Source organism: Amycolatopsis sp. WAC 04197 (assembly GCF_003947475.1).
In the GTDB taxonomy this organism is placed as follows: Bacteria; Actinomycetota; Actinomycetes; order Mycobacteriales; family Pseudonocardiaceae; genus Amycolatopsis; species Amycolatopsis japonica.
On the sequence record NZ_QHJK01000009.1, the window covers coordinates 398,767 to 454,098 of the forward strand.

Sequence of the window (55,332 nt, forward strand, 5' to 3'; positions counted from 1 at the left end):
CGGCTGCTCGCCGGTTGTCAGGGCGCTCTGCCCCTGGAGGATCTGATCGTGCTCCTGGCGGCCGCTCAGGGCCTGGAACCGGAGGAACTGGCCGAGGCCGCGCTCCCCGTCGTCCGGGAACTGGTCCGGCACGGCATGCTGCTGCCCGCCGTCTGATGCGGGCGGTGGTGGCGAGGGTCACGGAAGCGAGCGTGACCGTCGGCGACGAGGTGACCGGCGCCATCGACGAGCCGGGTTTGCTGGTGCTGCTGGGAATCCACGCCGACGACGACGTGTCCAAGGTGCCGACGATGGCCCGCAAACTGCACGAAGCTCGCATACTTCGCGACGAGGAGTCGTGCGCCACCACGGGCGCACCCCTTCTCGTCGTAAGCCAGTTCACCCTTTACGGCGACACCCGCAAAGGCCGCCGTCCCTCCTGGACCGCGGCCGCCCGGCCCGAGGCCGCCGAACCGCTCGTGACGGCCGTCGTCGACGCGTTGCGCGAACGCGGCGCCCGGGTCGAAACCGGCCGGTTCGGGGCCATGATGGCGGTCCGGAGCGTGAACGACGGTCCGTTCACCCTCCTCATAGAGGTCTAGACCACACGTCTCTTCGATTGGGCACTGCTTTCTCCCCCGCACGGGCATTCTCAGGAAAAGCTCAGGGTTGGTCGAGCAACGCCCCAGGTCAGCCGCCCGTCTCCTCTGTAGCGGCCGGGAACGTTTTCGGACCTCCCGGCGTTGAGCCAAGTGTCCAGCCAAGCTGGGCCGACGAGGAGTAGCGGGTTTTCCACAGGGCCTGTTACGCCGAGGCGGATCCGGCGGACACATCGCAGCACGTTCAGCCCGTGACCGGGGAGGCAGAATGTCAGTCCAGACTCTCGAACGCGAAGCGCGCGGGATTCGCGAGCGCCGTATCCCGGCGCAATCCACCCAGGAGCCGGTGAGCACGGGGGCGCTCACCGACGCCGACCTCGACGCCCAGAGCCCGGCCGCGGACCTCGTTCGCGTGTACCTCAACGGAATCGGCAAGACGGCGCTGCTGTCCGCCGCCGACGAGGTCGAGCTGGCCAAGCGCATCGAAGCCGGTGTGTTCGCCCAGCACATGCTGGACACCGCCGAGGGTCTCACGCCGAAGCGGCGTTCGGAGATGGCCGCCCTCGTGCGTGACGGCCACAGCGCGAAGAACCACCTGCTGGAGGCCAACCTCCGCCTCGTGGTCTCGCTCGCGAAGCGCTACACCGGCCGGGGGATGCCGCTGCTCGACCTGATCCAGGAGGGGAACCTGGGTCTGATCCGCGCGGTGGAGAAGTTCGACTACTCCAAGGGGTTCAAGTTCTCGACGTACGCCACCTGGTGGATCCGCCAGGCCATCACCAGGGGGATGGCCGACCAGGGACGCACCATCCGGCTGCCGGTCCACCTGGTGGAACAGGTGAACAAGCTGGCCCGGATCAAGCGCGACCTGCACCAGCAGCTCGGCCGGGACGCCACCCACGAGGAGCTGGCCGCCGAATCGGGCATTCCGGCGCACAAGATCTCCGACCTGCTCGACCACTCGCGTGACCCGGTGAGCCTCGACATGCCGGTCGGCACCGAGGAGGACGCCCCGCTCGGTGACTTCATCGAGGACTCCGAGGCGACCGACGCCGAGAGCGCCGTGATCTCCGGTCTGCTCCAGGACGACCTGCGCCGCGTGCTCGCGACGCTGGACGACCGCGAGTCCCAGGTGATCCGCCTGCGCTACGGCCTCGACGACGGCCAGCCGCGCACCCTCGACCAGATCGGCAAGCACTTCGGGCTCTCCCGTGAGCGCGTTCGGCAGATCGAGCGAGAGGTCATGTCGAAGCTGCGTCAGGGTGAGCGGGCGGACCGCCTGCGCGCCTACGCTTCGTAGCGGCACAGAGCCTTTCGGCGCGGAAAAAGCAACACCCGTTCGGCAGCGTTGACTTATGACCTGCGTCACGAGACCGTCGAGCAGGTAAAAGTCTTCGCGGTCGGGTGTTCGCGCCCGGATCGCTTTCCCCGGGAGGTCGGGTCCGTCGGGGTGGGCCCGGCCTCCCGAACTATTCGTGGGGCACGGCGACAAAATGCAGGGCGGGAATTGCATTCGGTCCCGTGGGTCGTGAGTGGTAAGTGTCGTTAGAACGACACTCACCACTCACGACCCACTGGACCCAGCACCCACCGGCAGTGGCCTCGGTTACGTCAGCCGTGGCCTCTCGGGCGTCTTGACCGGGCTTGGGTACCGTGAGCGGGTTCCCGATGCCGGCAAAGGAGCCCGCGCAGTGGCGCCCACCACGTTCCAGTACACCGAAGTCCTTCCGCTCGCCAAGGACACCCGCACCGAGTACCGGCTGATCGGCACCGAAGGTGTCGAGGTCATCGAAGCCGCGGGCCGGAAGTTCCTCAAGGTCGAGCCCGAGGCGCTGACCAAACTCGCCAAGACCGCGATCACCGACATCCAGCACCTGTTGCGCTCGTCACACCTGGCGCAGCTGCGGGCGATCGTCGACGATCCCGAGGCCAGCGGCAACGACCGGTTCGTCGCGATGGACCTGCTGCGCAACGCGGCGATCTCCGCCGGCGGCGTCCTGCCGATGTGCCAGGACACCGGCACCGCGATCGTGATCGGCAAGCGCGGCGAAGGCGTGCTCACCGGCGCGGACGACGAGCGCGCGCTCTCGCGCGGTATTTTCGACGCCTATCAGGAGTTGAATCTGCGCTATTCGCAGATGGCGCCGGTGAATTTCTGGGATGAGCGCAATACCGGCACCAACTTGCCCGCGCAGATCGAGCTCTATCACAAAGACGGTCAAGGCGACCCGAGCTATGAATTCCTGTTCATGGCCAAGGGCGGCGGCAGCGCGAACAAGACGTTCCTCTATCAGGAAACGAAAGCCGTCCTGAACCCGAAGCGGCTCGCGAAGTTCCTCGACGAGAAGCTGCGCAGCCTCGGCACCGCGGCCTGCCCGCCGTACCACCTCGCGATCGTCGTCGGCGGCACGTCGGCGGAGTTCAACCTGAAGGTCGCGAAGCTGGCCTCCGCCCGCTATCTCGACGACCTGCCCACCGAGGGTTCCGAGCTGGGTCACGGTTTCCGCGACGTCGACCTCGAACAGCAGGTGCTGGAGATGACGCGCCAGTTCGGCATCGGCGCGCAGTTCGGCGGCAAGTACTTCTGCCACGACGTCCGCGTGATCCGCCTGCCGCGCCACGGCGCGTCCTGCCCGGTCGGCGTCGCCGTGTCGTGCTCGGCCGACCGCCAGGCGAAGGCGAAGATCACCGCCGACGGCGTGTTCCTGGAGCAGCTGGAGCGCGACCCGGCGCAGTTCCTGCCGGACGTCACCGAGGACGACCTGTCCGACGAGGTGGTGACCGTCGACCTGAACCGGCCGATGGCCGAGATCCGCGCCCAGCTCTCGCAGCTGCCGGTGAAGACGCGCCTGTCGCTGACCGGCCCGCTCGTCGTCGCCCGCGACATCGCGCACGCGAAGATCGCCGAACGGCTCGACGCGGGTGAAGAGATGCCTCAGTACCTTCGCGACCACCCCGTGTATTACGCGGGCCCGGCGAAGACGCCCGAGGGTTACGCGTCGGGTTCCTTCGGGCCGACGACTGCGGGCCGCATGGACTCCTACGTCGAACAGTTCCAGGCCGCCGGCGGTTCGCTGGTGATGCTGGCGAAGGGCAACCGGTCCAAGAAGGTGACCGCCGCGTGCAACGAGCACGGCGGGTTCTACCTCGGTTCGATCGGCGGCCCGGCCGCGCGGCTCGCGCAGGACTGCATCAAGAAGGTCGACGTGCTCGAGTACGCCGAGCTGGGGATGGAAGCGGTCTGGAAGATCGAGGTCGAGGACTTCCCCGCGTTCATCGTCATCGACGACAAGGGCAACGACTTCTTCGAGGCCACGTCGGAACCGGTGCTGCAGATCAGCTTCCGCTGACAGCCCGGCCCAGTGTCATGAAAGGGCCGTTCAGGACGTTTTTCGTCCTGAACGGCCCTTTCATGACATCCGGGGATATCCCCTTGAGCGTTATCGCATCTGCTTCAGGACCACGGTCCGCTCCCCCAGCGGCGCCGAAAGCGCCACCGAGATCACCGGATGCCGGATGTCCATCGTGCACATCTGGCCGGTCTGGCCCTTCAGTTCGGTCAGGTTGACGGTGACCCTGGTCCCGTCCTGCTGCGCGGCCTCCGCCGTCGCGTGCCCGCAGCCGCCTTCCTGGCCGCGGATGTTCAGGATCGTCCCGCCGTTGCTGGTGTACACCTCACGCGGATAGTCCGCGGGCAGTGCCGACGCGTCGAGCTGCTTGTCCGGCAGCTTGGTGCTGCCTTCCGGCACCTCCTGGCGCGGCGCGCCCGGCACACCCGGCTGGCTTCCCGGCTTGCTGGTCGGCGCGGGAGCCGACGACGAAGGCGGCGCGGTCGGGGACGGCGGCACGGTACTCAGGGTGCCGCTCCCGGGTCCGGCCGCGGGTTCCGCCGCCTGGTTCTGCGCCCCGCAGGCGGATACCGCAACGACGATCAGGCCAAGGCCGATGGCATTCGTTAAGTACCTCATGTGACTGGGACGGAACGAAGCCGCCATCGGGTTGCATCCCGGACCCGGTCAAACGACGACCTTCCGGGTGCCGAGCGGCTGGGCGAGTTTCACCGGCAGGACGGCGTAGCGGATCACCTGCGGGCACATCTGCCCCGGCTTCGCGTGGTCGATGGTCACGGTGACCACGACCCGCTGCGCGGTCTCTTCGGCGAGGTTCGCCCTCGCCTCGTCGCAGCCGCTCAGTTCGATGTGCACGGCCAGTCCGTCGTTCTCGGCGCTGACCTGCACGGGCAGTTGGGTCTCGACCTGGGACGGCGGCAGCATCCTGTCCGAGGGCGGCGGACCGACGGTCGGCCGTGACATCGGCGGTTTCGCGACCGGCGGGCTCGCCGGGAGCGAGGTGGGCAGATCCGAAGGTGTGGTGACGACCGGAGGGGTGCTCGTGTTCGCCGGAGCTCCGGGGCCGCCCGCGCCGCAGGCCGCCGTCGTCGCGGCGAGCACGATCACCGCACCCAGCGTCTTCGCTGCGTTCATCATGGTGTCGAGACGGAACGAAGCGGACGAATGGTTGCATCACCGCTGTGCCGCGCGCCCCCGGACCAGCCCGAGCAGCACCACCCCGGCGAGCGTGACGGCCAGCAGCAGCACGGTGCTCGCCGACGCCAGGAACACCTGGCCCCGGTCGGTGAGCGCGAAGATGCTCGCGGGCAGCGTGCGCCAGTCCGGCGGGTACAGCATCATCGTCGCGCCCAGTTCGCCCATCGACATCGCCAGCGCGAGGCTCGCCGACGCCGAGATCGACGGCAGCAGGACTGGTAGCCGCACCCGCAGCAGTACCCGGGCCGGTGACGCGCCGAGGCTCGCCGCCGCCTGCGCCAGCAACGGATCCATCCGCGCGATCGCGGCCGAGACCGTGCTGTAGGAGAACGGGAGCAGGATCATCACGTGCCCCAGCAGCACGATCCAGCGCGTGCCGTTGAAGGCGAGCGGCGGACGGCTGAACGCGACGAGCAGCGCCAGCCCCAGCACCACCGACGGCACCGCGATCGGCAGGTGGAACAGGGTGTCGACGGCCTTCCTCAGCTTCGGCGGCGCCGACGGCGACGCGAGCGCGGCCCACGTGCCGAGCAGTACCGACACCAGCGACGCGATGACACCCGTCTGGATGCTCACCGAGAGACTCGCGAACGTCTCTCCGGACAGCGCCTGCGCGAAATGCGAGCCGGTGAGCGCGCCCGGCAGAAGTCCCGTCCAGTTTCCGGCGACCGACGCCAGCACGATCATCAGCAACGGCGCCAGCACGATCGCGGTGAACAGCACCGCGAACACCACCCACAGCAGGACTCGGCTACGCCTGGTCCACAGCAGCACGGCCGCCTCCCTTCGTCAGTCGCCGGTAGGTTCCGTACAGGGCCAGGGAGAACACGACGTTGACCACCGCGATGACACAGGCCTGCGGGAAGTCGAACGTGACGATCCCCTTGCCGTAGACCAGCATCGGCAGCGTCGTGACGTCCTTGGCGCCGAGGAACAGCACGATGCCGAACTCGTTCATCGCCAGCAGCATGGTCAGGCAGGCTCCGGAAGCCAGTGACGGCAAGGCTTCCGGCAGGATCACCTGGCGCAGCACGCGGCCGGGTTTCGCGCCGAGGCTGGCCGCGACCTCCATCTGCGCCGACGAGACCTGGCCGAACGCGGCGAGTGCGGGCCGCATCACGAACGGCGTGTAGAAGGTGATCTCCGCCAGCAGGATCCCGAACGGCGAGTACAGGAATCCGCCCGCGCCCAGGATTCCGGCGCTGCCGTAGAGGAAGGTGAACGCGAGCGCGATGAGGAACGACGGGAACGCGAGCACGGTGTCCACCAGCCGCGAGAGCGTCCGCGCGCCGGGGAACGGCACGAACGCGATCACCAGTGCGAGGAACGTCCCCAGCACCACGCAGCCCGCGGTGGCGCCGAGCGCGAGCGCGACGGTCTTCCAGGCCGCGTCCCGGAATTCCGCCGAGCCCAGGACGTCCAGCCACACCGAAAGCCCGAATTCGCCGGTCTTCGATTCCAGCGACTGCAGGACGACCAGCACCAGCGGGTAGCCGAAGAAACCGAGCAGGACGAGCACCGGCGGCAGCAGGAGCCAGGCGCGACCGGGCTTTTTCTCCCGCCGCCGCGCCGGTGTCGCCACGGCGGTGAGCGCGAGGCCGGTCATCCGACGCCCACCAGCGGGCAACCGTCCGGAATGGACACTCCGACGCGCTGCCCCACGTTCGGAAGGCCCTCGATGTCCGGCACCTCGGCGCGGACCTCGTTCCCGTCGTGTGCGAATTCGAGGTCGAGCCGGAAACCCGTGCCACGCCACTGGACACCGCGCAGGACCGCGGGCAGCGCGCCGGGGGCGTCCGCCGCGGTGATCCCGACCCGATGCGGCCGGACGCCGAGCGCGACCGGCTGGCCCGCCCGGAAGGTCCCGGACGGATCGGCCGCCAGTTCGCGGTCGCCGAGGCGGACCCTGGTGCCGTCGGCCTGGATCAGCTCGACCGGGATGAGATTGGACGCGCCGAGGAAGCTCGCGGTGAACTCCGTCGACGGACGCTGGTAGAGCTCACGGCTCGGGCCGAGTTCGACGAGCTTCGAGTCGCGCATGACGGCGATCCGATCGGCCAGTGCCAGCGCCTCGCCCTGGTCGTGGGTCACGTAGATCAGCGTGGTGTCGGGCAGTTCGGCCCGCAGCCGCAGCAGTTCCGCGACCATGTCCTCGCGCAGGGCGGCGTCCAAAGCGGACAGTGGTTCGTCGAGCAGCAGCACCCGCGGCCGGATCGCCAACGCCCGCGCGAGCGCGACACGCTGCTGCTGCCCGCCCGAAAGCTCACGGGGGTACCGGCGGGCGTACTTGCCCATCCCGACCAGCTCCAGCGCCTCGGCGACCCGGATCGCTGTCTCGGCCCGAGGCGTTTTCCGTGCCTTGAGGCCGAAAGCGACGTTGGCCTCGACCCGCATATGCGGGAACAGCGCGTAACTCTGCACGACCACGCCGAGGCCGCGCCGGTGCGGCGGCAGCGCGGTGACGTCCTCGCCGTCGAGCAGGACCCGGCCGGTGCTCGGCACGACGAAACCCGCGAGTGCCTTCAGTGCCGTCGACTTGCCGGAGCCGGACGGCCCGAGCATCGCCAGCGTCTCCCCTCTCGCCACGGTGAGGTCCAGTGGCGAGAGGGCGGTCGTCCGGCCGAAGCGGACGGACACGCCGCGGAATTCGACCGCCGGGGTCATCGGCCCACGGCCTTCTTGTACGCGGCGAGGTCGGCGTCGAGCTTCGCGAGGACGGCGTCCCAATCCGGCTGCCAGATCTCGACTCCGGCGAGGGCTGCCTTCACCTTGTCCGCGCGCGGGCCGGACGGCGTGACGTCGGTCCGCGACGGGGCACCGAAGGCGTCGACGGCCTTGCCCTGCACCTCGGGCGAGAGCAGGAAGTCCAGGAACTTCTTGGCGTTCTCGGCGTGCGGCGCGTTGTTCACCAGACCGGCGTAGTACGGGAGGGCGAAGGTGGAGCGCTTGCCCTGCGCGTCGGCCGGGAAGAAGACCTCGAAACCGCCGCTCTTCTCGATCTCGGCGAGGTTCATCTGGACGTCGCCGTTGGCCACCAGGATCTCGGCCTTGGCCACCTTCGGCTGGAGTTTGCCGGTGGAGGACGACGGGCCGACGTTGTTGGCTTCGAGCCTGGCGAGGTAGTCGAGCGCGCCCTGATCACCGAGGACGTGCTGGAGCTGCAGCAGGACCGCGGTGCCGTCGCCCGCCTCGCCGGGGGTCGAGTACTGGAGCTTGCCCTTGAGCGACGGGGACAGGAGGTCGTCCCAGGTCTTGGGCGAGGCCTGCGGGTTGCGGATGAAGCTGAGGTAGTTGTTCATGAGGGCGAAGTAGCGGCCCTGGCCGTCCTTCTGCCCGGCGGGGACCTGGTCGATCCCGGCGGGCGCCGTGGCGGCGAGCAGGCCCTGCGACGCGGCCCGCTGGATGAACGGCGGCAGCGTGACCAGGATGTCGGCCTGGGTGTTGGCCTTCTCCTTCTCCACCCGCGAGGCGACCTCGCCGGATCCGGCGGTGACCGCCTGGACGGTGATCCCGGTCTTGGCCTTGAACTCCTCGATGCGCTGGGCGTACCAGTCCTCCAGACCGTCCACTGTGTACAGCGTGACGGTCTGATCGCCGGACGCGCCACCGGCGGTCCCGCCGCAGGCGCCCAGGGTGAGGGCGAGCAGCCCGGCGAGGGCGGTGGCCGCGAGTTTCTTCATGTCGTCAAAGCTCCTTTTAGGACAGCAGGGCGGGGAGGTCGCGGACGGATTCGAGGACGTGGGTGGCGCCGGCGGCTTCGAGTTCCGGCTTCTTCGCCGATCCGGTGAGTACGCCGGCGACGATCGAAGCGCCGGACCGCAGACCGGTCTGGACGTCCGACGGGGTGTCGCCGGCGACGGCGATCCGGCGGACATCGGTGACTTCGAGCCGCAGCGCGGCGGCGAGGACGAGGTCGGGGAACGGGCGGCCGCGTACTCCGTCGCCCGGCGCCAGCACGGCGTCGGCGAGGCCGTGCCAGCCCAGCGCGTCGAGGATCGCGTTCTGCGTGTCCGGCGCGAAACCGGTGGTGAGCGCGACCTTCACGCCGTGGGCGCGCAGTTCCTGGATCGTCTGCTCGGCGCCGGGGACCGGCTCGCAGTGGCCGTCGGCGACGAGTTTCCCGTAGGCGTCCTGGAAGGCGGTGTTCGCGCGCTGGGCGCGTTCCTCGTCCTCGTCGAGCAGGGCGCGGAAAACGACGATCTTGGACTGTCCCATCGTTTCGACGACGTAGTCGAGCATGCCGGGGAAGCGGCTGTCCTCTTCGGACACTCCGGCGGCGGCGATCGCGGCGGTGAAGGCGCGGATCACCAGGCCGTCGTCGGCGACGGTGGTGCCCGCCATGTCCAGGACGACGAGTTCGGTGTTCACCAGGACAGCTCCTCTGCGGTGTCTTCGGCGATGGCGGGGGAACAGGTCATGCCGCGGCCGCCCGGCCCGGTGACGAGCCACGCGTTGTCCGCGACGCGGGCGCGGTGCACGATCCGGGCGGTGTCGGTGGTCTGGGCGTACACCCCGGCCCAGCGGCGGGTGATCCGCGGCAGCGGCCGGCCGAGCAGCGCCCCGGCGACCTCGGCGAGGTGGTCGTACGGCGCTTCGGTGGTGTCGAACGAGAACGGCTCGTCGTACTCGTGGGTGTCGCCGATGGTCAGCGAGCCGTCGAGGCGCTGGACCATGAGCAGCTGCATCTTGGCGGCCGCGGCGATCTCGCCCTGCGGCTGGCCCGCGTTGAGGCCGTCGAGCGCCTCGCCGCGGTACGCCGGGTAGTACCGGAAGCTGTCCGCGTCGGCGACCGTGGTGGTGAGGGTTTCCCCGAGCGGCTCGGTCTGGGCCATCTGCAGCCGCACGCGGCGGACCGGCGTCGTCCCGGCGAGCTCCTTGACCAGGCCGCCGGTCCAGGCGCCGGTGCACAGCACCACGACGTCACCCTCGTGGGTCTCGCCCGTGTCGTCGACGACGCCGCGATCGGTCAGGTCGCGGATCTCGCGGCCGGGCACCCAGGTGTAGCGGCCGCTCTTCGCGAGCTCGGCGCGCAGGGCGGGCTGGGCGACGCGCGGTTCGACGGCGGCGTCGCGGTCGCACCAGAGCGCGCCGAGGAATTCGCCGCGCAGGGCCGGGTTCAGCGCGCGGGTTTCGGCGGCGTCGAGCAGTTTGAAGCCGCGGTCTTCGACCGTGTCGGCGGCCGCCCGCGCGACGGCGAGTTCGGCCTCGGTGCGGACGACGGTGAGCGAGCCGTTCGGCCGGAAGCCGATCCCTTCGACGCGTTCCCCGATGCGCTCCCACAGCACCCGCGCCCTGGCGGCCGTCTCCAGTTCGGGACCACTGGCACGGCCGCCGACCCAGACCAGGCCGAAGTTGCGCACGGACGCGCCCCTGGCCTCGGGTTCCCGTTCGATCTGGACGACGTCGTGGCCGCGTTCGACGGCCTGCCAGGCGTGCTGGGTGCCGAGCACTCCGCCGCCGATGATGAGGATTCGCACACCGCAGACGCTCGCCTGCGCGCACCAACGCTCCGTGACCCCCGCCCTAACCCCAGGTGAAGTGCCTCCGAAATGTGGACCAGACCTGTTATCTTCGCGTTACTTTACCCCGCGTTTCGTCCTCTGGATGCGGTCGTTGAATCCGCAAATATCGCGTTCAGAGGACTGAATGCGGCGGGTGGCTACTCCACGCGGCCCAGTCGGGTCTCGAAGGAGAGCCGGTCGCCGCGGAACAGCGAACGGACACGCTCGAACGGGACCCCGTCGGTGCCCCACGAGGTCCGGTGCATCAACAGCATCGGCAGCGCCGGGTTCGTCCCGATCAGCAGCGCCTCCCGCGGCGTGGCCAGCACGGTCTCGACCCGCTCCTCCGCGCCGTCGAAGACCACCCCCAGCCGTTCCCGCAAACAGGCGTACAGCGACTGTGTGGGATCGAACACATCCATCAGCGTCGGGAATCGCGCGGCGGTGAGATAGGTCGATTCCAGCCCGACCCGCTCGTCGTCGGCGAGCAGTACCCGTTCGATGTGGATGACGTCGTCTTCGGGATCGATTTCCAGTTCCGAAGCCAGCGACGGACCCGCCTCGCGGCGTTCCAAAGAGATCAAATTCCGGCCCGGCTGAATGCCCTGCCTCCTGAGTCCTTCCGTGTAACTCACCAAGGCGAGCGGCTGGACGAGCTTGGGGCCCGCGACGTACGTGCCGCTCCCCTGACGCCTGCTCAGCCGCCCTTCCAGGACGAGTTCGCCGACGGCCTGGCGCACCGTCGCACGGGAAACCTCGAACCTTTCGGACAGTTCCCTTTCGGTGGGAAGTACCGCTCCTTGGCCTAATTCGGAGATCACGTCGAGCAGATCGACTTTGACCGCGTAATAGCGGGGAATGCGGCCGTGCTCGGGAATTCCGTCCCGGACCGGGCCGTCGGCGGGGGGATGCAGTCTAGGCGAACGCGCTTTCACGATCCAGATCCTAGGCCCGATTCCCCATGCCTGTACTGACCCGAACGAAGTGTTCATGCCACGCTCACACTCGTGGCCGAAAGGGCACCTCTCCGAGGTCGTTCAGCCTTCCGGCGGTTCCGGCGATCACCGGCCTGGGAGTAGAGGCGTTGGGCGCTCCGGCCTACGCCATTCGTCGGCGACCAGGACCGGACGTCCGTTAATCACCACCATCGGCCGAAAGATCCGAAGAAAGTCGGTTGTCCCCGTGTGTGCCCACCTGCTGTAGTCAGTTGGCCGCAGTCAGTCTCCCTGCCTCCACTGTGGACAGCCGGAAGGAATGAACCCTTGAACATCAAGCGTCGGTTCAGCCTGCTCAAAAAGACCCTGATCGCCGTCGCGGCGGCCGGAACCCTGGCGGGCCTCGCCACGGCTCCGCAAGCCGCCGCCGCGCAGCCGCCGTCCACCGACGTGGTCGGTGGCACCCGGGCCGCTCAGGGCGAATTCCCTTGGATGGTCAGGCTTTCCATGGGTTGCGGCGGTGCGCTCTACACCCCGCAGATCGTGCTGACGGCCGCGCACTGTGTGTCGCGGACCGGGGCCAACACGGGTATCACCGCCACCCTCGGCGTGGTGGACCTGCAGAGCACCGCGGCCAAGAAGGTCAAGTCGACCTACGTGTACCGGTCGCCGACCTACCCCACCTCCACCGGTGGTGACTGGGCGCTGATCAAGCTCGCCAGCCCGGTCAGCGGCATCCCGACGCTGCCGATCACCACCACGACCGCCTACAACAGCGGCACCTTCACCGTCGCCGGCTGGGGTGCCGCGACCGAGGGTGGCGCGCAGCAGCGGTACCTGCTCAAGGCCACCGTCCCGTTCGTCTCCGACTCGACCTGCAAGGCGCAGGGCGGCAGCTACGCCGACCTGATCGACAGCGCCGAGATCTGCGCGGGCAACATCAACTCGGGCGGCGTCGACACCTGCCAGGGTGACTCGGGCGGCCCGATGTTCCGTCGCGACAGCGCCGGGGCCTGGATCCAGGTCGGCATCGTCAGCTGGGGCGAAGGCTGCGCGCGGGCGCACGCTCCCGGCGTCTACACCGAGGTGAGCACCTTCGCGACCGCGATCAAGAACGCGGCCGCAGGTCTCTAGTCCAACCGCACGGCATGCCATGAACGGTCCGTTACTTGCGAATTCCGCAAGTAACGGACCGTTCATTGCGTTCTGGGGTCGTCAGCGGGTTTTGTCCAAACGCGACAGTGTCTCTTCGTACCCCGAGACGAGTTCCGCGATCACGTCGGCGACCGGGCGCACCCGGTCCATCCGCCCGACGATCTGCCCCACCGGCATCGAGACCACACTCGGATCCGCCGCGTGGTGGATCCGGTTGTGCGCGTGGGAGACCAACAGGTTCTGCAACGGCATCGGCAACGGCTCGGGCGCGTCGGGCGCGGCCCACGCCTCGGTCCACCGGGTCTTGAGCAGCCGCGCCGGTTTGCCGGTGTAGATCCGCGTGCGGACGGTGTCGGACGACCCCGCCGCGACCAGCGCCCGCTGCATCGCCTCGGACTCCCCCATGGTCTGGAGGTATTCCTCGGTGGCGAGCCAGAAGGAGCCCATCCAGACCCCGGACGCGCCCAGCGCGAGCGCGGCCGCGACCTGCCTGCCCGAGCCGATCCCGCCCGCGGCGAGCACCGGGACCCGGTCGCCGACGGCGTCGACCACCTCGGGCAGCAGGACCATCGACGCGATCTCGCCGGTGTGCCCGCCCGCCTCATAACCTTGTGCCACAACGATGTCGACGCCGTTGTCGACGTGCCGGACGGCGTGTTCGGCCTTGCCCGCCAACGCCGCGACCGGCACGCCCTTCGCGTGACACTGCTCGATGACGTCCACCGGCGGTGAGCCCAAGGCGTTGGCGATCAACCGGATCGGGTGTTTCAGCGCGACCTCGACATGGGACCGGGCGACCGAATGCAGCCAGCCCAGCACGCCCGCGCGTTCGTCGGTGTCGTCCGGCAGCGGTGGCACCGCGAGGTCGCGCAGCGTCCGCTCCACGAAGTCGCGGTGCTCCTGCGGGATGTGCTTCGCGAGATCGATCGACGTCCCTTCGGCCGGGATCTTCGCCGGCATCACGATGTCGACGCCGTACGGCTTCCCGCCGGTGTTCTCGTCCATCCACGACAGGACGGCGTCGAGTTCGGCCGCGTCGTTGAACCGCACGCAGCCCAGCACGCCGAGCCCGCCCGCCCGGCTGATCGCCGCGGCCACGTGCTCGGACGGGGTGAACCCGACGATCGGCAGGTCGATCCCGAGCCGGTCGCACAGAGACGTCCGCATGAAACTCCTTACGCCGGTTGGATGGTGACGGGCTCGTGCTCGGAGGCGTAGCGCTGGGCCCAGGGATAGTCCGGCTTCCCGCTGGGCGAACGCCCGATCTCCTCCGCGAGCCAGAGACTGCGCGGCACCTTGTACCCGGCGATCTCGGTCCGTACATGCGCTTCGAGCGCGGCGACGTCGAGTTCCTTGCCGGAGCGCGGCTGGACCACCGCGGCCACCCGCTGGCCGAGCCGGTCGTCGGGGATGCCGATGACGAGTGCGTCGAAGACGTCCGGATGCGATTTGAGCGCGCCCTCGACCTCTTCCGGGTACACCTTCTCGCCGCCGGTGTTCACGCATTGCGACCCCCGGCCGAGCAGGGTCACCGTGAGGTCTTCCTCGTAGCGCGCGTAGTCACCCGGGACGACGTACCGCTTGCCGTCGATCTCGACGAAGATCTTCTCGGTCTTCGCGGGATCCTTGTAGTACCCGAGCGGGACGTGCCCGCGCCGGGCGATCAGGCCGATCGCGCCCGGTTTCGGCTCGACCAGCGCGCCGTCGTCGTCCACGAGGATCGCGTCCTTGCCGAAGTTGACCCGCGGACCGGCGGAATGATCGCTGTCCTTGCTGACCATGCCGATACCGGTGAACCCGCTTTCGGACGAGCCGATCGCGTCGGTGATCACCACATGCGGGAGCAGCGACAGGAATTCCTGCTTCACCGACTGGGAGAACAGGGCGGCGTGACTCGACACCGCCACGATCGACGACGCGTCGTAGTCACCCTCGCGATAGGCGTCGATCAGCGGCCGCGCCATCGCGTCGCCGACGATGGTGAGCACCTGGACCTTGTTGTCCTGCACGGCTTTCCAGACGTCGTGCGCGTCGAACCGCGGGACGAACACGACCGGGCTACCGGTGAACAGCGCGCCGAACGCGGCCCACTGCGCGGCGCCGTGGATCAGCGGCGCGGCCGGGAGCCGGACCAGGCTGCCCGACTTGCCCTGTTCGGCGAGCGTCCACTCGTCCGGGACGTACTCGCCGGTGACGAAGTTGATACCGCCGCCGAGCGCCCGCCAGATGTCCTCGTGACGCCACAGGACGCCCTTGGGATAGCCGGTGGTGCCGCCGGTGTAGAGGATGTAGATGTCGTCGGCGCTGCGCTCGGCGAAGTCGCGCTCGGGTGAGCCTTCGGCGAGCGCGGCTTCGTAGTCCACGCCGCCGTAGGACGAGTAGTCGCCGTCGCTTCCGTCGTCGACGACGACAACGTGTTTCAGTTTCGGCGTTTCCGGCAGGACGGCGGCCACCTTGTCCGAATACCCGCGTTCGTGGACCAGCGCCACGAGGTCGGCGTTGTCGAACAGGTACCGCAGTTCGCCGTGGACGTACCGGTAGTTGACGTTGACCGCGATCGCGCGCAACTTGTACGCGGCGATCATCGATTCCAGGGCCTCGATCGAGTTCCGGGAATAGACACCGATGTGGGATCCGGGTCCCACGCCGTGTGCGGCGAGGTGGTGCGCCAGCCGGTTGGCGCGCTCTTCCAATTCGGCGAAGGTGACCCGCCGATCGCCGCAGACGACCGCGATGCGCTCCGGCACGGCGTCGACGGCGTGCTCGAGTAGATCCGCGATGTTGAGTGCCACTTCCTCAAAGTAGAACATGTTATCGTTCTGGGCAATGGCCGCTCTTCAGGAGGTTCAAGTGGGCGAACCGCACGCACTGGTGGAAAAGATCGGACACACTCTCGTGGTCACGATGAACCGGCCTGAGGCCCGCAACGCGCTCAGCGGCGAGATGCTCGGGATCATGGTCGAGGCGTGGAACCGGGTCGACGAGGACGACGACGTCCGGTGCTGCGTGCTCACCGGAGCGGGTGGCGCGTTCTGCGCGGGCGCGGATCTGAAGTCGATGTCGAAGAACTCGCCGTCCGATTCGTTCGAGAAAGGCACTTTCGACCCCAGCAAGATCGAGGGACTGCTGAAAGGGCGGCGGCTGACGAAGCCGTTGATCGCGGCCGTCGAAGGACCGGCGATCGCGGGCGGGACCGAGATCCTTCAAGGCACCGACATCCGCGTCGCGGGCGAGAGCGCGAAGTTCGGCGTGTCCGAGGCGCGGTGGAGCCTGTTCCCGATGGGCGGTTCGGCCGTGCGGCTCCCCCGCCAGATCCCGTACACCGTCGCCGCCGACCTGCTGCTGACCGGACGCCACATCACCGCGGCCGAGGCGCTGGAGATCGGCCTGATCGGCCACGTCGTGCCGGACGGCAAGGCACTCGACAAAGCGCTCGAACTCGCCGGCCTCATCTCCGCGAACGGCCCACTGGCGGTCCGCGCGATCCTCAAGACCATGCGCGACACCGAGGGCATGCACGAGGAAGAAGCCTTCAAACTCGACGCCCAGTACGGCATCGAGGTCTTCGCGAGCGAAGACGCGAAGGAAGGCCCCCGAGCCTTCGCCGAGAAGCGCAAGCCCGTCTTCCGGGGCCGCTGAGCCCCGCGTTTCGTCCTCTGGATGCGGTAGTTCGCCGGTGAACTACCGCATCCAGAGGACTAAATGCGTCAGGGGGCGCGGTGGCCTTCCCAGTACGGGTCGCGGAGCTTGCGCTTGTAGAGCTTCCCGTTCGGGTCGCGCGGGAGTTCGGGCAAGTAGTCGACGGAACGCGGGAGCTTGAACTTCGCCAGCCGCGACGCCGCGTACTCGAGGATCTCCGCGGTCAGCTCCTCGGACGGCTCGACCCCGTCCGCGGGCTCGACGACGGCCTTGATCGCCTCACCCCAGTCCTCGTGCGGGACGCCGAACACCGCGACGTCGGCGATCTTCGGATGCATCACCAGCTCGCCCTCGATCTCCGCCGGGTAGATGTTGACCCCGCCCGAGATGATCAGATCCGCCTTGCGGTCGTGCAGGAAGAGGTAGCCGTCCTCGTCGAGATGCCCGACGTCGCCGAGGGTGAACAGATCCCCGACCCGCGCCTTGTCCGTCTTCGCCCGGTCCTTGTGGTACTCGAACTTCGAGTCGCCCATCTTCATGTACACCGTGCCGGTCTCGCCGGCGGGCAGTTCCGCGCCCTCGTCGTCGAGGATCTTGATCGTCGAACCCGGCCACGGCAGCCCGACCGACCCCGGTTTCTTCAGCCATTCCTCGCCCGAGATCGCCGTCCCGCCGCCTTCGGTGGCCGCGTAGTACTCGGTGACGACCGGGCCCCACCAGTCGAGCATCCGGCGTTTGACCTCCAGCGGGCACGGCGCCGCGCCGTGGATCATCACGCGCAGCGAACTCAGGTCGTAGGCCGCGCGGACGTCGTCCGGCAGGGCGAGCAAGCGGCGGAACTGCGTCGGGACCATATGGCTGTGCGTGACGCGGTGCCGCTCGATCAGCCGCAGCATGTCCTCGGCGTCCCAGCGGTCCATCAGCACCGCGGTATGGCCCAGCTGCAGGGAAATCGCGACGAAGTTGAGCACGGCCGTGTGATAGAGCGGCGATCCGCACAGATGCACGTGGTCGTCGTGCGGCGCCAGCCCGAAGATCCCGAAGAACCACGTCGACGCGGCCGGCACGGAGTCGGGGTCGGCGCCGGTCAGGGGCCGCCGGACACCCTTGGGCCGCCCCGTGGTCCCCGACGTGTAGAGCATCGGCGAGCCCGCCGTGCGCCTTTCCGGACGTCCGTCGCACGAGCTCTCACCATTGCCGGAGCCGAGTTCCTCGATCCGGCGGAAGCCGTCGACGTCACCGACGGCGAACCGGCCGCGTTCCGGGATCCCGGCCTCGTCGGCGGCGGCGATCGCGACGTCGGCGAACCGTTCGTGCGCGAGGAAGGCCTTGGCGCCGCTGTCGGACAGGATGTAGGCGACCTCCGGCGCGACGAGATGCCAGTTGACCACCACGATGTACAGACCGGATTGGATGGCGGCGAAGTACGCCGCCACGAGTTCGTCGCCGTTGGGCTGCAGGACGACGACCACGTCTCCGGCCTCCAGCCCGAGGGCCTGCAGGCCCCGGGCGTACGCGTTCGCTTTCGCGGCGAGGTCCCCGTAGCCGATGGAGCGGCCGTCCGGATCGACGAGCGCGACCCGTTCCGGCTCCTGTGCGGCGATGTTCCAGACCCCAAGTGTCCCGGTGGCAGTCGACATACCCGCGAATCTAGAACGCGTTCCACTCAAGGGCAACCGCCAACCAAGCCCAGATGGCCGATCTTGCCGAGAAATCGAGAACATGTTTCACTCAGAACGTGAGCGCACCTGAACTCCCGCTGTCGGCCCCGCTCAACGTGGGCTTCGACTACACGCGTTCGGTCGGCCCGGTACTCGGCCGGTTCGTCGACGCCCTGCGCGAACGCCGCGTCGAAGGCGTCCGGGGCAGCGATGGCCGCGTCCACGTACCCCCTTTGGAGTACGACCCCGTGACCGCCGAAGCCCTGTCCGAGTTCGTCCCGGTGGCCTCCGAGGGCGAGATCGTCTCCTGGTCCTGGATCACCGAACCCGTCGACGGCCAGCCGTTGTCGCGGCCGTTCGCGTGGGCGCTGATCCGGCTCGACGGCGCCGACACCTCGATCCTGCACGCCGTCGACGCGGGCACGCCTTCGAATGTCCACACCGGACAGCGCGTGCGGATCCGCTGGGCCGAGGAGACCGTCGGCCACATCCGGGACATCGCCTACTTCGTCCCCGCCGACGGGCCCGACACCGAACCCACCGAGGCGCCTCCCCCGGTCGCGAAACGCGAGGAGGGCGCCCCGGTCAGCGTGGTGATCACGCCGATCCACCTGCGCTACGAGCATTCCGCCTCGCCCGAGGAAAGCCGGTACCTGCGCGGGCTCGCGGAGGGGAAGCTGATCGGCCAGCGCTGCCCGTCGTGCGAGAAGGTCTACATCCCGCCGCGCGGCGCGTGCCCGACCGACGGCGTGCCGACCACCGACGAGGTCGAACTGCCCGACACCGGCATCGTCACCACGTTCTGCATCGTGAACGTGCCGTTCCTCGGCCAGAAGATCAAACCGCCGTACGTGGCCGCGTACATCCTGCTCGACGGCGCGGACATCGCGTTCCTGCACCTCGTCCTCGGCTGCGACGCCGCCGACGTCCGGATGGGCATGCGGGTGCGCGCCTCCTGGAAACCGCGGGACGAATGGTGGACGTCGCTGGAGAACATCGGCCATTTCGAACCGACCGGCGAACCCGACGCGCCGTACGAATCCTTCGCCCACCATCTGTGAGGACCACCGTGCCAGATGTAGCAGTCGTGGGCTTCGCGCAGGCCCCCAACGTCCGCAGCACCCCGGGCACCACCAACGGCGTGGAAATGCTGGTGCCGATCTTCGCCGAGGTCTTCGAGCGCACCGGCCTGTCCAAAGAGGACATCGGGTTCTGGTGCTCGGGTTCCTCGGACTACCTCGCCGGCCGCGCGTTCTCGTTCATCGCGGCGGTCGACGCCATCGGCGCCTTCCCGCCGATCCACGAGTCGCATGTCGAGATGGACGCCGCCTGGGCGTTGTACGAGGCGTGGCTGAAGATCCGGATGGGCGAGGTCGACACCGCGCTGGTCTACGGCTTCGGCAAGTCGTCCGCCGGGCAGTTGCGGCGGGTGCTCGCCCTGCAGATGGATCCCTACGTCGTCGCGCCGTTGTGGCCGGATTCGGTGAGCATCGCCGGGATCCAGGCGCGGCTGGGGCTGGAATCCGGGCTGTGGTCGGAAAAGGATCTCGCCGAGGTCGCCGCGCGCAGCCGCGCCGACGCCGCCGGCAACCCCGCCGCGCAGCTCTCCGGAACGGTCGAAGTCGCGGAGCTCCTCGACGCCCCGTACTTCGCGGATCCGTTGCGGGCCCACGACATCGCGCCCATCACCGACGGCGCCGCCGTGCTCGTGCTCGCGTCGGCCGAACGGGCGGCGGACCTCGTCGACAGCCCGGCGGTGATCACCGGGATCGAGCACCGGGTCGACTCCCCCGCGCTCGGCGTCCGCGACCTCACCAAGTCGCCATCGACGGCGGCCGCCGGGCGGGCACTCGACCTCGACGGCGTCGAAGTGGCCGAACTGCACGCGCCGTTCACCCATCAGGAATTGATCCTGCGTGAGGCACTCGGCCTCGGCGACCAGGTGCGGATCAACCCCTCCGGCGGGGTCCTGACCGGTAATCCGATGTTCTCGGCGGGACTCGCGCGGATCGGCGAGGCGGCGAACCGCGTCCTCGACGGCACCGCGCGCAAGACCCTCGCCCACGCGACCAGCGGCCCCGTCCTCCAGCAGAACCTGGTCGCGACCTTGGAGGTCCTCTCGTGAAGCACCTCGCGGCCGTACTGGGAACCGGCCAGACCCACCACAAGGCCAAACGCACCGACGTGTCCATGCCCGGCCTGCTCCGGGAGGCCATCGACCGCGCGATGCTCGACGCGGGGACCGGCTGGGACGACATCGACGCCGTCGTCCTCGGCAAGGCGCCGGATCTGTTCGAGGGCGTGATGATGCCCGAACTGTTCCTCGCCGACTCGCTCGGCGCGACCGGGAAACCGTTGCTGCGCGTGCACACCGCAGGTTCGGTCGGCGGGTCGACCGCGCTCGTGGCGGCGTCACTGGTGCAGGCGGGCGTGCACGAACGGGTGCTGACCGTGGCCTTCGAGAAGCAGTCCGAGTCGAACGCGATGTGGGGCCTGTCGATCCTGCCGCCGTTCCAGATGCCGGTGGGCGCCGGGGCGGGCGGGTACTTCGCGCCACACGTGCGGTCCTACATCCGGCGATCCGGCGCGCCCGACCATGTCGGCGCGATCGTCGCGGCCAAGGACCGCCGCAACGGCGCGCTGAATCCGTACGCGCATCTGCGGCAGGCCGACATCACCGTGGAGTCGGTGCAGGCGTCGCAGATGCTGTGGGATCCGATCCGCTACGACGAAACGTGCCCGTCTTCCGACGGCGCGTGCGCGATGGTGATCGGCGACGAGGCGTCGGGCGACGCAGTTCCCGGTGGCGCGGCCTGGATCCACGCGACCGCGATGCGCACCGAACCGACCACGTTCGCCGGACGCGACCAGGTCAACCCCCAGGCGGGCCGGGACGCCGCGGCCGCATTGTGGCGCGACGCCGGGATCACCGATCCACTGTCCGAAGTGGACGCCGCCGAGATCTACGTGCCGTTCTCGTGGTTCGAGCCGATGTGGCTGGAGAACCTGGGCTTCACCGACGAGGGCCAGGGCTGGAAGCTCACCGAGGCGGGCGAGACCGCGCTCGGCGGACGCCTGCCGATCAACCCTTCGGGCGGGGTGCTCTCGTCAAATCCGATCGGCGCGTCCGGGATGCTCCGGTTCTCCGAGGCGGCCAAGCAGGTGATGGGCCGGGCCGGGGACTACCAGGTCGACGGCGCGCGGATCGCGCTCGGGCACGCGTACGGCGGCGGTTCGCAGTTCTTTTCGATGTGGGTGGTGGGGTCGGCGAAGCCGAGCTAAGAGCGACGCCGGGGCCGGAGGCGTTGCGCGGCCAGGGTCGCGACCACCCCGGTCACCGCGCCGACCAGCGCCGGCTTGAGCCCGTGCCGGTCGGGGGCCGCGACCACCGGCCGGACCACCACGGGAGGCGGGGGCTTCACCGGGTCCGGCGGGGCGTCGCGCGCGGTCGCCGTCCAGGCCGTGACGAACACCAGCATCCGCGCCACCAGCGAGATGAAGAAAATGAGACCGATGATGGAACCGAACGCGACCCCGGTCGGCGAGTTCCCGATCAGGCGCAGGTAGATCCCACCGGCCTGCTTCAGCAGTTCGAAGCCCAGCGCCAGCGCGACCGCACCGCGCATCGCACTGCGGACCCCGACCGGTTTCCGCGGCAGCCGGGTGAGCACCCAGAGGAATACGAGCCAGTTCGCCAGCAGCGCCAACGGGATCGAGATCGCCGACAGCACGTTGTGGCCCCAGGCGGTGTCGTCGACCCCGGCCAGCCCCAGCAGGTACCGGCCGAGCGCGGAGCCGGAGATGGTGATGGCGAACGAGAGCAGCAGCGCGCTCGCGAGGCCGAGCAACGCGAGCAGGTCCGCGGCGATCGTGCGCAGCAGCGGGAGATCCGACCGGTTCTGGCCCCACAGCGCGGTGAGCGCGTCCCGCAGCGAGTTCATCCAGTTCCAGCCGGAGTACAAGCCGATGATCAAACCGATGATCCCGACGCTGGTGCGCTGCTCGACGAATCCGGTGAGCAGCTCCCCCGCCTTGTCGCCGAGGCCGCCGGGCAGGGTGCCGGTGATCGCGTTCAGCATCGACTCGATCAGCTGCGGCTGGCTCGCCAGCACGAAACCCGCCACCGAAACCGCGACCATGAGGATGGGCACCAGCGAGAACAGGCTGAAATAGGTGATCGACGCGACGTAGTGGTAACCGCCGTACTCGATGTAGCGGTTCACCGCCCGCGCCACGTGGTCCAGCCAGCGGTAGCGGGCGCGCAGCCGCTTCCATTTCGTCGGTGCCTTCTTCTCCCTCACACGCCAATGTCTACCTCAGCGAGGTCACGGGTCGGGGGCAACACGCGATCAAGCGAGCGCGATCAGCCCCGAGCCGTCGTCTTCCGGCAGCGACGGGCCCGCGGTCGCCAGCACGGTGTTGCCGAGAAAGTCCAGCTCACAGCCGAGGGTGGAGAGGAACGCGGTGTCGGCGGCGTCCCGGCCGGTGGCGATCCGGCAGAGGCTCTGCCTCGGCGCGAGGCCGGTGGCGTCGAACACGTACCAGCGGCCGTCGATCGCGGCTTCGAACACGGCGTGGAAGTCCATTGGGGACAGTCCGGGCGCGTAGACGGCGGCGAACCGGGCGGGGATGTCGAGCACGCGGCACAGCGAGATGCAGACGTGCGCGTAGTCGCGGCAGACCCCTTCCCCGGCGAGGTAGGTGTCGACGGCGTCATCGGTCGGCGAACCGGAACCGACCACATAGGACAGGTGCTCGCCCACGTGCCGGACGATCGCCTCCACCTGGGCGCGCGCGTCGGGCAGGCCGCCGAAGCGGGACAGCGCGAGCCCGCCCATCCGGTCCGACGGGCAGTACCGGCTGGGCCTGGTGTAGCGGATGACGTCGTCCAGGCCGACGGGCTCGGCGTCGGCCGGGTCGAGCGTGCGTTCGGCCCGGTACCGCACGACGTGGTCACCGGGCGGCAGATCGACGACCTGGGCCCTGGTCCCGTGTTCGAACGCCACCTGGCGCGGCGGCGCGGGATAGGCGAACTCCTCTTGCCCGGCCCCACCGGCGAGCGCGATCACGAACGCGGCGGGGCCGGGTTTCGTGACCCGGAAGGACATTTCGACATCGACCTGTACGTGGGGACCCATGGCCCCATGGTGCCCCACGAGCGCGGTCGCGGCCGGTCAGGCGTAGCGGACCTGGTAGTGCTTGATCCCGTTGAGCCAGCTCGACCGGAGGCGGTCGGGCGGGGCGAGCTCGGCGATGTCCGGCATGACGTCGGCGATGGCGTTGAAGATCAAGTCGATCTCCAGCCGCGCGAGGTTGGCGCCGATGCAGTAGTGCGAACCCGTGCCGCCGAAACCGACGTGCGGGTTGTCCTCGCGCAGGATGTCGAATTTCTCGGGCTGGTCGAAGTGGTCCGGGTCGAAGTTCGCGGAGCTGTAGAACATCCCGACCCGGTCGCCCTTGCGGATGTGCTGCCCGCCGAGTTCGGTGTCCCGGGTCGCGGTGCGCTGGAAGGCGACTACCGGGGTGGCCCAGCGGACGATCTCGTCCGGCGCGGTCTTCGGGCGCTCCTTCTTGTACAGCTCCCACTGATCGGGGTGATCGAGGAACGCCTTCATCCCGTGGGTGATCGCGTTGCGCGTGGTCTCGTTGCCGGCGACGGCGAGGAGGATGACGAAGAAGCCGAACTCGTCCGACGCCAGCGATTCGCCGTCGACGTCGGCCTGCACCAGCTTCGTGACGATGTCGTCCATGGGGCATTTGCGGCGTTCTTCGGCCATGTTCCAGGCGTAGCCGACGATCTCCGCCGACGCGGCGAGCGGTTCGACCTCGTACTCGGGGTCGTCGTAGGAGACCATCTGGTTCGACCAGTCGAAGATCTTCAGGCGGTCTTCCTGCGGGATGCCGATCAGTTCGGCGATGGCCTGCAAGGGAAGTTCGCACGCGACGTCGACGACGAAATCGCCGGAGCCCTTCTTCTTGGCCTCGCTGACGATCCGCTCCGCGCGATCGCGCAGGGTGTCCTCGAGCTTCGCGATCGACCTCGGCGTGAAGCCCTTCGACACGATCCGGCGCAGCTTCGTGTGCTGCGGGGCGTCCATGTTGAGCAGGACCAGACGGTTGGCTTCGAGGCTGTCGTCGGTCATGTTCTCGTCGAACCGGATGATCGCGGTCTTCTCCCGCGAGGAGAACAGCTCGCTGTCCCTCGACACCGCCTTGACGTCATCGAGCCGGCTGACCACCCAGTAGCCGTCATCGCGGAAGCCCGCGGTGTTGTGCGGCTGAGGGTTCCACCAGACCGGTGCCGTGCGGCGGAGTTCGGCGAACTCCTCCAGAGGCAGTCTGGTGGCGTACAGATCCGGATCGGTGAAATCGAAACCGGCGGGGATCAGGGGAGCGGCCACGGGCTACCTCCTACGCGGTTCGCCAATGAAACACGTTCTAGACCCGATTGAAGCATACGGCGTTTACCAAGTGAAGAGTTTCAGTGAAACCCGTTTACTCGGCTCGCGCGGATCTTGCGTTCCCTGCAAAAAGCGGGAACGGCGATCAGTGATCAAAATCCGGCCGACTCTGGGGCGGCTTGCCCAAATCGAGAACGTGTTCTACTTTTCTCGGTAGTGAACAGTGTTTCCCAGGAGGCGAACGTGGGTAGTCCGGTGATCGTCGAGGCGGTCCGCACCCCTATCGGCAAGCGCAGGGGGCACCTGGCGGGGCTGCACGCCGCCGAGATCCTCGGCGCCGCGCAGCGCGCCCTGCTCGACCGCGCGGGACTGGATCCCGCGCTGGTCGAGCAGGCGATCGGCGGGGCCGTGACCCAGGCGGGCGAGCAGGCGGGCAACGTCACGCGCACCGCGTGGCTGCACGCCGGGCTCCCGGAGACCACGGGCGCGACCACCATCGACGCCCAGTGCGGCTCGGCGCAGCAGGCGACACATCTGATCGCCGGGCTCATCGCGGTGGGCGCGATCGACGCCGGCGTCTCGTGCGGCGTCGAGGCGATGAGCCGGGTCCCGCTGGGCGCGAACCGCGGCGAGGGCATCGGCACGCCGAGGCCCCAGTCGTGGTCGATCGACATGCCGAACCAGTACGGCGCGGCCGAGCGGATCGCGGAACGCCGCGGGATCACCCGCCTCGACGTCGACCGGTTCGGGACCGAGTCGCAGGCCAAGGCCGCCGCCGCGTGGGCCGCGGGCCACTTCGACCGCGAGGTCGTCGCGGTGAAGGCACCCGTGCTCGGCGAGGACGGCACGCCGACCGGCGAGACCCGGCTGGTGGCGCGCGACCAAGGACTTCGCGACACGACCGTCGAAGGCCTCGCCAAGCTCAAGCCCGTCCTCGAAGGCGGCGTGCACACGGCCGGGACGTCGTCGCAGATCTCCGACGGCGCGGCCGCGCTCCTTCTGATGGACTCGGACCGGGCCAAGGCACTGGGCCTCAAGCCGCGGGCGCGGATCGTCTCGCAGGCGTTGGTCGGCGCGGAGCCGTACTACCACCTCGACGGCCCCGTGCAGGCGACCGAACGCGTCCTCGCCAAGGCGGGGATGACGATCGGCGACCTCGACCTCTTCGAAGTCAACGAGGCGTTCGCTTCGGTCGTGTTGTCGTGGCAACGGGTGCACCGGCCCGACGAGGCCAAGGTCAACGTGAACGGTGGCGCGATCGCGCTCGGGCATCCCGTCGGCAGCACCGGCGCCCGCCTGCTGACCACGGCGTTGCACGAACTGGAACGCCGCGACGCGAGCACCGCGCTGGTGACGATGTGCGCCGGCGGCGCGCTTTCCACCGGCACGATCATCGAACGGATCTAGCCCTGGTCCCGGGCGACCTCGACCACCGGACCGTTGTCCGGCCTCGCGAGCCTTTTGAGCCCCTGACCCTCCTTCCAGAAGTCGAAATAGATGGTGTTGCCCTCGACCCAGGTCAGCACCGCCTCGGTGAGGTCGAGCCGGAAGACGTGCGCCTCCCCGTCGTCGCCCTGCAGGCGGGCGACCTCCGCCGGATCGGTGATCTCGACGGCCTTTCCCGACACCTTCGCGTCCGCGCCGCCCTCGTCGATCGCCGAGGCGGCGTGGATCGCGAACCTGCCGTCGTGCTGGAGATCCTTCGCTTTCATCGCGCCGATCATCGAACCGATCAGCAGGTCCTGCTCACGGAAATCGACCTCACTGCCACTGACCCGGGGCGAACCGTCCCGCCGGACCGTCGCCAGCACATGCGACTTCGCCGCGGTGAACCGTTCCTTGATCTTCTCCGCCAGCGCGGGTGCCTCTTCACTGAACTGCTGCCACGTCGCCATGCGCACCAGCGTCCCACCGGGGTCCGACAGTTTTCGAGCGGTCAGGGCCGCGGCGCCCCCATCGGGTTCGGCAGGGGGATCGCGCCGGTGTCGAAGATCCGGCGGCTCAACGGGACGGCGATCCGCACGACCTCGGCCGCCCCGTCCTCCCCCAAGGCGTCGAGCGGGCCGGCGGCAAGGCGATCGGTCTCGTCCTCGATCCGTTGGCGCAGCTCGATTCCCGCGCCGGTGAGCCGGAGATCGCCGTCGAGGATTCCTCGTTCCGACAGCCGCGCGACGCTCGCGTCCCACTCGTCGTCGGACCAGCCGCGGTTGATCTGGATGACCTCGCGGGTCACCGCCCCGCTGCCGATGTGGGTCAGTGTCGTGTCGAGTCCGCGCAGCCCGGCGGTGACGGCGGAAAGCACGTGGCCGTCCCCGCGATGCTCGCGCAGCACCGTCGCCGCGAGCCAGACCCGGCCCGCCGTCGTCGCGGGCCTGGCGACCGAAGACCAGGCGGCGGCGAGCGGCCTGGCCGCGTAATCGCAGCCGGCGACGGCCTGTTCGAGCAGATCGGCGAGTTCCCCGAGAGGCGCGTCGGCGGGAAGGATCCGGTTCAAGGCCTCCTCGACGGCCTCCATCCGGCTCTGGAGGACGACCGCCGGTTCGGCGTATTTCCACGCGTCGGGCAGGGATCGCGCGACCATCCTCGGCGCGAACCCGAAGAGCATCGCGGTCGCGGGAGGTTCCGGCAGCGGCCCGAGCGGCGCGACCCGGCCGGCGAAGTAGCCCATCCACCAGCCCGGCAGTCCCGCCGCCTTCGCCGCGGCCGCGGTCTCCGGGGCGAAGTAGACGACGGCGTGCAGCGGCTCGACCGCTTCCCAGAGACGGCGCTGAAGTGACTTCACTCCCCCATCTTGCCTGGCCGAAAACCGGATGCGGCCGCTCTCGGCATGGTGTGTGATCACGAGATGGTGATCAGCTTGGAGAAGCCGGGACCCGACGGACTGACCGAGGCCGTCGAAGCGCTGCGGGAGTGGCAATCCGAAGGCGTGGCTTGGCAATTGCATCCCGGTGACCTCGGCTGGTACTGGCGTAAAGGCACGGCCGCGACGGCCGAGGCGGTCCGGATCTGGCGCCGGGACGGCCGGATCCTCGCCGTCGGATTCCTGGACGGGGCCGACCTCCTGCGGCTCACGACCGCGCCGGACGTCCGCCGGGACGAGGAACTGGCACGGCGGGTGGCCGAGGACGTGGCCGCGCCCGAGCGTGGTGTCCTGCCCGCCGGGCAGGTTTCCGTCGAGGCGCCGATGGACGCGTTGCTCCAGGACGTGCTGCCCGGACACGGCTGGCACACCGACGAGGAAGAGCCATGGACGCCGTTGAGCCTCGACCTCACCGAGCCGGTGAAGGCCCCGGACCTGCGGATCGAGACGGTCGGACCCGACCTGGCTGCCGCGTGGGCCGACGTGATCGGGGCGGCGTTCGGCGGATCGACGTTCACCGCCGAAACGTGGCGGACGATGGCGGCCGCGGCGCCGTACGCCGATGCCCGGTGCCTGCTCGGCTTCGACGACCGAGGTGACGCCGTCGCGGCGGTGGCCGTGTGGTCGGCCGGTCCCGGCAAGCCCGGCTTGCTCGAACCGATGGGCGTGCACCGGGACCAGCGCGGTCACGGATACGGCCGGGCGATCACCGTCGCCGCGGCGGCCGCGCTCCAGGAGCTCGGCTCGTCGAGCGCGGCCGTGAACACGCCCAGTTCCAATGTCGGCGCCGTGACGACCTACAAATCGGGCGGGTTCCGGCCGTGGCCCGAGACGCGGGACCTGACGCGGGACGCGTCGTGAGTGGCTTTCGGGTTAGAGCCAACCGTGTCCTATGTACCTATTGGACTTTGGCTGTGGCTGATCGCGGGTCGGGTCCGTGAAGGCCTCCTTGCCTACTCTGAAGGTAGGCAAGGAGGCCTTCGCTACTCCTCAGGGGTTCGTCACCTGCAACTCACCCGTACCAGCGACCACAACAGTCACAACGTTGACGCGTGAAGGCCCCCATCCCTCGGCTCAGCCGAGGAAACCCGACCTTCACATCTTCCCCAGTACATGAAGGCCCCCTTCCTTTCGCCAGGCGCAAGGAAGGGGGCCTTCATGTACTCGAGAGCGCCACGTGGCTCGCGTGATTGGAAGCCGCACTCGGGGTGTTCCGCCGCCGATCACGCGAGTTCCGCCTTCGATCACGTGAGTGCGGTGCTCATGAAACGGCACCGAAGACCTACGCCCCGTAAACGGGTTCAGGTACCGGCGCCTCCGCCAGCAGTTCCGCCACCACAGGACCAAGCTCACCCGGCGACCACCGGGAACCCTTGTCCCGCACCGCGCCGTGCCGCCAGCCCTGCGCGATCGAGACGCGTCCGCCGTCGACCTCGAACACCCGGCCGGTCACCCCGGACGACTCCTCGCTGCCGAGCCACACCACCAGCGGCGACACGTTTTTCGGTGCCATGGCGTCGAAACCGTCTTCTGGCGCGGCCATGTCGTCGGCGAACGCGACTTCGGTCATCCGGGTGCGGGCGGCCGGGGCGATCGCGTTCACGGTGACGCCGTAGCGCGCGAATTCGGTCGCCGCGACCAGTGTGAGGCCCAGGATGCCGGACTTCGCGGCCGCGTAGTTCCCCTGTCCGACACTGCCGAGCAGGCCGGCCCCGGAGCTGGTGTTGATCACCCGCGCCGCCCGCGGCCGGCCCGCTTTCGCCTCGGCCCGCCAATATTCGGCGGCGTGCCGCGTCGGCGCGAAATGGCCCTTCAGGTGGACGCGGATGACCGCGTCCCATTCGTCCTCGCCGAGGTTGACCAGCATCCGGTCGCGCAGGAAACCCGCGTTGTTGACCAGGACGTCCAGCCCGCCGAAGGTTTCGACAGCCGTCCGCACCAGAGCCGCGGCGCCGTCCCAGGAGGCGACGTCGTCGGTGTTCGCCACCGCTTTGCCGCCGAGCGCCTCGATCTCGTCGACGACGTCCTGCGCGGGCCCGGCCGATCCGCCGCTGCCGTCGATCCCGGCGCCGAGATCGTTCACCACCACCCGCGCGCCCTCGGCGGCGAACGCGAGCGCGTGCGCCCGTCCGATACCGCGACCGGCTCCGGTCACCACCACGATCCGGCCGTCGGCGATCCCGCTCACACCGGCTCCTTTCGTTCTTTCACCAGGGAATTAGACGCGGCGAGGAAGGCAGGCACCTCTCCCCCGCCGTGGACGGTCAGGCAGGCTCCGCTGACATAGGAGGCCAGCGGGGACGCCAGGAACACCGCACAGGAACCGATCTCGTCCGGATCCGCCAACCGTCCTAACGGGACGGTGGCGCCCACGGCCTCGATCCCCGCCTCGTCGCCGTAGTGCAGATGCGAGTGCTCCGTCCGCACCATGCCGACGTCGAGCCCGTTGACCCGCACCTTCGGCGCCCACTCGACGGCGAGCGACGCGGTCAGGTTGTCCAAGCCCGCTTTCGCCGCGCCGTAGGACGCCGTCCCCGGCGACGGTCTCGTCGCGCTGACGCTGCTGATGTTCACGATGACACCGCCGCTTTCCTGTTCCTGCATGACGGCGTTCGCCGCACGCGCGACGGCCAGCGGCGCCAGGAGGTTCAGCGCGACGATCTTCTCGTGGAACCGCGGCGAGGCGTGCGCCGCCTCGGCGTACGGCGCGCCGCCCGCGTTGTTGACCACCACGTCGATCCTGCCGTGGCGCCGGACGATCTCCTCGACGAGCGCGTCGACCTCACCCGCGTCCCGGACGTCGCAGGAGATGAAGGTCGACGCCTTCTCCCCGGCGCACACCGGCCGCTCGGGTTCGGTGCGGGCGCACGTGACGACTTCGGCGCCGGCGCGCAGGAAAGTCCTGGTGACACCGGCGCCGACGCCGCGGACCCCACCGGTCACCAGCACCACGGCGCCATCGAGCCGGAGTTCGAGTGCCATGCCGGGCCTCCTTCACGGTCGCTGTACCCGGGCCGGACGTCCTGCTAACGTACCAAGCAAGTGCTAGGTTTGGTAGCGGCGAAGGGTGCACGATGGCCATTTCCACCCACTCACCGGAGCCCGGCATCGCCGTGGTCACGGTCGACGCGCCCCCGGTGAACGCGCTGAGCGTGAAGGGATGGTTCGCCCTCGCCTCCGCCGTCACCGACGCCGGGCGCGACCCCGCGACCCATGTGGTGGTGCTGCGCGCGGAGGGCCGCGGGTTCAACGCCGGGGTCGACATCAAGGAGATCCAGCGCGATCCGGGCTACGGCGCGCTGATCGGCGCGAACGAGGGCTGCGCGGCGGCGTTCTCCGCGGTGTACGACTGCGCGGTCCCGGTGATCGCCGCGGTACAGGGTTTCTGCCTCGGCGGCGGGGTCGGCCTGGTCGGCAACGCGGACGTCGTGGTCGCCAGTGACGACGCCACTTTCGGGCTGCCCGAGGTCGATCGCGGCGCGCTGGGCGCGGCGACCCATCTCGCGCGCCTGGTCCCCCAGCATCTGATGCGGGCCTTGTACTACACGGCTTCCACGATCACCGCGGCCCAGTTGCACCACCACGGTTCGGTGTACGCCGTCGTCCCACGTGAGGAACTCGACGAAACCGCGCTCGGCGTCGCCCGGCAGATCGCGGCGAAGGACACCCGCGTGATCCGCGCCGCGAAACAGGCCATCAACGGCATCGATGTCCAGCCGGTGCACCGCAGCTACCGCTTCGAGCAGGGATTCACCTTCGAACTCAACCTGGCGGGCGTCTCGGACGGCGCGCGCCAGGAATTCTTGGACGGTAAGGGGAAGTGATGGCCGACAAGCGGATGACGCCGGACGAGATCGTCGCCGAACTCGAGGACGGCATGACGATCGGGATCGGCGGCTGGGGCTCGCGCCGCAAGCCGATGGCGCTGGTGCGCGCGATCCTGCGCTCGCCGGTCAAGGATCTCACCGTGGTCTCCTACGGCGGCCCCGATGTCGGACTGCTGGCGTCGGCGGGCAAGATCAAACATCTCGTCTTCGGCTTCGTCACCCTCGACACGATCCCCTACGACCCGTGGTTCTCGCGGGCGCGGGAATCCGGGTCGATCACCGTCACCGAATACGACGAAGGCGTGTTCGGCACCGGTCTTTCCGCTGCCGCGCAACGACTTCCGTTCCTGCCGACGCGGGCGGGCCTCGGCTCCGGCGTCATGGACCTGAACCCGTCGCTGCGCACCGTCCGCTCGCCGTACGACGACGCCGAGGAGTTGCTGGCCGTGCCCGCGCTCAAACTCGACGCGGCGTTCGTCCACCTCAACCGCGCCGACGCCCGGGGCAACGCGCAGTACCTCGGACCGGATCCGTACTTCGACGAACTGTTCGCCCTCGCCGCCGACAAGTGTTACGTGTCCACGGAAAAGATCGTCGAGACGGCCGAACTCACCGAAGCGGGCCCGGTGCAGAGCCTGCTGCTGAGCCGGATGCTCGTCACCGGGGTGGCCGAAACGCCGAACGGCGCGCATTTCACCACCGCCGTCCCGGACTACGGCCGCGACGAACGTTTCCAGCGCCACTACGCCGCATCGGCCAAGGACCTCGACGCGTGGCCGGAATTCGTCGACAGGTTCCTGTCCGGGGACGAAGCGCACTATCAGAAGGCCGTCGCCGAGTTCGGGGAGTCCGCGTGAGTGACATCAGCCGTGCCGAAGTGGCCGTCGTGGCCTGCGCCGAATTGTTCCGCGGAGACGGCGAAATCGTGGTGAGCCCCATGGGGTTCATCCCGTCGCTGGGCGCGCGGCTGGCCAGGCTGACGTTCGAGCCGGACATCCTGCTGTCCGACGGCGAGGCGTACCTGATGACGCCGGACGCCGTCGTCGAAGGCTGGCAGCCGTTCCGCAAGGTCCTCGACACCGTGGTCCCACGCGGAAAGCGGCACGTGGTGATGGGCGCCAACCAGATCGACGGTGAGGGCAACCAGAACATCTCGGCGATCGGCGCGCATTCCCAGCCCAAGAAACAACTTCTCGGCGTACGCGGCGGACCGGGCAACACGGCCAACCACCGCACGAGCTACTGGGTCCCCAGGCACGGCAAGCGGGTTTTCGTCGATCAGGTCGACGTCGTGTCCGGTGTCGGCTACGCCAGGGCACGTGCAGCGGGCTTGCGGCATCACGACGTCCATCGGGTCGTCACCAACCTCGGAGTCCTGGACTTCGGCGGCGAAGACCACACGCCGCGGCTGCTTTCCGTACACCCAGGGGTTTCCGTGGACGAGGTCCTCGAGGCGACGTCGTTCCCGCTGAGCACCGACGGTGTCACCGAGACCCGGCTGCCGACCGAGACCGAACTGCTCCTGATCCGGACCAGTCTGGATCCGAAGTCCCTGCGGGACAAGGAAGTTCCGTCATGAAAACGGCGCTGACCGAGCTGGCGGGCATCAAGCATCCGATCGTGCAGACCGGGATGGGCTGGGTCGCCGGGCCGCGCCTGGTGTCCGCGACGGCGGAAGCGGGCGGCCTCGGCATCCTCGCGTCCGCGACGATGACCTACGACGAACTGGCGGCGGCGATCAAGGAGGTCAAGAGCCGCACGTCGGAGCCGTTCGGGGTCAACCTCCGCGCGGACGCCGACGACGCCGCGCGCCGGGTCGAGCTGCTCATCACCGAGGAAGTCCGCGTCGCGTCCTTCGCGCTCGCACCGAAGAAGGACATGATCGCGCGGCTCAAGGACAACGGCGTCCTCGTCGTCCCCTCGGTCGGCGCGGCCAGGCACGCGGAGAAGGTCGCGGGCTGGGGTGCCGACGCCGTCATCGTGCAGGGCGGCGAGGGCGGCGGGCACACCGGCGGGGTCGCGACGACCCTCCTGCTGCCCTCGGTGCTGGACGCGGTCGACATCCCGGTGGTCGCGGCGGGCGGTTTCTTCGACGGACGGGGGCTGGCCGCCGCGCTCGCCTACGGGGCGGCCGGGGTCGCCATGGGCACCCGGTTCCTCCTGACGAGGGAAAGCACCGTCCCCGACGAGATCAAGCAGGCGTACCTCGCCCGTGACCTCAACGGCACCGTCGTCACCCGCAAGGTGGACGGTATGCCGCATCGCGTGCTCCGGACGGAACTGGTCGACGCGCTCGAATCCGCCGGTCCGGTGCGCGGGCTCGCCCGTGCCGCCCGCAACGCGGCGAAGTTCCGGAAACTGACCGGGCTGTCGTGGCGTTCGCTGGCCACCGAAGGGCTGCGGATGAAACGCGGCGGCGACCGGACGTGGTCGCAGATCCTGATGGCCGCCAACACGCCGATGTTGCTGCGCGCCGGCCTGGTCGAGGGCGACCGGAGCGCCGGGGTGCTGGCGTCCGGGCAGGTCGTCGGCCTGCTCGGCGACCTGCCCGCGGTCGGCGACCTCATCGAGACGATCGTCGCCGACGCGACCGGCATCCTGCGGCGGCTGGCCTCGGAGTGAGCGGCCGGACGCGCTGTGCTTGACTTCGGCCATGATCTCGGAGAGTCGTTGTCCGGTCGAGGACGGTGAGCTGTACGTCCGCAGCACCGGCGAAGGGCCGCTTCTGCTCCTGATCGCGGGCGGGCTCGGCTCGGCGGACACCTTCCGGGCGATGACGAAACTGCTCGCGGACGACTACACCGTCGTCACCTACGACCGGCGCGGCCATTTCCGCAGCACGGACACCAGCACCGGCCCGGTCAGCGTGCCGAAGCAGGCCGACGACGCCCACGCGGTGCTCCAGCACGTCGGGGGTGGCCCCGCGAGCGTGTTCGGGACCAGCGCGGGCGCCATGATCGGCCTCGACCTCGTCGCCCGCTATCCCGACGCCGCGACGATGCTGATCGCGCACGAACCGCCCGCCATCCAGCTGCTGCCCGACGCGCTCGGCTGGCTCGACGAGGCCAACGCGCAGGTCCGGCTCGCCCAGGCGGGCGACCTGATGGGGGCGTTCAAGCGGTTCACCGACGGGATCGCCGGTGCCGCACTGCCCGAACTGCGCGCGATCCGGCTGCCGAACGAAGAGGATTGGAAGCGGCTGTTCGGCCGCGAACTGGCCGAGATCCTCGACTACCTTCCCGATCTGCGGGCCCTGCGCAGGAGCAGGACCGAGATCGTCCCCGTCGCGGGCGTCGGCAGCCGCGGGCATTACCACTACCAGCCCGCGAAGGTTCTCGCGCTGGAGCTGGGGTTGCCGTTCACGGAGGTACCCGGCGCGCATCTGGCGCCGCAGCGGAACCCCGCCCAGTTCACCGAGGCGCTGCGGGGTTTGCTCGAAGGCTGAGTCACGGCATCAGCGGCAGCTTCCCGACCAGTTTGTCGATCCGGTTGCGCGGGCCGACGATGCCGATCGCGCAGTAGTCCATCTCCTCGGTCGGGATCTCCTTCATCGTCGCGAGGAAGTCGGTGTAGACCCGGATTTGCTGGGCGACGGCGGGCATGTCGGCGACGTGACAGCCCGGCGAGGCCGCGGCCTTGGCGCGGATGGCTCGCAGCTTCCCGGCGTCGGCCGACAGGATCGAGCAGCCGATCCAGGGCAACCCCGTGTAGTGCTCGCCGCCGGCGTCGACCGCTTCGTCGCCGAGGAGTCCGGTGACGCCCCGCGCGGTGGCGACGGCGGTGCAGACCGCCGCGTTGACCGCGCGGCCGGGCGGCAGCCCGCTGTCGACCACGATCACCCACTTCAGCCGGGCCGACCGGGTGGACGCGGTGAAGTCGATCTCCTCGGGGGCGAATCCGATGGCCGTATCGTACTCGGACATTCAGCTGGTCTCCTGCTCACTTCAACGGATGAACAAGGCCAAGCTAAGAGTACGTACGAGTACAGTCCACCGTGTTCGTACTTAATACGGCGAGAGGGCCGCGATGGCGCAGTTGGACGAACTTGATAAGGCGATCCTGGCGCAACTGCAGTCGGACGCACGGAAGACCAACCGTGAGGTCGCCGCCGCGGTGGGCGTTTCGCCGACGACGGCGCTGGACCGCACGCGCGGGCTGCGGGAACGCGGCGTGATCCGCGGCGCGCTGCTGGACGTGGACCTGCCCTCGATCGGCCGCGGGGTGCAGGCGCTCATCGCGGTGCGGGTGCGCCCGCCCTCGCGGCGGAACATCGAAGGCTTCCGGAACTGGGTCAACGCGCTACCCGACCTCGTCGGGCTCTACGTCACCACCGGGACCGAGGACTTCATCCTGCATGTCGCGGTGCCCGACAACGACGCCCTCTACGCCTTCGTGATCGACAAGCTGACCGAACGTCCCGAGGTGGCCGACGTGCGCACCTCGATGGTGTTCGAGCACAGCAGGCGCACCAAGATCACGCCGGTCGACCGCTAGAGCTCCCGGATGACGCGGGCCGGGTTCCCCGCGGCGAACACCTTCGACGGCAGGTCACGCGTGACGACACTGCCCGCGCCCACCACCACGTCGTCCCCGATGGTGACCCCGGCACAGACGATGACCCCGCCGCCGAACCAGACGTTGTTCCCGATGGTGATCGGTGCGGCCGATTCCCAGCGTTGCCGCCGCAGTTCGTGGTCCTCCATGGGGTGCAGCGCGGTCAGCAGCTGGCAGCGCGGCCCGATCGAGCAGTCCGAGCCGATCTTGATCGGCGCGCAGTCGAGCAGGATGGCGTCGTAGTTGAGGAAACTGTTGGCGCCGATCTCGATCAGGTAGCCGTAGTCGCACTGGAACCGCGGCATGATCCAGGAACCCTCGCCGAGCTTTCCCAGCAGCTCACGCAGAATCGTGTCCCGCTCACCGGTCTCCTCGGCGCCGGTGCCGTTGAACCGGTCGACGAGTGCCTGCGCGCGCCTGCGATCCGCGACCAGTTCGGGGTCGTTGTCCCGGTACAGCTCGCCGCGCAGCATGCGGTCCTTCTGTTCACCCATGCGGCCAACCTACCGAAAAAAGCCCTGCCGGCGAGCTTCCCTCGGGAAGCCGCCGGCAGAGCCGGGTGAATGCTTGCGGAGCGTTCTTCAGTTGTGTCGATCGGTTTCCGGGTAGGGCCGGCCCGGCGGGTGGGTGAGGTGTAGGGGGGACCCGCCGGGCCGGAGTTTCTTCCTTTCTCTTCGCAGGTTCCTGCTTCCGCTTCAGGGCGTCATTCGCGGCACTCGCGGCCTTCGTTGACGCAGTCGACGAGGCGATCCATGACCCGGCCCGGCATCACGTTCGCGAAATCGTCGTGGTCGGAGAACGGGTTGTGATCCTCCTCGGGGAACGAGTCCACTTTGTACTGTCCGTCGACCTGGATCTGCCGCGGGATCTCGTAGGTCAACGAGATGGTGAGCTCCGGGACGGCGGTCAGGCCGTCGGCGCATTCGCCGTTCTCGTCCGGGTACTTGATGTGGTCCCGATGGTTCTCGCTGTCGATGTTGTTCCCGTCCAGACAGCTCGGGAAGGTGTGCACCCGTTTGACGTCGCTGCCCTCGGGACAGATCGGGTACTGCTTGACGAGCCGGTTCTCGAAGCCGGTGCACGTCCAGCTCTCCCGCGCGTTGGCGGGGCCGTTCGTGGTGACTTTCGCGTCGCCGTAAAGGATCCGGAGGAACTTCGGCATCTCCTTCACCTTCTCGCGGGCGTTGCCCTTGAAGGTGATGTCGACGACCGCGGGACGCTGGATCTCGCCGTCGTTGCCGGCGAGTTCGTTGTCCGCGTTCGGTTCTTCGAGCCGAACCTGCTCCTGCTCGTCGTTCCGGTTCCGTTGTTTTCCGGCTTCTTCCCCGGTGTCGATCCGCACCACCGGCCAGAAATACGCCGATTCGTCGCCGTTCGCGCAGGTGGTTCCGGCGCCCAGCAGACTGTCGTTGTCCGAATCCGCGTTCGTGGACAGGTTTCCGACGTAATCGTGCAGATGCTGGGCGCCGTTGCGGATCCCCGGCTGCGCGATGAAGTTGTCGGGATTGAAATGCCCGTTCTCGTTCCTGCCGCAGTCGACGGTGAACGAACCCGTGGACGCGTTCCGGCCCGGCCGCGGCTCGTCGACGTTCGGCCGCACCTTCGTGATGTCCACGAACTGCGACTTGTCCACCTCGTCCGCGGAGGCGCGCTCGGGGTCGCCGGCCGTGGTGGACACCACCAGCCCGCCGACCGCGATCGACAGGCCCAGCAACGCGGTCGCGATCTTGGTCCTGCGGGCGATACGATGGCGCCCTTGATTTCGTGCCATTGGCTGCTCACCTCATTCGTTTCCGGGCACGCCGATCACCCGCGCCCGGGCATGAGCCACGCATTCGTCGAATACGGGAATCAGCCGTATTCGCGGCGAACCCTTCTGTTCGCCCGCCGATTCAGATCCGGCTATCTGGAGATACGGCTCCCGCGCGGATCCGGTTCAAAACGCGATCCGGCCGTTATCTTTCCGTTATAAGACTAACGGCGCACGACGGCCAGCACCGTGCCGTCCCGCTTGTGCACCTCGAACCGTTCGATGTCGGCCTTCTGCAACGCCGTCGAACCGGTGATGACGAGAGGATCCGGGGAACCCGGCACGCCGTACCCCTTGGACGGCACGCTCCAGTTGTTGACGACGTAGGCCTCTCCGCCGTGGGAGTAGGCGAAAAGCTGGCACGTCATCGGCCCGATGAGGCCGCGCAGTTCGAGCTCGACCGCGCTGCCCCACTCCTTCTCCTGCACCGTGACCTCCGCCGCGACGGCGTTACCCGCCTCGGACCAGCCGAACGGGGCGGCGCCGCCGTCCGGGCCCGCCTCGCGTTCCCGTGACGACAACGGGGACGGCACCACCGAGGTCACGACGGAAGGCGCGGCCTGCGTGACGACCGGCTCACGATCGGTGAGCGAAAGAACCGTGAGCGGTCCGCCGACGACGAGCACGAGTACGGCGGCCGCCGTCGCCAGCCGGATGACCTTGCGCCGGCGGCCCGCCTTCGCGGCGTCCGCGAGCAGCATCCGCAGCACCCGGGGCCCCGGACCCTTCACGGGCGGATCCGGCCAGCTCTTCTTGACCATGTCCAGGATGTCGGGCAGGTGGTACATCTCCACCAGCTCGACCTGACATTCGGGGCATTCCAGCAGATGCGCCTCGAACCTGGCGTGATCCTCCTCGCCGAGGACGCCCAGCACGTAGGCGGCGATATCCGTGTGGACGGCTCCGGACACCTCGCTCACCCCCGCTCCTGCAGTGCCCTGCGCAGCGCGCGCACAGCGTGGTGGATCCGCGATTTCACCGTACCCGGCGGAACCCCGAGCGTCGCCGCGACCTCGTTCACGGTGCGGTCACGCAGGTAGGTCTGCTGGACGGCTTCACGTTGTTCCGGGGAAAGATTGCGCAGGGCCTCGTAAACGATCATGGCCGCGAGCGTCTTCTCCGATTCGTCCGGCACTCCGATCGAATCCGACTCCAGTTCCTCCACCTCTTGAGGGCGGGCGCTCCGGCTCCGCCAGCCGTCGATGACGATGCGCCTGGCCACGGTGAACAGCCACGCGCGCAGCATTTCCGGCTGCCGGTCGAGTTTGCCGGCGTTGCGCCACGCCTTGATGAGCGTCTCCTGGACCACGTCCTCGGCCCACTGGCGATCGTGGCCGGTCAGCTTCAGCACGAACGCCATCAGGCTCGAGCCGAACTCCTGGTACAACGCCCTGATGAGGTCGTCATGCCCGTTCGACGCGGGTTCATGATCGACAATTGGCTGCAGTATCCGAGAGTGGCGTCCCACGCGGCACATCTTTGTGGGATCAGAGGCGATAAGTCCAGAGCGAAAGTTTTTTGAACCGTTTCCAGCCCGTGACCGTATCCCCTACCGAAGACCCCGACCCGGCGCTGTCCCCCGCATCGCCGAATCCACTGTGGATCATGACTGTCCACAGTGGAATTGAACCTGCCTGCACACCATCTCCCCGCGGTGATGGCGTTCTCCTCTGCCCCGACAGGAGGATTTCCGTGAACCCCGTGTCACGCTCGGTCATACCTCTGCCCCTCGTCCTGGCCGCGGTCGCGCTGACCGCCGCCTGCACCACCGGTACCGCGGGACCGAACGGCTCTCCCGGCGCGGCCTCGACCGCGGGCAGCGCGCAGATCCCGGGAATGCCCGACCCCGCGGCCGAACCCGCCCCCGGTGTCACGGCGGCGATCCTGTTCGACCTCGGGCCGATCGTCACCGACACCAACGGCTACACGCTCTACCGCTACGACAAGGACACGGTGAATCCGCCCAAATCGAATTGCGCCGAAACCTGCGCGCGGACCTGGATTCCCGCCAAGGCGGGCCCCGATCTCGTGGTGACCGGGATCGATCGCGCCCTGGTCGGCACCGTGACCAGGGACGACGGCACCGAGCAGGTCACGCTCGCGGGCTGGCCGCTCTACCGCAACGCCAAGGACGCGATGCCCGGCAACACCGGCGGGCAGGGCGTCGACGACGCGTGGTTCCCCGCCAAGCCGGACGGGACGAAAGTGCTGCTCACCGCCGAGACCTGGCAGGCCGATGACCTCGGCATCTGATCTCCCCAGACCCGTCCGCCCGCTGCTCGTCCTGCTGATCGCGGCCGCGGTGAGCCTTTTCGGCCCAGTCGGCGACGCGCACGCCCAAGAACTCTCCGCGGCGGACAAGAACCTGATCGTCAACGTCAAACTGGCCGGGCTGTGGGAAATGCCCGCCGGGATGTGGGCGCAGGAACGCGGGAAGAGCAAGCGCACCCGCGAAGTCGGCCGGACGTTGATGATCGACCACGGCAGGCTCGACACCGCGACGCACGCCATCGCCGACCGGTTCGGCATCGCCCTGCCGGCCGAGCCGTCGGATCAGCAGTCCGCCTGGCTCGGCGAGATGAAGGCCGCCCGCGACGACACCGAGTTCGACCGGATCTTCGCCAACCGGCTCCGGTACGCGCACGGCGTGCTGTTCCCCATCATCGCGCAGGTCAGGGCCGGTACCCGCAACGACGTCGTCCGCGACTACGCCACCACGGCCAACCAGGCGGTGCTGCGGCATATGACGCTGCTGGAGAGCACCGGTGTCGTCGACCAGTCGCTGATGCCGGAAGCGCCGGTGCCGCAGTCGAATTCGGCCAACGCCGCGATGGACGTCGGTTTCGGCGACTTCGCGCTCGGCCTCCTGCTCGCGGTGGTGCTCGGCGGCGGGCTGTTCCTCGCCTTGCGGGCCCTGCGCGGCAAGAACACCCGGACCCGCAACCGCGCGGCCGTCCCCGAACCGGATCCGGTTCCCAGTGCCCCAGGAGAGATCAATGTATGACCAGTGGTCCGAGGTGGTGATCGTGCTGACCCAGAAATCGGACACCGACCCCGGTATCAAGGGCATGGCGCAGACCTCCGCCCGGATCTCGTACGGCTTCATGTGCCTCACCCTGTGCTGGGGCGTGTTCACCGCGACCGGCTGGATCAAGTCGCTGACCGGGCGGAAGGCACTGCGCAACTCGCATATGGTGCTCGGCATCCTGACGCTGTCGTTCGGTGTCGTGCACGCGATGTCGTTCCTGTTCCTGCCCGACGGTTTCACCCTCGCGCAGATCTCGATCCCGCTCCTGCCCGGCAGCTTGGCGCGGCACGAACTCGGCGTCGTGGGGCTCGAGGTCATGATCGCCGTCGCGCTGACCGGCGGGATCAGCCGGTTCAGTTCCTATCGGCGCTTCCTGTGGATCCACCGCCTCGCCTATCCGGCGGTCGGGATCACCGCGCTGCATTCGTTCTTCGGCGCCATGGCCAACGGACATCTCGGCCTGCTGTGGTTCGGCGGGATCACCCTGCTGGTCCCCGTGGTGCTGCTGACCGCGCTGCGGTTCACGCCGACCCGGTACCTGGAACGCCTGGGCCTGGTCGAAGAGCTGGTCTGAAGACTTGGAGAGACGAAAAATGATCTTCGGAAGCATACGGCGTGGCACCCGCGTCAGCGTCGACAACGAGCGGTGCGAGATCTTCGGCTTCTGCGAGATGGAGGCGCCGTCCACCTTCAAGATCGGGCCGGACGGCAAGCTCCGCATCCGCCGGATGGTCGATCGGGACGGGCTGGACCAGGCCATCTCCGCCGCGCGGCTCTGCCCGAAACAAGCCATCAGAGTCAAGGGAGAAGGAGCGTACGACGATGAGTGACGGAGATCGGATCGTCATCGTCGGCGCGGGCGTCGCCGGGCTCCGCTCCGCGGAACGGTTGCGGGAGCTCGGTTTCGACGGCGAGATCGTGCTGGTCGGCGACGAGCCGCGGAAGCCGTACCACCGGCCGATGGTGTCGAAAGAGCTCATCACCGGCGGGGTGAAACCGGTGGCCGCGAGCCTGGAGCCGTACCTGGACCTGGACGTCCACTGGCGGCTCGGCACCCGCGCGACCTGGCTGGACAGCAAGGAGCGCACGGTGCACCTGCCGGGCGGGGAATCCCTGTGGTACGACGGGTTGATCATCGCGACCGGCGTCTATCCCCGCCATCTCCCCGGCTCGCCGCGCCACGACCCCCGGGTCCGGGTGCTGCGCACCGTGGAGGATTCACTGGCCGTCCGGCGGGCTTTGGGCAACAGCAACAAATCCGTCGTGGTGATCGGCAGCGGACTGATCGGGAACGAGTTCGCCGCGTCGATGCGGTACATGGGCCGGGACGTCACGCTCATCGGCCACGCGAAGGCGCCTTTGCACCGCTTCGGGGAGCGGATCGCGTCGGCGCTCACCAAGGAGCATCAGCACCATCGCGCGAAGCTGGCGATGAACACCGAGGTGCGGAACTGGATCAGCACCAAGGAGACGGTGGGCCTGCACCTGACCAACAACCAGTTCCTGGTGGCCAGCTGCGTGGTGCTTTCGATCGGCAGCGTGCCGGCCGTGGACTGGCTGCGCGGCTCGGAGCTGACCATCGACGACGGCGTGCTGTGCGAAGCGACCCTGTTCGCCACCGGGGCGGAGGACGTCGTGGTCGCCGGTGACGTCGCGAAATGGCCGAACCTGCGGATCGACGAGACCCCGCGACGGGTCGAGCATTGGATGAACGGCGTCGAATCCGGGCGCGCGGCGGCGGAAAGCCTGATGCTGGGCCGCGGCAACGCGCGGCCGTACACGCCGCTCCCCCGTGCCTGGTCGTCCCTCTACGACGCGCGGTTGCAGACCGTCGGGATGCCGTCGCTGGGCAAGGACACGATCGAACTTTCCGACGGGGTCACCGGTTTCGTCCGCGACGGCAGGCTGATCGGCGCGGCGGGCTGGGACCGGCCGAAGGCGATGATCCACTGGACCGCCGAACTCGACCGGCGGCTGCCGGTGCCCGAGCCGGTGTTCCCCGCGCCCGCTCCTTCGACGGCGGACACGCCGATCGGGGAGGACATCCTCGCCCCGTTCGAGCGGGACTTCCTGTCCGAGACCCCGACCGAGGCCGTTCCGGCGCCGGAAAGGATGCCCTGGGCTCGCGTTCCCGCCGGGTGACCCGGGAGCGCGAACGGACCGGGGCCGCGCGCGGCGGCCGCGGTCCCCTCAGGTGGCGGTGGGCAGCTGGGCCTCCGCACCCACCGCCACCCCCTGGGGACGCCGGGAGGTACCGGACCGACGGTGATTCGGGCTCCGTCGGGTACCGCCCTCCGGGCTCCCCGTATCCGGTCGGGGCCCTTCCAGGCTTGACTCACCTGGGAGGGCCCCGATCTACGAACTCGTCACTCACGTGATCAGAGACGGAACTCATGTGCTTGGAGGCGGAACTCGCGTGATGGGGTTCCGCACTCGGTCTGCGGCATCTGATCACGCGAGTTCCGCCTCAAAACACGGGAGTTCCGTCTCTGATCACATGAGTTCCGTCTCTGATCACGCGGCGGCCCGGGAGGAACGAGGCTTTCGCCGCGAACAGCAGCAGGAAACCATGTCGCGAAAGCCACTTTCGGGACATCTGATGTCTCGAAAGTGGCTTTCGCGACACTTGGCGTGACCGCTCACGAGGCCTGGGCTTCACGAGGACGGCTTCACGACCACGGTGTCGTCCGGGCCGACCAGACGCCCGTCCGCCGCCCGGATCTCCAGGCCCCGCAACGGAAGCCCGCCCTCGCGGTCCACCAGTTCCGACCGCGCCTCCCCGTCGGCGAAGAAATGCGCCTCGCCCCATTGCCGCAGCGCGACGATCACCGGGAACAGGTCCCGTCCCTTCGGCGTCAGGACGTACTCGCTGTACGTGCTCCCGTCCGAAGCCGGGACCACTTCGAGCACCCCGTGCCCGACGAGCGCCCGTAGCCGCGCGGACAGGATGTTCTTCGCGACGCCCAGGCTGCGCTGGAACTCCCCGAAGCGGCGCACGCCGTCGAAGGCGTCGCGCACGATCAGGAGTGACCACCAGTCGCCGATCGTGTCGACCGAACGCGCCACCGGGCAGGAAGCTTCGTCGAACGTCGTCCGCTTGACCATGGTTGCATCTTACAACCGCATTGCCCTACCGTCAGGTGGTAGCAAGTTGAAACCATCTGGAGGATCAGTGCATCGCGGTGTCGTCCTGTTGTTCGCCGTGGCCGCCGGGACGGCCGTCGCCACGATCTACTTCGCCCAGCCGTTGCTCGTCACCATGGGCGCCGAGCTCGGCATCGCCTCCTCGACCGTCGGCGGCATCGTCACGCTCACCCAGCTCGGGTACGGCCTCGGCTTGTTCCTCCTGGTCCCGCTCGGCGACCTGCTCGACCGGCGGCGGCTCGTCGCCGGTCTGCTGACGCTGCTGGCGGTCGCCGAACTGGTCGCCGCGACCGCCGTGAACGGTTTGACGCTGTTCGCCGGGATGGCGGCGATCGGTGTGCTGGCGGTGGTCACGCAGCTCCTGGTCGCGTTCGCGGCGTCGCTGGCCGCGCCCGCCGAACGCGGGCGCGTGGTCGGTCTCGTGACGACCGGCGTCGTCCTCGGGATCCTGCTCGCGCGCACGGTGTCCGGCACGCTGGCCGACCTCGCCGGCTGGCGCGCGGTGTACGTCGTGTCCGCCGCGGTGACGGTGGTGATCGCGATCGTGCTGTACCGCGTCCTTCCCGCCACGGCCCCGGGAAAGACCATGAACTACGGGCGGTTGCTGCGGTCCACGTTGTCCCTCTTCGCCGAGGAGCCCGTCTTCCGGACACGCGGAACGCTGGCGTTGCTGATCTTCGCCGCGTTCGGCACGTTGTGGAGCTCGGTCGCCTTGCCGCTCAGCGAAGACGGCCTGTCGCACACCGCCATCGGCGCGTTCGGGCTGGCCGGGGCCGCGGGCGCGCTGGCGGCGGCCCCCGCGGGACGGCTCGCCGATCGCGGCCGGGCGCGGTGGACGACCGGGCTCGCGCTCGGCCTGCTCCTGCTTTCCTGGCTACCGCTGGGTTTCACCCGCACGTCACTGTGGGCGCTGGTGGTCGGTGCGATCCTGCTCGATCTCGCCGTCCAGGCCGTGCACGTCACGAGTCAGACCTTGATCTACCCGCTCCGGCCGGACGCCGGAAGCCGGTTGATCGGCGGCTACATGATCTTCTACTCCGTCGGCAGCGGCCTGGGCGCCATCGGCTCGACCGCCGTCTACGCCGTCGCCGGCTGGACGGGCGTCTGCCTGCTCGGCGCGCTGTTCAGCGCGTCGGCGCTCACCGTGTGGGGCGTCAAAGCCGCTCGATGATGGTGACGTTCGCCGTGCCGCCGCCCTCGCACATCGTCTGCAACCCGTAGCGGCCACCCCGCCGTTCGAGTTCGTGCAGCAGGGTCGCGAACAGTTTCGTCCCGGTCGCCCCGATGGGATGGCCGAGCGCGATCCCGCCGCCGTTGACGTTGACGCGGTCCGGATCGGCGCCGGTTTCCTCGATCCACGCCAGGACGACACTCGCGAACGCCTCGTTGACCTCGAACAGGTCGATGTCGTCGATGCCCAGCCCGGTCTTCCGCAGCGCGTGCGCGGTCGCCGGGATGGGCCCGGTCAGCATCCAGACCGGATCGGCCGCCCGGACGGAAAGGTGGTGGATCCTGGCGCGCGGGGTGAGCCCGTGCTCCTCGACGAACTTCTCCGACGCGATGAGGGCCGCGCTGGCGCCGTCCGAGATCTGACTGGCCACGGCCGCGGTGATCCGCGAACCCTCGCTCAGCGGTTTGAGCCCGGCCATCCGCTCCAGGCTGGTGTCGCGCCTGGGCCCCTCGTCCAGGGCGGCACCGGCGAACGGGGCGATCTCGGCGGCGAAGCGGCCTTCGTCGATGGCGGCGATCGCGCGCCGATGGCTGCGGAAGGCGAACTCCTCCATCGCCTCGCGGGTGAGATCCCAGTGATCGGCGATCATGTCGGCACTGCGGAACTGCGAGACCTCGACGCTGCCGTAGCGCTCCTGCCAGCCCTTCGAGCCGGAGAACGGGTCTTCGAAGCCGTACTCGCGCCCGGCCAGCATCGCCGCGCTGATCGGGATGGCGCTCATGTTCTGCACGCCGCCGGCGAGGACGAGGTCCATCGTCCCGGACAGCACCGCCTGCGCGGCGAAGTGCACGGCCTGCTGGCTCGAACCGCATTGCCGGTCGATCGTCACACCCGGCACGTGGTGCCCGAAACCCGCGGCGAGCCAGGCCGTGCGCGCGATGTTCCCGGACTGCGGCCCGAGCGTGTCACAACAGCCGAGGATGACGTCGTCGACCAGGTCGGCCTCGACCCCCGTTCGCTCGACGACGGCCTGGATGACGTGGGCGCCGAGGTCGGCGGAATGGACACCGCTGAGCACTCCCCCGCGTTTGCCGACCGGGGTCCGGACCGCGTCCAGGACATACGCTTCAGCCACGCCGCCTCCTCTTCGTCGCGATGCCGTCCAGCAGGATCCCGAGGTACTGCTGCGCGACGTCGTCCGCGCTCAGCGTGCCGCCGGGGTTGTACCAGCGCACCGCCACCCAGACGGTGTCGCGGATGAACCGGTAGGTCAGTTCGACGTCGAGGTCCTCGCGGAACACGCCGGCCGCGATGCCGTCGGTGAGGATCCCGTTCCACAGTTTGCGGAATTCGGTGTTGCGGTCGTTGAGGTAGCCGAACCGCGGCAGCTGCATGAGATGCTTCGCCTCGGATTGGTAGATCGCCACCTCGGCCGGCCGCCGGTGAATGGATTCGAACGACGCCACGACGACGGCTTCGAGGGTTTCCCGTGGGCCTTTCCCTTCCGCGACGATCTCGGCGTAGGCGCCGAAGAGTTCGTCGAGGAACCCAGTGAGGATCTCGTCGGCCATCGACTCCTTCGAGTCGAAATGGTGGTAGAGGCTGCCCGAAAGGATGCCCGCCGCGTCCGCGATGTCCCGCACGGTGGTGGAGACGTACCCGCGCTCGGCGAACAGCTTCGCCGCCAGGGCGAGCAGTTCGGCGCGGCGGGACCCTGGGCTGGCTTTCATCGCTACCTCACGCATGCTGGGAACTCACGGACACGACCTCGCCGGTGAGGTACGAGGAGTACTCACTGGCGAGGAACACCATCACATTCGCCACTTCCCAGGGTTCCGCCGCCCTCCCCGAGACCTCGCGCGCGGTGAGTTCGGTGAGCAGTTCGTCGCTGGTCACCTTGGCCAGGAACGGATGCATCGCCAGGCTCGGCGCGACAGCGTTGACCCGGATGCCGTGTTCGGCGACGTCGACGGCCGAGCACCGGGTGAGCGCCATGACACCCGCCTTCGCGGCCGCGTAATGGGCCTGCCCGGCCTGCGCGCGCCAGCCGATCACCGACGCGTTGTTGACGATCACCCCGCCGTCGCCTTGGGCGATGAACCGCTTCACCGCGGCCCTGGTCGCGCGGAACGTGCCGTTGAGGGTCACGTCGATGACCCGCGCCCATTCGTCGTCGGCCATGTCCACAATGGACTTGGTGCCGCCGAGACCGGCGTTGTTGATGAGCACGTCGATCCGGCCGTAGTGCGCGGCGGCGCCGTCGATGAGCGCCTGCACCTGATCTTCCTGCGTGACGTCGCAAGGGATCGCGTGGACGTCACCGAGTTCGGCGGCCTTCTCGCCCAGCCGCCGCTCGTGCCAGTCGCTGATCACGACGCGGGCGCCCTCTTCCATCGCGCGTTTCGCCACCGCGGAACCGATCCCGGTGCCGGCCGCCGCCGTCACCACGACCACCTTGTCCCGCAAGAGATTCGCCCCCTCGGGGTACTTCGGCACCGGGATCACGGACGGACCTCCCTTGGCAGGCCGAGCACCCGCTCGGCGATGACGTTGCGCTGGATCTCGTTGGAGCCGCCGTAGATCGTGTCGGCGCGGGTGAAGAGGAAGAGCCGCTGCCAGGCGTCGAGCCCGTCTTCCGCGACCATTCCCCGCGCGCCGCGGACGAGCATCGCGAGCTCCCCGAGGTCGCGATGCCAGTTCGCCCAGACCAGTTTGGACACTTCGGCCACACCGGGCGACGAGTCGCCGAGGGTGCGGATCGCCTGCGCTCGCATGACCTCCAGACCGACCCAGGCGCGGTCGATCCGTTCGGCGATCACCGGGTCGTCCGGTGCGATCCTGGTGAGTTCTTCGAGTTCCCGGCGGAAGCCGACCTGCTGCCCGAGCGTCGCGACACCACGCTCGAAGGCGAGGGTGCCCATCGCCACGCGCCAGCCGTCGCCGGGTTCGCCGACCACGAGGTCTTTCGCCGTGCGGGCGCCGTCGAAGAAGACTTCGTTGAACTCGGATGTCCCGGTGAGCTGCCGGATGGGCCGGACCTCGACGCCGGGCTGGTTCATCGGGACGAGCAAATAGGACAGTCCTTTGTGGCGTTTCGAGCCGGGCTCGGTGCGGGCGAGGACGAAACACCAGTCGGCGACGTGCGCGAGGGACGTCCACACCTTCTGGCCGTTCAGCACCCACTCGTCGCCTTCGAGCGTCGCCGTGGTCGCCACGGCGGCGAGATCGGAACCCGCGCCGGGTTCGGAATAGCCTTGGCACCACAGTTCTTCGACGGCCACGATCGGCGGAAGGAACCGCTTCTGTTGTTCCGGCGTGCCGAACGCGATGAGCGTGGGACCGAGGAGCTCTTGCGCGAGATGACTGACCCGCGCCGGGGCGTTCGCTCGCGCGTACTCCTCGTGGAAGACGACCTGCTGGTCGAGCGTCGCGCCCTGTCCTCCGTGCTCGACCGGCCAGCCGACGCAGGTCCAGCCCGCCGCCGCGAGCCGCCGCTCCCACTCCACGCGTTCGTCGAAAGCCTCGTGCTCCCGCCCTGGACCGCCCAAACCGCGCAGTTCCGGCGGCAGGTTCTCCGCCAGCCAGGTGCGCACACGGTCACGGAAACCGTCCTGAGCCACGCCTGCCTCCTCTAGCCAAACCAGAGCCTGCTGCGTAGGCTACCCTACCAAGCACTTGCTAGGGAGGCTCGATGTTCGAAGGGACCATCCCGGCGGCGCTCGACAGGGCCGCGGAGCGCTTCGCCGGCCGGGAAGCGCTGGTCGACGGCGAAGTCCGGCTCACCTATGCCGAACTCGCGCGCCGGGTGCGGCAGGCCGCGCGGTTCTTCGAGGGCCACGAACGGGTCGCGATCTGCTCCCCCAACACCTGGCATTGGGTCGTCGCCGGGCTCGGCGCGCTGTACGCCGGCGCCACACTGATCCCGGTCAACACCCGCTTCACCGCGCGCGAAACCGTCGACATCCTCGAACGCGCGAAGGTTTCCGCGCTGGCGATCACCGGCACGTTCCTCGGCACGGACCGGCTGGCGGACCTCGGTTCCGCTCGTCCGGGCACCGTGGTGCGCCTCCCCGTCGAAGGCCCCGAGGAACCCGTCGACGGCGTCACGGAATGGGACGCACTCTCCGGTCTCGACAGCGATTTCGTCAGTCCCGCACAACCCGGCGACGTCAGCGACATCCTGTTCACCTCCGGGACCACCGGCCGCAGCAAGGGCGCGATGAGCAGCCACCGGCAGGCACTGAGCGTCGCCGAAGCCTGGGCCGAGTGCGGCGGGCTGACCGAAGAAGACCGGTACCTCGTGATCAACCCGTTCTTCCACAGCTTCGGCTACAAGGCGGGCATCCTCGCCGCCGCGCTGCGGGGCGCGACCCTGGTGCCGCAGCGCACCTTCGAGCTCCGGGAGACCCTGCGCCTCATCGAATCCGAGCGGATCACCGTGCTACCCGGCGCGCCCACGATCTACCAGGTACTCCTGGAGGCGCCCGAGCGCGGGAACCACGACCTCTCCAGCCTGCGGCTCGCGGTCACCGGTGCCGCGACCGTGCCGGTCACGCTCGTCGAGCGGATGCGGACGGACCTGGACATCGACACGGTGCTCACCGCGTACGGCCTCACCGAAGCGGTGGTGGCCACGATGTCCCGCCCCGAGGACGACGTCGAACTGGTGGCGAACTTCTCCGGCCGCGCGACGGCCGGCTTCGAGGTGAAACTCGGCGAGCACGACGAAGTCCTGCTGCGCGGTCCGAACGTGATGCTCGGCTATCTCGACGATCCGGACGCCACCGCGAAGGCCGTCGACGCCGACGGCTGGCTGCACACCGGCGATGTCGGCGTGCTGAACGAACGCGGGTATCTGAAGATCGTCGACCGGATCAAGGACATGTACGTCTGCGGCGGGTTCAACGTCTACCCGGCGGAGGTCGAGCAGGTGCTGAGCCGCCTGGCCGGGGTCGCCGAAGCCGCCGTCGTCGGTGTGCCGGACGAACGGCTCGGCGAGGTCGGCAAGGCGTTCATCCGGCTCAGCCCGGAGGCCTCACTGTCCAAAGAGGACGTATTGACCCATTGCGAAGGCCGGTTGGCCAACTACAAGACTCCTCGATTTGTCGACTTCGTGGCGGAGCTTCCGCGAAACCTGTCGGGGAAGGTCCTGAAACGCGTGTTGCGGGAGGAGAACGGATGACCGTCGAGTACGAGCGACGCGGGCCGGTGGCCGTCGTCACGATGAACCGGCCGGAGTACCGGAACGCGCAGAACTCGGCGATGACCTACGCGCTCGACGCCGCGTTCACCCGCGCCGTCGACGATCCCGAGGTCAAGGTGATCGTGCTGGCCGGCGCGGGCAAGCATTTCTCCGCCGGGCACGACATCGGGACACCGGAACGCGACGTGGACGTCTCGTTCGAGCGCAAGGCGGTGCTGTGGTGGGACCACGTCGGCGCCGAGGGCGGTGATCAGCGGTTCGCCCGCGAGTCCGAGGTCTACCTCGGCATGTGCCGCCGGTGGCGCGAGATCCCGAAGCCGACCATCGCGAGCGTGCAGGGCGCGTGCATCGCGGGCGCGCTGATGCTGGCGTGGGTGTGCGACATGATCGTCGCCTCCGAAGACGCGTTCTTCGCCGATCCCGTGGTACGGATGGGAATTCCCGGCGTCGAGTACTTCGCGCATCCCTGGGTCCTCGGTCCGCGCGCGGCCAAGGAGGTGCTGTTCACCGGTGAGCGCTTCACGGCGCAGCAGGCCAAGGAATGGGGCATGCTGAACCGCGTCGTCCCTCGCGCCGACCTCGAAACCGAGACGATGGCGCTGGCGGAGAAGATCGCGGTGATGCCGCGGATGGGGCTCGCGCTCGCCAAGAAGGCCGTCAACCAGGCCGAGGATCTGATGGGTCTCCGGTCCGGAATGGACTCCGTGTTCGGGCTCCATCACTTCGCGCACGCGCACAACGCCGAGGTCTCCGGCGGCGACTCGCTGGGCGGGCAGGACGCGCGCTCGATGCGGGACGCGAGCTCGTGATGGACCTCGACCTGGACGAGCGGACACTCGCCTTCCGCGATGAAGCCCGTGCCTGGCTCGCCGCGAACGTTCCCACCGAGCCGCTGAAGTCGTTCGACACCGCCGAAGGATTCGCTCAGCACCGCGAATGGGAGTCCCGGCTGGCCGACGCCCGCTGGTCGGTCGTCTCGTGGCCGCGTGAGTTCGGCGGCCGGGACGCGAGTCTCTTGGAGTGGGTGCTGTTCGAGGAGGAGTACTACGCGGCGGGAGCACCGTTGCGGGTCAACCAGAACGGCATCTTCATGCTCGCGCCCACGCTGTTCTCCCATGGCACGGAGGAACAGCAGGCCAGGATCCTGCCGAAGATGGCGCGCTCGGAAGAGGTCTGGGCGCAGGCGTGGTCGGAACCCGAGGCGGGCAGCGACATCGCCGCCCTCCGCAGCACCGCGACCCGCTGCGACGGCGGCTGGCGGGTCAGCGGGCAGAAGACGTGGAGCTCACGGGCGACGTTCGCCGATCGCGCGTTCGGCCTGTTCCGCAGCGACCCGGAGTCGGTGCGGCACAAGGGACTCACCTATCTCATGGTGGATCTGCGGGCCGAAGGGGTCACCGTGCGGCCGATCCCCCAGCTGGACGGGGAGCCGGGGTTCGCCGAGATCTTCTTCGACGACGTCTTCGTCCCAGACGAGGACGTGATCGGCACCCCGGGCGAGGGCTGGCGGGTCGCGATGACCACGGCGAACAACGAACGCGGCCTCTCCCTGCGCAGCCCCGGCCGGTTCCTCGCCGCGGCCGACCGGCTGGTCTCGCTCTGGCAGGAGGCGGGGCGTCCCGCGCACACCGCGGACCGGGTCGCCGACGCGTGGATCGGCGCGCGGGCCTATCAGCTGTACACCCTGGGCACGGTCACCCGGCTCGCCGACGGCGCCGAGCTCGGGCCGGAATCGAGTGTCAACAAGCTGTTCTGGTCGCATCTCGACGTCGCGCTCCACGAGACCGCGCTCGACATCCTCGGCCCGGACGCCGAACTGCGGGGCGCCTGGAGCGATGGCTGGCTGTTCTCCCTGGCGGGACCGATCTACGGCGGGACCGACCAGATCCAGCGGTCCATCGTCGCCGAACGGTTGCTCGGCCTGCCGAAGGGGGCTCGATGAGGTTCGCACTCTCCGGTGAGCAGGAGCAGTTCTCCCGCAGCCTGAACGATCTTCTGTCCGGTGTGGACACAGACTCGGCCAACCGCGCCTGGGCGGCGGGTGATCCTGGCCCCGGTCTCAAGATCTGGCGGCGCCTGGCGGAACTCGGCGTGACCGCGCTGGCGGTCCCCGAGAAGTACGACGGGCTCGGCGCCACACCGGTCGATCTGGCCGTCGGCTTCGAACGGCTCGGTTACCACTGCGCTCCCGGGCCGTGGACCGACACCGTGGCCGTGCTTCCGTCCTTGTTGGACGACGAGCTGCTGACGTCGGTCGCGTCCGGTGAGACGCTGGCTTCGGTCGCGTACGCACCACACGTGCCGTACGCCTTGGATGCCGATGTCGCGGACGCTCGCTTGGCGGTCGAGAACGGCAGGCTGCGCGCGTTCACCCCCGGAACCCTTTTGTCCTCTGTGGACAGTTCACGACGGCTGTTCCCGCCGGTGACCGGCGACGATCTCGGCACGGCGCTCGACGCGGACAGCGCGTTCGAACTGGGATGTCTCGCCACCTCCGCGCAACTCCTCGGCGCGGGACGGTGGCTGCTCGACACGTCGGTCGCCTATGCCGCGCAACGCAAGCAGTACGGCCGCGAGATCGGCGGGTACCAGGCGGTCAAACATCTGCTCGCCGATGTGGCGACCGCGCTCACGCTGGCGGAGCCGCTGCTGTTCGGCGCGGCCGTCACGCTGGACCGGCGCGACGTCTCCGCGGCCAAGGTGGCGTGCGGCGATGCCGCGCATCTCGCCGCCCGGACGGGGCTGCAGGTGCACGGCGCGATCGGCTACACCGCGGAACACGCGCTCGGCCTGCGCCTGACCAGGGTCCGCGCGCTGGTCGGCGCCTGGGGTACGCCGCGATTCCACCGGGAGCGGGTGCTGTCATGACGTTCACCGCCGAACAGGACGCGCTGCGGGACAGCGTCCGGAAACTGCTGGACCGGGAAGCGGATCCCTGGCCCGAGCTGTGCGAACAGATCGGCGTGGCGGCGCTGGCCGTACCCGAGTGCTTCGGCGGGCTCGGCGCGGGAACGGCGGAACTGCAGGTGGTCGCCGAAGAACTGGGCCGGGTACTCGCCGATGTCCCGTTCCTCGGCTCGGCCGTGCTCGCCGTGCACGCCGTGCTGGCCACGGGCAACGACAAGGCTTGCGAGCGTCTGCTCCCCCGGCTCGCCGAGGGCACTGTCGGCGCCGTGGCGTGGACCGACGCCGATGGCCGGTGGGACACGCCTGCCTGCCGTGTCGTCGACTCCGCCATGGAGGGTGAGGCGCACTATGTCCTCCACGGCGACGAGGCCGAGATCCTCCTGGTCGTGGCGGACGGCTCGCTGTACGAGGTCTCCGATGCCCGCCGTGTGCGGACTCCGGCGATGGACGAAACCCGGCGGCTGGCTCGTGTGGTTTTCGAGAACGCTCCTGCCCGGCTACTCGGCCCCGTCGACCTCGGCGCCTTGCGTGACGTGGCTTGTGCCGTCCTGGCCGCCGAACAGGCCGGAGCCGCTGCACGGGCGTTCGAGCTGACGGTGGAATACAGCAAGCAGCGGCGCCAGTTCGGCAGGCCGATCGGCGGGTTCCAGGCGTTGAAGCATCGGATGGCGGACCTCCACGTGCTGGTGGAGACCGCGCGTTCGGCGGCTTACGCGGCTCCGGAGTCGAGCAGGCTGGCGGCGGTGGCGAAGGTGCATTGTTCGGAGGCGCTGGCGACGGTGGCGGGCGAGATGATCCAGCTGCACGGCGGGATCGCGATCACCTGGGAGCATCCGGCGCATCGGTACTTCAAACGGGCGCATGGCGCGGCGCGGTTGTTCGGCTCGCCTGGGGAGCATCTCGGGCGGGTGCGGCCTACTTCTGATCCAGGAACCGGGTGATCGCGCGGATCCGATCCCCGTCGAGCGTGAGGACCATCAGCCCGGCCGGTGTTTCGCCGTGGCGGCAGCGGAAGGCGGGCTGGTTGTTCGCCCGCGTCGGCGTCATGGCGAAACGCTCGACGGGAACGGCCATGGTGACGCGGAGGAAACCCGCGATCGCTTCGAGACCGTGGTACTCGTGCGGCGCCGGCGGCATGGCGAGCCAGGCGTCGTCGGTGAGCAGGCCGAGGACGCCGTCGAGGTCGCCCGCGGTGAAGGCGTCGGCGAACCTCCTGGTCAGCTCGCGTTCCTGAGGTGACGGCCGGTGCCCGACGCTTTCGCGGTGTTTGTCGAGCGAGGCGCGGGCGCGCTGAAGGATGCCCTTGACCGCCGTCTCGGTGGTGCCGAGCATGCTCGCGACCTCACCCGCGGGGAAGCACAGGACGTCGCGCAGGACGAGCGTGGCGGCTTGTCTCGGTGGGAGGAGCTGGAGGCCGGTGATGAAGGCGAGCTCGATCGCCTCCCTGGTTCCGTAGCGCGCTTCGGGACCAGGGTCGCTGTCGGCGACGCGCTCGAGGAGCTCGTCCGGGTACGGCTGCAACCAGGTCATCTCGCCACGTCGGCTCGGTTCGGGCGGGTCGAACGGCGGCACCGGCTCGGGTGGGCGACGGCGACCGGCGTCCCGCAACGCGTTGAGGCAGCGGTTGGTGGCGATGCGGTACAGCCAGGTGCGGAGCGACGAGCGTCCCTCGAAGCCGTCGAGGCCCCGCCATGCGGCCAGGAGCGTTTCCTGGACGGCGTCCTCGGCGTCGGTGAGGGAGCCGAGGATCCGGTAACAGTGCAGGTGGAGCTCGTGCCGATACGTCTCGGCGAGCTCGCGAAACGACTGCTCGTCCGTTGCCCTGGTGCTCACAGACCGTTCCTTTCGGGGCGCGGGTGGTGTCTGACCGGGTGAAGACCGACGAAAGGAACCATCATGACCAGTCCCGCCTTGGCTGTCGCGCTCTCCTACCACCGCGCGTGGACCGGCAAGGACTTCGAGAAGGCGATGACCTACGTCGCCGACGACATCGTCTGCCACACACCCGGCGGGCCGCTCTCCGGCGCGGCGGCGTTTCGCGGGTTCATGGGCCCGTTCACAGAGATCCTGACCGGGTCGACCCTGCTTTCGGCGTTCGGGGACGAGACGACGGCGTTGCTGATGTACGACACCGCGACCCTGCCGGTGGCGAGCGCCCCGGGGGCCGAGCTGCTGACCGTGCGGGAGGGACGGATCGTGGAGTTGCGGATCGTTTTCGACCGGGCTCCCTTCGATGCGGCTAGGGCGGCTGCGGCAAGGGTTAACGGCTAAGCCCGCCTCGGGGTCCAATGGGACGAGCCCTGCGCACGCCAGTTCGAGGGCGCGGTGGGGCCCTACCCGTCGCACGTCCGGGTAGCCGCGGGGCGGTTCCGCGCCGATCAGAAGGGTGGGGTTTCGTCCTCCGGTTCCGG

60 protein-coding genes (2 of these 60 cut by a window edge) are annotated in these 55,332 nt (G+C 69.0%); 29 read left to right on the plus strand and 31 right to left on the minus strand.

The window, feature by feature from the left end; genetic code table 11:
* The 4 genes from DMC64_RS31870 to DMC64_RS31885 all read left to right on the plus strand — a co-directional run.
* Nucleotides 1-156, plus strand: the 3' end of a protein-coding gene (locus DMC64_RS31870) for a methyltransferase (RefSeq protein WP_125736501.1). 1,341 nt of this gene lie to the left of the window's left edge; only the last 156 of its 1,497 coding nucleotides appear in the window; its start codon lies beyond the left edge, outside the window; the stop codon is at nt 154-156.
* Nucleotides 156-581 carry a D-aminoacyl-tRNA deacylase gene (dtd, locus tag DMC64_RS31875; RefSeq protein WP_125687898.1) on the plus strand — a complete coding sequence of 142 codons (426 nt, stop codon included), beginning with the start codon at nt 156-158 and terminating at the stop codon, nt 579-581. The genes DMC64_RS31870 and dtd overlap by 1 nt, the downstream gene beginning before the upstream one ends.
* A 265-nt stretch (nt 582-846) precedes the next feature.
* Entirely contained in the window at nt 847-1,878 is a 1,032-nt protein-coding gene (locus DMC64_RS31880) for a sigma-70 family RNA polymerase sigma factor (protein ID WP_037343667.1), read from the plus strand.
* 391 nt (nt 1,879-2,269) lie between these two features.
* The gene (locus DMC64_RS31885; protein WP_125736502.1) at nt 2,270-3,928 is read left to right on the plus strand and encodes a fumarate hydratase; all 1,659 of its coding nucleotides are present in this window, start codon (nt 2,270-2,272) and stop codon (nt 3,926-3,928) included.
* Nucleotides 3,929-4,018: 90 nt separating this feature from the next.
* On the opposite strand, the gene DMC64_RS31890 is transcribed toward DMC64_RS31885, so the two are convergent.
* The 9 genes from DMC64_RS31890 to DMC64_RS31930 form a co-directional block, all read right to left on the minus strand.
* Entirely contained in the window at nt 4,019-4,426 is a 408-nt protein-coding gene (locus DMC64_RS31890; RefSeq protein ID WP_037343662.1) for a hypothetical protein, read from the minus strand.
* A gap of 168 nt (nt 4,427-4,594) precedes the next feature.
* Nucleotides 4,595-5,065: a hypothetical protein gene (locus tag DMC64_RS31895; RefSeq protein WP_125736503.1), complete on the minus strand. Its 471-nt coding sequence runs from the start codon at nt 5,063-5,065 to the stop codon at nt 4,595-4,597.
* 36 nt (nt 5,066-5,101) lie between these two features.
* Nucleotides 5,102-5,899 carry an ABC transporter permease gene (locus tag DMC64_RS31900; protein WP_125736504.1) on the minus strand — a complete coding sequence of 266 codons (798 nt, stop codon included), beginning with the start codon at nt 5,897-5,899 and terminating at the stop codon, nt 5,102-5,104.
* Nucleotides 5,877-6,731, minus strand: coding sequence for a 2-aminoethylphosphonate ABC transporter permease subunit (locus DMC64_RS31905; protein ID WP_125736505.1), 855 nt, complete (start codon nt 6,729-6,731; stop codon nt 5,877-5,879). The genes DMC64_RS31900 and DMC64_RS31905 overlap by 23 nt, the downstream gene beginning before the upstream one ends.
* Nucleotides 6,728-7,789, minus strand: a complete 1,062-nt coding sequence (locus DMC64_RS31910; RefSeq protein ID WP_125736506.1) for an ABC transporter ATP-binding protein — start codon at nt 7,787-7,789, stop codon at nt 6,728-6,730. The genes DMC64_RS31905 and DMC64_RS31910 overlap by 4 nt, the downstream gene beginning before the upstream one ends.
* The gene (locus DMC64_RS31915) at nt 7,786-8,805 is read right to left on the minus strand and encodes a 2-aminoethylphosphonate ABC transporter substrate-binding protein (RefSeq protein WP_125736507.1); all 1,020 of its coding nucleotides are present in this window, start codon (nt 8,803-8,805) and stop codon (nt 7,786-7,788) included. Before DMC64_RS31915 ends, DMC64_RS31910 begins: the two co-directional genes overlap by 4 nt.
* Nucleotides 8,806-8,821: 16 nt before the next feature.
* Nucleotides 8,822-9,496, minus strand: coding sequence for a phosphonatase-like hydrolase (locus tag DMC64_RS31920; protein ID WP_125736617.1), 675 nt, complete (start codon nt 9,494-9,496; stop codon nt 8,822-8,824).
* The gene (locus tag DMC64_RS31925) at nt 9,490-10,602 is read right to left on the minus strand and encodes a TIGR03364 family FAD-dependent oxidoreductase (RefSeq protein WP_125736508.1); all 1,113 of its coding nucleotides are present in this window, start codon (nt 10,600-10,602) and stop codon (nt 9,490-9,492) included. The genes DMC64_RS31920 and DMC64_RS31925 overlap by 7 nt, the downstream gene beginning before the upstream one ends.
* A 182-nt stretch (nt 10,603-10,784) precedes the next feature.
* On the minus strand, nt 10,785-11,561 hold the full coding sequence (locus tag DMC64_RS31930) for a GntR family transcriptional regulator (protein ID WP_016332909.1): 777 nt from the start codon (nt 11,559-11,561) through the stop codon (nt 10,785-10,787).
* A 327-nt stretch (nt 11,562-11,888) separates the two neighbouring features.
* Here DMC64_RS31930 and DMC64_RS31935 point away from each other — a divergent pair, with 327 nt between their 5' ends.
* Nucleotides 11,889-12,695, plus strand: coding sequence for a trypsin-like serine protease (locus tag DMC64_RS31935; protein ID WP_081975939.1), 807 nt, complete (start codon nt 11,889-11,891; stop codon nt 12,693-12,695).
* A gap of 81 nt (nt 12,696-12,776) precedes the next feature.
* Here DMC64_RS31935 and DMC64_RS31940 read toward each other — a convergent pair whose 3' ends face one another.
* Together DMC64_RS31940 and DMC64_RS31945 are read right to left on the minus strand one after the other, a co-directional pair.
* The gene (locus DMC64_RS31940; RefSeq protein ID WP_037343648.1) at nt 12,777-13,883 is read right to left on the minus strand and encodes a nitronate monooxygenase family protein; all 1,107 of its coding nucleotides are present in this window, start codon (nt 13,881-13,883) and stop codon (nt 12,777-12,779) included.
* A gap of 8 nt (nt 13,884-13,891) precedes the next feature.
* On the minus strand, nt 13,892-15,508 hold the full coding sequence (locus tag DMC64_RS31945; RefSeq protein ID WP_199755162.1) for an acyl-CoA synthetase: 1,617 nt from the start codon (nt 15,506-15,508) through the stop codon (nt 13,892-13,894).
* 58 nt (nt 15,509-15,566) lie between these two features.
* Between DMC64_RS31945 and DMC64_RS31950 the strand changes: the two genes are divergently transcribed.
* A complete protein-coding gene (locus DMC64_RS31950; RefSeq protein WP_125736509.1) occupies nt 15,567-16,355 on the plus strand; it encodes a crotonase/enoyl-CoA hydratase family protein in 789 nt (262 codons plus the stop codon).
* A gap of 68 nt (nt 16,356-16,423) precedes the next feature.
* Here DMC64_RS31950 and DMC64_RS31955 read toward each other — a convergent pair whose 3' ends face one another.
* Nucleotides 16,424-17,995: an acyl-CoA synthetase gene (locus DMC64_RS31955; RefSeq protein ID WP_125736510.1), complete on the minus strand. Its 1,572-nt coding sequence runs from the start codon at nt 17,993-17,995 to the stop codon at nt 16,424-16,426.
* A 53-nt stretch (nt 17,996-18,048) separates the two neighbouring features.
* Here DMC64_RS31955 and DMC64_RS31960 point away from each other — a divergent pair, with 53 nt between their 5' ends.
* The 3 genes from DMC64_RS31960 to DMC64_RS31970 are packed head-to-tail and all read left to right on the plus strand — an operon-like array spanning nt 18,049 to nt 21,298.
* Nucleotides 18,049-19,077: a Zn-ribbon domain-containing OB-fold protein gene (locus tag DMC64_RS31960; RefSeq protein ID WP_370325183.1), complete on the plus strand. Its 1,029-nt coding sequence runs from the start codon at nt 18,049-18,051 to the stop codon at nt 19,075-19,077.
* Nucleotides 19,078-19,085: 8 nt separating this feature from the next.
* Entirely contained in the window at nt 19,086-20,141 is a 1,056-nt protein-coding gene (locus DMC64_RS31965) for a thiolase domain-containing protein (RefSeq protein ID WP_125736512.1), read from the plus strand.
* A complete protein-coding gene (locus DMC64_RS31970; protein WP_038515922.1) occupies nt 20,138-21,298 on the plus strand; it encodes a thiolase domain-containing protein in 1,161 nt (386 codons plus the stop codon). Before DMC64_RS31965 ends, DMC64_RS31970 begins: the two co-directional genes overlap by 4 nt.
* On the opposite strand, the gene DMC64_RS31975 is transcribed toward DMC64_RS31970, so the two are convergent.
* The 3 genes from DMC64_RS31975 to DMC64_RS31985 are packed head-to-tail and all read right to left on the minus strand — an operon-like array spanning nt 21,295 to nt 24,417.
* Nucleotides 21,295-22,317: a YhjD/YihY/BrkB family envelope integrity protein gene (locus DMC64_RS31975; protein WP_125736513.1), complete on the minus strand. Its 1,023-nt coding sequence runs from the start codon at nt 22,315-22,317 to the stop codon at nt 21,295-21,297. The two genes, DMC64_RS31970 and DMC64_RS31975, sit on opposite strands and share 4 nt — an antisense overlap.
* A 48-nt stretch (nt 22,318-22,365) precedes the next feature.
* Entirely contained in the window at nt 22,366-23,154 is a 789-nt protein-coding gene (locus tag DMC64_RS31980) for a transglutaminase family protein (RefSeq protein WP_125736514.1), read from the minus strand.
* A gap of 36 nt (nt 23,155-23,190) precedes the next feature.
* The gene (locus DMC64_RS31985; protein ID WP_037343634.1) at nt 23,191-24,417 is read right to left on the minus strand and encodes a cytochrome P450; all 1,227 of its coding nucleotides are present in this window, start codon (nt 24,415-24,417) and stop codon (nt 23,191-23,193) included.
* A 243-nt stretch (nt 24,418-24,660) separates the two neighbouring features.
* On the opposite strand from DMC64_RS31985, the gene DMC64_RS31990 reads away from it, so the two are divergent.
* On the plus strand, nt 24,661-25,824 hold the full coding sequence (locus DMC64_RS31990; RefSeq protein WP_125736515.1) for a steroid 3-ketoacyl-CoA thiolase: 1,164 nt from the start codon (nt 24,661-24,663) through the stop codon (nt 25,822-25,824).
* Here DMC64_RS31990 and DMC64_RS31995 read toward each other — a convergent pair.
* The gene (locus DMC64_RS31995) at nt 25,821-26,312 is read right to left on the minus strand and encodes a pyridoxamine 5'-phosphate oxidase family protein (protein WP_037343631.1); all 492 of its coding nucleotides are present in this window, start codon (nt 26,310-26,312) and stop codon (nt 25,821-25,823) included. The genes DMC64_RS31990 and DMC64_RS31995 overlap by 4 nt on opposite strands.
* Before the next feature lie 41 nt (nt 26,313-26,353).
* Nucleotides 26,354-27,199, minus strand: coding sequence for a hypothetical protein (locus DMC64_RS32000; RefSeq protein ID WP_125736516.1), 846 nt, complete (start codon nt 27,197-27,199; stop codon nt 26,354-26,356).
* Nucleotides 27,200-27,262: 63 nt separating this feature from the next.
* On the opposite strand from DMC64_RS32000, the gene DMC64_RS32005 reads away from it, so the two are divergent.
* Nucleotides 27,263-28,138 (plus strand): N-acetyltransferase, encoded by an 876-nt coding sequence (locus DMC64_RS32005; RefSeq protein WP_125736517.1) that lies wholly within the window; start codon nt 27,263-27,265, stop codon nt 28,136-28,138.
* A 421-nt stretch (nt 28,139-28,559) separates the two neighbouring features.
* Here the strand turns inward: DMC64_RS32005 and DMC64_RS32010 are convergent, their stop codons facing one another.
* Nucleotides 28,560-29,465, minus strand: coding sequence for an SDR family oxidoreductase (locus DMC64_RS32010; RefSeq protein ID WP_125736518.1), 906 nt, complete (start codon nt 29,463-29,465; stop codon nt 28,560-28,562).
* On the minus strand, nt 29,462-30,259 hold the full coding sequence (locus DMC64_RS32015) for an SDR family oxidoreductase (RefSeq protein WP_037343626.1): 798 nt from the start codon (nt 30,257-30,259) through the stop codon (nt 29,462-29,464). The genes DMC64_RS32010 and DMC64_RS32015 overlap by 4 nt, the downstream gene beginning before the upstream one ends.
* Before the next feature lie 92 nt (nt 30,260-30,351).
* On the opposite strand from DMC64_RS32015, the gene DMC64_RS32020 reads away from it, so the two are divergent.
* The 5 genes from DMC64_RS32020 to DMC64_RS32040 are packed head-to-tail and all read left to right on the plus strand — an operon-like array spanning nt 30,352 to nt 34,549.
* Complete coding sequence (locus DMC64_RS32020; RefSeq protein WP_125736519.1) at nt 30,352-31,101, plus strand: enoyl-CoA hydratase family protein; 750 nt, start codon at nt 30,352-30,354, stop codon at nt 31,099-31,101.
* Nucleotides 31,101-31,961, plus strand: coding sequence for a CoA transferase subunit A (locus DMC64_RS32025; protein WP_125736520.1), 861 nt, complete (start codon nt 31,101-31,103; stop codon nt 31,959-31,961). Before DMC64_RS32020 ends, DMC64_RS32025 begins: the two co-directional genes overlap by 1 nt.
* Nucleotides 31,958-32,683, plus strand: coding sequence for a CoA-transferase subunit beta (locus tag DMC64_RS32030; RefSeq protein WP_125736521.1), 726 nt, complete (start codon nt 31,958-31,960; stop codon nt 32,681-32,683). Before DMC64_RS32025 ends, DMC64_RS32030 begins: the two co-directional genes overlap by 4 nt.
* Entirely contained in the window at nt 32,680-33,726 is a 1,047-nt protein-coding gene (locus DMC64_RS32035; protein ID WP_125736522.1) for a nitronate monooxygenase family protein, read from the plus strand. Before DMC64_RS32030 ends, DMC64_RS32035 begins: the two co-directional genes overlap by 4 nt.
* Before the next feature lie 31 nt (nt 33,727-33,757).
* Entirely contained in the window at nt 33,758-34,549 is a 792-nt protein-coding gene (locus DMC64_RS32040; protein WP_037343618.1) for an alpha/beta fold hydrolase, read from the plus strand.
* A gap of 1 nt (nt 34,550) precedes the next feature.
* Here the strand turns inward: DMC64_RS32040 and DMC64_RS32045 are convergent, their stop codons facing one another.
* Nucleotides 34,551-35,027 carry a DUF2000 domain-containing protein gene (locus DMC64_RS32045; RefSeq protein ID WP_125736523.1) on the minus strand — a complete coding sequence of 159 codons (477 nt, stop codon included), beginning with the start codon at nt 35,025-35,027 and terminating at the stop codon, nt 34,551-34,553.
* Nucleotides 35,028-35,130: 103 nt separating this feature from the next.
* Between DMC64_RS32045 and DMC64_RS32050 the strand changes: the two genes are divergently transcribed.
* The gene (locus tag DMC64_RS32050; protein ID WP_037343615.1) at nt 35,131-35,598 is read left to right on the plus strand and encodes an Lrp/AsnC family transcriptional regulator; all 468 of its coding nucleotides are present in this window, start codon (nt 35,131-35,133) and stop codon (nt 35,596-35,598) included.
* On the opposite strand, the gene DMC64_RS32055 is transcribed toward DMC64_RS32050, so the two are convergent.
* From DMC64_RS32055 to DMC64_RS32070, 4 genes are all read right to left on the minus strand, one after another.
* The gene (locus tag DMC64_RS32055; RefSeq protein ID WP_016332884.1) at nt 35,595-36,152 is read right to left on the minus strand and encodes a sugar O-acetyltransferase; all 558 of its coding nucleotides are present in this window, start codon (nt 36,150-36,152) and stop codon (nt 35,595-35,597) included. The two genes, DMC64_RS32050 and DMC64_RS32055, sit on opposite strands and share 4 nt — an antisense overlap.
* Before the next feature lie 209 nt (nt 36,153-36,361).
* Complete coding sequence (locus DMC64_RS32060) at nt 36,362-37,429, minus strand: DUF1996 domain-containing protein (RefSeq protein WP_125736524.1); 1,068 nt, start codon at nt 37,427-37,429, stop codon at nt 36,362-36,364.
* 203 nt (nt 37,430-37,632) lie between these two features.
* Entirely contained in the window at nt 37,633-38,388 is a 756-nt protein-coding gene (locus DMC64_RS32065) for an anti-sigma factor (protein ID WP_125736525.1), read from the minus strand.
* A complete protein-coding gene (locus DMC64_RS32070; protein WP_034317190.1) occupies nt 38,385-38,936 on the minus strand; it encodes a sigma-70 family RNA polymerase sigma factor in 552 nt (183 codons plus the stop codon). Before DMC64_RS32070 ends, DMC64_RS32065 begins: the two co-directional genes overlap by 4 nt.
* Before the next feature lie 224 nt (nt 38,937-39,160).
* On the opposite strand from DMC64_RS32070, the gene DMC64_RS32075 reads away from it, so the two are divergent.
* Genes DMC64_RS32075 through DMC64_RS32095 form a run of 5 tightly spaced genes read left to right on the plus strand, consistent with a single transcriptional unit; the run spans nt 39,161 to nt 42,638 of the window.
* A complete protein-coding gene (locus DMC64_RS32075; RefSeq protein ID WP_125736526.1) occupies nt 39,161-39,721 on the plus strand; it encodes a hypothetical protein in 561 nt (186 codons plus the stop codon).
* On the plus strand, nt 39,705-40,472 hold the full coding sequence (locus DMC64_RS32080) for a DUF4142 domain-containing protein (protein WP_125736527.1): 768 nt from the start codon (nt 39,705-39,707) through the stop codon (nt 40,470-40,472). Before DMC64_RS32075 ends, DMC64_RS32080 begins: the two co-directional genes overlap by 17 nt.
* The gene (locus tag DMC64_RS32085) at nt 40,465-41,070 is read left to right on the plus strand and encodes a ferric reductase-like transmembrane domain-containing protein (protein ID WP_125736528.1); all 606 of its coding nucleotides are present in this window, start codon (nt 40,465-40,467) and stop codon (nt 41,068-41,070) included. The genes DMC64_RS32080 and DMC64_RS32085 overlap by 8 nt, the downstream gene beginning before the upstream one ends.
* A 19-nt stretch (nt 41,071-41,089) precedes the next feature.
* Nucleotides 41,090-41,326 carry a ferredoxin gene (locus DMC64_RS32090; protein ID WP_007033644.1) on the plus strand — a complete coding sequence of 79 codons (237 nt, stop codon included), beginning with the start codon at nt 41,090-41,092 and terminating at the stop codon, nt 41,324-41,326.
* Complete coding sequence (locus DMC64_RS32095; RefSeq protein WP_125736529.1) at nt 41,319-42,638, plus strand: NAD(P)/FAD-dependent oxidoreductase; 1,320 nt, start codon at nt 41,319-41,321, stop codon at nt 42,636-42,638. The genes DMC64_RS32090 and DMC64_RS32095 overlap by 8 nt, the downstream gene beginning before the upstream one ends.
* Before the next feature lie 513 nt (nt 42,639-43,151).
* Here the strand turns inward: DMC64_RS32095 and DMC64_RS32100 are convergent.
* Nucleotides 43,152-43,601, minus strand: coding sequence for a helix-turn-helix domain-containing protein (locus DMC64_RS32100; protein ID WP_125736530.1), 450 nt, complete (start codon nt 43,599-43,601; stop codon nt 43,152-43,154).
* Between the two features lie 67 nt (nt 43,602-43,668).
* On the opposite strand from DMC64_RS32100, the gene DMC64_RS32105 reads away from it, so the two are divergent.
* On the plus strand, nt 43,669-44,811 hold the full coding sequence (locus DMC64_RS32105; RefSeq protein ID WP_125736531.1) for an MFS transporter: 1,143 nt from the start codon (nt 43,669-43,671) through the stop codon (nt 44,809-44,811).
* Here the strand turns inward: DMC64_RS32105 and DMC64_RS32110 are convergent.
* From DMC64_RS32110 to DMC64_RS32125, 4 genes are read right to left on the minus strand one after another with little or no spacing between them, the layout of a single operon-like run.
* Nucleotides 44,795-45,946, minus strand: a complete 1,152-nt coding sequence (locus DMC64_RS32110; RefSeq protein ID WP_125736532.1) for an acetyl-CoA C-acetyltransferase — start codon at nt 45,944-45,946, stop codon at nt 44,795-44,797. The two genes, DMC64_RS32105 and DMC64_RS32110, sit on opposite strands and share 17 nt — an antisense overlap.
* Nucleotides 45,939-46,541, minus strand: coding sequence for a TetR/AcrR family transcriptional regulator (locus DMC64_RS32115; protein ID WP_016332873.1), 603 nt, complete (start codon nt 46,539-46,541; stop codon nt 45,939-45,941). Before DMC64_RS32115 ends, DMC64_RS32110 begins: the two co-directional genes overlap by 8 nt.
* 7 nt (nt 46,542-46,548) lie before the next feature.
* On the minus strand, nt 46,549-47,316 hold the full coding sequence (locus DMC64_RS32120; protein WP_125736533.1) for an SDR family oxidoreductase: 768 nt from the start codon (nt 47,314-47,316) through the stop codon (nt 46,549-46,551).
* Complete coding sequence (locus tag DMC64_RS32125) at nt 47,313-48,431, minus strand: acyl-CoA dehydrogenase family protein (protein ID WP_125736534.1); 1,119 nt, start codon at nt 48,429-48,431, stop codon at nt 47,313-47,315. The genes DMC64_RS32120 and DMC64_RS32125 overlap by 4 nt, the downstream gene beginning before the upstream one ends.
* A gap of 71 nt (nt 48,432-48,502) precedes the next feature.
* Here DMC64_RS32125 and DMC64_RS32130 point away from each other — a divergent pair, with 71 nt between their 5' ends.
* From DMC64_RS32130 to DMC64_RS32150, 5 genes are read left to right on the plus strand one after another with little or no spacing between them, the layout of a single operon-like run.
* Nucleotides 48,503-49,993 (plus strand): FadD3 family acyl-CoA ligase, encoded by a 1,491-nt coding sequence (locus DMC64_RS32130; RefSeq protein ID WP_125736535.1) that lies wholly within the window; start codon nt 48,503-48,505, stop codon nt 49,991-49,993.
* A complete protein-coding gene (locus DMC64_RS32135) occupies nt 49,990-50,823 on the plus strand; it encodes an enoyl-CoA hydratase (RefSeq protein ID WP_037343597.1) in 834 nt (277 codons plus the stop codon). The genes DMC64_RS32130 and DMC64_RS32135 overlap by 4 nt, the downstream gene beginning before the upstream one ends.
* Nucleotides 50,823-51,956, plus strand: coding sequence for an acyl-CoA dehydrogenase family protein (locus tag DMC64_RS32140; RefSeq protein ID WP_125736536.1), 1,134 nt, complete (start codon nt 50,823-50,825; stop codon nt 51,954-51,956). Before DMC64_RS32135 ends, DMC64_RS32140 begins: the two co-directional genes overlap by 1 nt.
* Nucleotides 51,953-52,882 carry an acyl-CoA dehydrogenase family protein gene (locus DMC64_RS32145; protein WP_125736537.1) on the plus strand — a complete coding sequence of 310 codons (930 nt, stop codon included), beginning with the start codon at nt 51,953-51,955 and terminating at the stop codon, nt 52,880-52,882. The genes DMC64_RS32140 and DMC64_RS32145 overlap by 4 nt, the downstream gene beginning before the upstream one ends.
* The gene (locus tag DMC64_RS32150) at nt 52,879-53,862 is read left to right on the plus strand and encodes an acyl-CoA dehydrogenase family protein (protein ID WP_125736538.1); all 984 of its coding nucleotides are present in this window, start codon (nt 52,879-52,881) and stop codon (nt 53,860-53,862) included. The genes DMC64_RS32145 and DMC64_RS32150 overlap by 4 nt, the downstream gene beginning before the upstream one ends.
* Here the strand turns inward: DMC64_RS32150 and DMC64_RS32155 are convergent.
* Entirely contained in the window at nt 53,837-54,754 is a 918-nt protein-coding gene (locus DMC64_RS32155; RefSeq protein WP_125736539.1) for an RNA polymerase subunit sigma-70, read from the minus strand. The two genes, DMC64_RS32150 and DMC64_RS32155, sit on opposite strands and share 26 nt — an antisense overlap.
* A 63-nt stretch (nt 54,755-54,817) precedes the next feature.
* Between DMC64_RS32155 and DMC64_RS32160 the strand changes: the two genes are divergently transcribed.
* On the plus strand, nt 54,818-55,192 hold the full coding sequence (locus DMC64_RS32160; RefSeq protein ID WP_125736540.1) for a nuclear transport factor 2 family protein: 375 nt from the start codon (nt 54,818-54,820) through the stop codon (nt 55,190-55,192).
* Between the two features lie 107 nt (nt 55,193-55,299).
* Here the strand turns inward: DMC64_RS32160 and DMC64_RS32165 are convergent, their stop codons facing one another.
* Nucleotides 55,300-55,332, minus strand: partial view of an HNH endonuclease signature motif containing protein gene (locus DMC64_RS32165; RefSeq protein WP_125736541.1) — the 3' portion only. The gene runs 1,149 nt beyond the window's last position; 33 of the gene's 1,182 nt are visible here — the last part of the coding sequence; its start codon lies off the right edge, out of view — the gene reads right to left on this strand; it ends in the stop codon at nt 55,300-55,302.

Bases quoted from the DNA above. Each gene is read 5' to 3' on its own strand.
- DMC64_RS31955 (WP_125736510.1), bottom strand. From the start codon at position 17,995: ATGTCGACTGCCACCGGGACACTTGGGGTCTGGAACATCGCCGCACAG.
- DMC64_RS32085 (WP_125736528.1), top strand. From the start codon at position 40,465: ATGTATGACCAGTGGTCCGAGGTGGTGATCGTGCTGACCCAGAAATCG.
- DMC64_RS31880 (WP_037343667.1), top strand. From the start codon at position 847: ATGTCAGTCCAGACTCTCGAACGCGAAGCGCGCGGGATTCGCGAGCGC.
- DMC64_RS31960 (WP_370325183.1), top strand. From the start codon at position 18,049: ATGGCCGATCTTGCCGAGAAATCGAGAACATGTTTCACTCAGAACGTG.
- DMC64_RS32015 (WP_037343626.1), bottom strand. From the start codon at position 30,259: ATGGCACTCGAACTCCGGCTCGATGGCGCCGTGGTGCTGGTGACCGGT.
- DMC64_RS32025 (WP_125736520.1), top strand. From the start codon at position 31,101: ATGGCCGACAAGCGGATGACGCCGGACGAGATCGTCGCCGAACTCGAG.
- DMC64_RS32020 (WP_125736519.1), top strand. From the start codon at position 30,352: ATGGCCATTTCCACCCACTCACCGGAGCCCGGCATCGCCGTGGTCACG.
- DMC64_RS32160 (WP_125736540.1), top strand. From the start codon at position 54,818: ATGACCAGTCCCGCCTTGGCTGTCGCGCTCTCCTACCACCGCGCGTGG.
- DMC64_RS32045 (WP_125736523.1), bottom strand. From the start codon at position 35,027: ATGTCCGAGTACGATACGGCCATCGGATTCGCCCCCGAGGAGATCGAC.
- DMC64_RS31910 (WP_125736506.1), bottom strand. From the start codon at position 7,789: ATGACCCCGGCGGTCGAATTCCGCGGCGTGTCCGTCCGCTTCGGCCGG.
- DMC64_RS32090 (WP_007033644.1), top strand. From the start codon at position 41,090: ATGATCTTCGGAAGCATACGGCGTGGCACCCGCGTCAGCGTCGACAAC.
- DMC64_RS32005 (WP_125736517.1), top strand. From the start codon at position 27,263: ATGGTGATCAGCTTGGAGAAGCCGGGACCCGACGGACTGACCGAGGCC.
- dtd (WP_125687898.1), top strand. From the start codon at position 156: ATGCGGGCGGTGGTGGCGAGGGTCACGGAAGCGAGCGTGACCGTCGGC.
- DMC64_RS32060 (WP_125736524.1), bottom strand. From the start codon at position 37,429: ATGGCACGAAATCAAGGGCGCCATCGTATCGCCCGCAGGACCAAGATC.
- DMC64_RS32080 (WP_125736527.1), top strand. From the start codon at position 39,705: ATGACCTCGGCATCTGATCTCCCCAGACCCGTCCGCCCGCTGCTCGTC.
- DMC64_RS32145 (WP_125736537.1), top strand. From the start codon at position 51,953: ATGAGGTTCGCACTCTCCGGTGAGCAGGAGCAGTTCTCCCGCAGCCTG.
- DMC64_RS31905 (WP_125736505.1), bottom strand. From the start codon at position 6,731: ATGACCGGCCTCGCGCTCACCGCCGTGGCGACACCGGCGCGGCGGCGG.
- DMC64_RS32140 (WP_125736536.1), top strand. From the start codon at position 50,823: ATGGACCTCGACCTGGACGAGCGGACACTCGCCTTCCGCGATGAAGCC.
- DMC64_RS31980 (WP_125736514.1), bottom strand. From the start codon at position 23,154: ATGGGTCCCCACGTACAGGTCGATGTCGAAATGTCCTTCCGGGTCACG.
- DMC64_RS31995 (WP_037343631.1), bottom strand. From the start codon at position 26,312: ATGGCGACGTGGCAGCAGTTCAGTGAAGAGGCACCCGCGCTGGCGGAG.
- DMC64_RS32100 (WP_125736530.1), bottom strand. From the start codon at position 43,601: ATGGTCAAGCGGACGACGTTCGACGAAGCTTCCTGCCCGGTGGCGCGT.
- DMC64_RS32035 (WP_125736522.1), top strand. From the start codon at position 32,680: ATGAAAACGGCGCTGACCGAGCTGGCGGGCATCAAGCATCCGATCGTG.
- DMC64_RS32135 (WP_037343597.1), top strand. From the start codon at position 49,990: ATGACCGTCGAGTACGAGCGACGCGGGCCGGTGGCCGTCGTCACGATG.
- DMC64_RS32130 (WP_125736535.1), top strand. From the start codon at position 48,503: ATGTTCGAAGGGACCATCCCGGCGGCGCTCGACAGGGCCGCGGAGCGC.
- DMC64_RS32150 (WP_125736538.1), top strand. From the start codon at position 52,879: ATGACGTTCACCGCCGAACAGGACGCGCTGCGGGACAGCGTCCGGAAA.
- DMC64_RS31915 (WP_125736507.1), bottom strand. From the start codon at position 8,805: ATGAAGAAACTCGCGGCCACCGCCCTCGCCGGGCTGCTCGCCCTCACC.
- DMC64_RS31895 (WP_125736503.1), bottom strand. From the start codon at position 5,065: ATGATGAACGCAGCGAAGACGCTGGGTGCGGTGATCGTGCTCGCCGCG.
- DMC64_RS32050 (WP_037343615.1), top strand. From the start codon at position 35,131: ATGGCGCAGTTGGACGAACTTGATAAGGCGATCCTGGCGCAACTGCAG.
- DMC64_RS31940 (WP_037343648.1), bottom strand. From the start codon at position 13,883: ATGCGGACGTCTCTGTGCGACCGGCTCGGGATCGACCTGCCGATCGTC.
- DMC64_RS32115 (WP_016332873.1), bottom strand. From the start codon at position 46,541: ATGAAAGCCAGCCCAGGGTCCCGCCGCGCCGAACTGCTCGCCCTGGCG.
- DMC64_RS32095 (WP_125736529.1), top strand. From the start codon at position 41,319: ATGAGTGACGGAGATCGGATCGTCATCGTCGGCGCGGGCGTCGCCGGG.
- DMC64_RS32055 (WP_016332884.1), bottom strand. From the start codon at position 36,152: ATGGGTGAACAGAAGGACCGCATGCTGCGCGGCGAGCTGTACCGGGAC.
- DMC64_RS32040 (WP_037343618.1), top strand. From the start codon at position 33,758: ATGATCTCGGAGAGTCGTTGTCCGGTCGAGGACGGTGAGCTGTACGTC.